This is a genomic window from Arthrobacter sp. EPSL27 (assembly GCF_001512305.1).
GTDB lineage: Bacteria > Actinomycetota > Actinomycetes > Actinomycetales > Micrococcaceae > Arthrobacter.
Map to the genome: position 1 here is coordinate 1 of NZ_LNUT01000002.1, position 56,746 is coordinate 56,746.

Here is a 56,746-nt window from a genome sequence, read left to right on the forward strand (position 1 = left end):
GACATGAGCGGCTTCATCGCATGGGCCGGGGTCTGACATGGCCGAGTGCGTTCCCCTGGATGTCATCTGTCAGGGCGGCAATGCGGTTTCCGGGATGCTCGACGACGCCATTGGCAATTTGGCGAAGTCGATCATGGAGGGCATGAGCCAGATGGTGACGACGCTCTCCACTTTCTGGGTGTCCATGCCCACGGCCAACCTCGCATCCCAGGACGGGCTCACACCCAGTCCAGTGGTCGGGTTCGTCAACTCCGAACTGGGCTACTGGACACTGGCTTTGGCAGTTCTGTCGGTCATCCTTGGGGGCACCCGGATGATCTGGGAGCAGCGCGGAGCGCCGTTGAAAGACCTGCTCCGGTCCCTGCTGACCCTCACGCTGGTGACCGGCCTCGGACTGGCCGTGATTTCCATTCTGGTCATCGCTGCCGATGCGTTCTCGGCCTCGATCATTGACCGGGCAACCGACGGCAAGGGCTTCGCCCACGCGATGGCCATCCTGGTGATGACGAACCAGACCGGGGTCGGGGTCTTCATCCTGATCATCCTGGGCCTGGTGGGTTTGCTCGCCTCGCTGGTGCAGATCGTCCTCATGATCGTTCGTGGCGGAATGCTTGTTATCCTCGCCGGCATCCTGCCGACCACGGCTGCGTTTACCAACACCGAGATGGGACGGCAGTGGTTCCAGAAGGCCGTCGGCTGGACCATCGCTTTCATTCTTTATAAGCCTGCCGCGGCCATCGTCTACGCCGTGGCGTTCAAGCTCATGGGGTCCTCGGGCGGCAATGTCCTGCTGGGATCCATTACCGGTTTCGCGCTCATGATTGTTGCGCTGCTGGCGCTGCCGGCATTGATGCGCTTCGTCACCCCGATGGTGGGAGCTGTCGCTTCCGGTTCCGGCGGGGGAGCAGGAGCGGCGGTGGGGGCCATGGCTACCGGTGCCGTGTCGATGGGCCGCCCGGGGAGTGGACGCGGCAACGCGTCCCCAATACCGGGCAGCCAGCCCGGCCAGGCGGGCGCCAGCGCACAGGGCAGCAAGGCCGGCGGCGGCAGTAACGGCGGCAACGGCAAACCCACCCCTGGCTCAACGGGCCCCGGCGGGGCGCCCGGCAAAGGCACCACCGGAAGCGCCACCACCGCCGGGGCAGGCACCTCCAGCTCAGTCGCAGGAGACGGCGCAGGTTCCGCCGGTGCAGGCGCTGCGTCGGGAGCGGCGAAAGCCGCGGGCCCGGCCGGAATCGCCGTCGCCGCAGGAGCACAAGCAGCGTCAAAAGCCGCGTCGGTCGCACAACAAACCGCGCAGGATTCAACCGGCCAATCAGGAACAGTGGAGGGCCCCAGTGGCAGCAAGTAATACCGAATACAAGGAACCGTCCTACGGCAACTGGCGCGTTCCACGCTCCGCAGGGCTGGGAAGCCTGGGCGCGATCGGCACCGGCATTGTCATGACCGGTCTGCTGGCCGGCATCATCACCTTCGCGTTTCTTGGCCTGCTGCCGGGCCTGAGCGTTCTGGTCGTCGCGGGTTTGCTGGTGCTGCTGCTGACGCTCAAGGACAAGCATGGTCAGTCTGTCGTGGACCGGTTCGCGACGCGGATGAATTTTCGTCTCGCCCGTTCCGGCGGGACCAACCTTTACCGTTCCGGCCCGCTCGGGGTCACCGGGTGGGGGGTGTTCCAGCTTCCGGGCCTGGCCGCGAAGTCCCGGCTGTACGAGTTCAACGACTCCTACAACCGCCCGTTCGCCATGCTTCACGTCCCCACCACGAACCACTTCACTGTGGTCTTCTCCACCGAACCGGACGGGGCTTCCCTGGTGGATCCGGAACAGGTTGACGCGTGGGTCGCTAACTGGGGCGGCTGGATCGCCGGCCTCGGGGATGAAGCCGGGCTGGAGGCCGCGGCCGTGACCGTGGAGACCGCACCGGACTCCGGTTACCGGCTGCGCAACGAAGTTGAAATCAACATCCACCCCGACGCCCCGGAGGCCGCGAAGGCAATCCTCCGCGAGGTTGTCCGCACGTACCCGGAAGGCTCGGCCACCGTCCGGGCCTGGGTGTCCCTGACCTTTACCGCCGCGCTGCGCACCGGTTCCCGGAGGCGCGAACCCGAAGACGTCGCCCGGGACCTGGCATCCCGCATCCCCGGGCTCGGTGCCCGGCTGCAGGCCACCGGCGCCGGCATCGCCCGGCCGATGTCGGCGCAGGAACTCTGCGAGGTCGTCCGGATCGCCTACGACCCGCCCGCGGCCTTGATCATTGATGAAGCCCACGCCGCCGGATCCCCGGTCGCCCTCACCTGGGGCGAAGCCGGACCCTCTGCGACGCAGGCGGGCTGGGATGACTACCGGCACGACGGGGCGTTCTCTGCCTCCTGGACCATGACCGGCGCCCCGCGCGGGTCGGTAAATTCCTCGGTCCTTTCCCGGCTGCTGGCCCCGCACGGGGACATCGACCGCAAGCGCGTTTCCCTGCTCTACCGTCCGATGGATTCGGCCCGGGCCGCCGCCGTCGTCGAGCGGGATCAGAACAACGCGAACGTCCGCATCAGCTCCGGAGGCCGTCCGTCGGCCCGCGCCTTGGTCGATGCCCGCTCCGCCGCGCAAACTGCTCAGGAAGAAGCCCAAGGTGCCGGTCTGGTGAACTTCGGCATGGTCGTCACCGCCACCGTCACCGACCCCGCCCGGCTCCCCGATGCGGTCGCGGCCGTGGAGCAGACCTCCGGCACCGCCCGGGTGTTGTTGCGCCGTGCCTACGGTTCTCAGGACACCGCGTTCGCCGCGTCCCTGCCGCTCGGGCTGGTCCTGCCCAGGCACATCCTGCTGCCCACCGAGATTCGGGAGGCCCTCTAAATGGGACACTTGCTGCCGCTGGGCAAAATGACAGTAAAGACAGCAAAGACAGTAATGACTGCATTCCGGGCAGGCGGTACGCAGGTCGGGCCGAGGTATTCCAGGGTCCGCGGGCGGGTTCCCGGGTCCCGTGGCTGGGGCGGGCGCGGGGGAGGGGCTGCGGCCCTGGTCCCTGCGGTGCGTGAATACCGTGGGACCACGGTGCAGGTCTGTGGGCTGTGGCCATTCAGCTCAGGCACGTCCTCGCCCATGGTCGGTGTCCCGCTGGGCCGGCACGAGGAAACCCAGGCCACGGTTTGCTGTGATCCGATCAGCTGGTTTCAGCGCGCCCACCTGATTTCCAATCCCTCCGCGTTCGTCCTCGGCAAGCCGGGTCTGGGCAAGTCCACGCTCGTGCGCCGCATGATGCTGGGCCTGTCCGGCCAGGGTGTCCACCCGCTGGTGCTCGGGGACCTGAAGGGCGAACACGTGGACGCCATTAGGGCCATTGGCGGGCAGGTCATCGAACTCGGTCGCGGACGGGGCTACCTGAACATCCTCGATCCGGGGCAGGCCATTGAGGTCGCCCAGCTCCTCGAGGAGCGCGGTCACCACGAAGCGGCCGTCCGGGTCCGGGCCGATGCCCACGGCCGGCGCCTGAACATGGTCGTTTCCCTCATCACGATCAGCCGGAACAGCCCGCCCACGGATCAGGAACAGACCATTTTGGACCGTGCCCTGCGCGTCCTCGATGACTCCTTCGACGGTGTTCCGGTCCTGAAAGACCTGCTCGAGGTCATCATCGCCGCCCCGGGCGAGCTGCGCCAGGTCGCGCTGGATCGCGGGGACATGACGGTCTATCTGCAGGAGACCCGGGCGCTGGAGGCGACCCTGCTCGGTCTGACCGGGGGAGGGAAGCTCGGGGAGATCTTCTCCCGGCACACCACGAACCCGATGCGGCGTGACCGGGCCGTGGTCTTCGATGTCTCCAGCATTGACGAGACCGAAACGGACCTGCAGGCCGCTGTGCTGCTGGCGTGCTGGTCCTACGGTTTCGGCACGGTCAATGTCGCCAATGCCCTCGCCGACGCCGGGTTGGAACCGCGGCGGAACTACTTCGTGGTCCTGGACGAGCTCTGGCGGGCACTGCGCGCCGGCAAGGGCATGGTGGATCGGGTGGATGCCCTGACCCGTCTCAACCGTTCCGTGGGCGTCGGGCAGGTCATGATTTCCCACACCATGTCCGACCTTCTGGCGCTCCCGGCAGAAGAGGACCGGATGAAGGCCCGCGGCTTCGTTGAACGCTCCGGCATGGTCATCTGCGGCGGACTCCCGGCCTCGGAGATGCCGCTGCTGGCCGCCGCGATCCCGCTCTCGCGGCAGGAACAGCAGAAGCTCATCGGGTGGCAGGATCCGCCGGCCTGGGACTCCCGCGGCGGCGACGTCGAACCTCCCGGGCGCGGGAAGTTCCTGATCAAGGTCGGCGGCCGCCCCGGCATCCCCGTCCAGATCGGCCTCACCACGATCGAGGCCTCCCTGAATGACACCAACAAGCGCTGGCACGCTCCGGCAGAATCCCTGGCCGAAGCCACCGCTCCGGTCCAGGAAGAGGGTGCAGCATGAGTGCTCCGAATCGGAAGGGTACCGGGCTCGGGGACGGGCTGGGGATCTGGCTGGCCATCGGAGCAGCTGTCGTCATTGGGGGCGGGGCCTGGGTCTCGGCACATCTCGGATCGTCGACGGCCGGGATTGCCTCGCCTCCGGCCCACCCGATTGATCTGGTGGCCGGCCTGGTCAAGGGCCGGGTGCCTTGGCCTGTGCAGTCCACCATCGTCACCTGCGTGCTCCTCGGAATATTGGTTGCCCTGACAGTGACCGTGGTGGTGGTCCGCGCCCGTTCGGCGCATAAGCGCACCCGGGTGGATAAGGCCGCCGTCCACATGGGCCGCGGGAAAGACCTTGATCACCTGGGCACCAAGGGGGCTACGGCCACGGCCGTGCGTCTTGGCGTGGAGAACTCCACCGGGGTGCGGCTTGGCCGCAGCGTTGCCGGGAAGCGCCCGCTGTGGGCCTCCTGGGAGGACATGCTGATCCTCATCGCCGGTCCCCGCACGATGAAGACCACCTCCTACGCCGTCCCGGCAATTCTGGATGCACCCGGCGCGGTGATCGCCACCTCGAACAAGCGTGACATCGTGGACGTGACCCGCCCGATCCGGGCTGAGGCCGGCGCTGTGTGGGTCTTCGATCCGCAGGCCGTCGCCGAAGAGGACCCCACCTGGTGGTGGAATCCGCTGTCCTACGTGAAGAACGAAGCGACGGCCGGGAACCTGGCCCAGCACTTCGCCAACGGCTCCCGGGAACCCGGGACCAAACCGGACGCGTACTTCGACCCGGCCGGGCAGAACCTGCTCAAAGCCTTCCTGCTCGCCGCCTCCCTCGACTCCGCCCCGGTGACACAGGTCTACACCTGGCTGACCCGCCCGCACGATGAGGCCCCCGCAGAACTGCTGCGGGCCGCCGGCTATGACCTGCTCTCGGACATGGTGATGGGCCACATCCGCGAACCGGAAAAGCAGCGGGCCGGCGTCTACGGCACCGCCCGGCAAATGGTTTCCTGCCTGACCGACCGAGAGGTCAGCCAATGGGTCACGCCCCTGCGCGACACGACAGTGGACACCGACCCGCGGCCGCAGTTCGTCCCCGAAGACTTCGTGCGCGGCAAAGGAACGCTCTACAGCCTCTCCCGCGAAGGCGTCGGCACAGCCGGCCCCCTCGTTACCGCCCTGACCGTCGCCGTCGTGGAAGCAGCCGAAAAGTACGCCACCTCCCAGCCCGGCGGCCGGCTCGCCATCCCGCTGCTCGGGATCCTCGACGAGGCCGCGAACGTCTGCCGCTGGAAGGCCCTTCCCGACCAGTACAGCCACTACGGCTCCCGCGGGATCATCCTCATGACCATCCTGCAGTCCTGGTCCCAGGGCGTGGAAGTCTGGTCCCTGGAAGGCATGCGGAAACTCTGGTCCGCGTCGAACGTGAAAATCTACGGCGGCGGCGTCTCCGAAGTCGCCTACCTCGATGAACTCTCCCGCCTCATCGGCCAATACAGCTACATCAACGTCTCCCGCAGCCACAGCAAACACGGGTCCTCCTCCTCCCGGCAGGAAAGCAAAGACGAAATCCTCTCCGTCGCCGACCTGACGGCGCTGCCCCGGTTCCGGGCCATCCTGCTCGCCTCCGGCGCCCCGGCCACCATGATCGAAACCATCCCCTGGATGAACGGCCCCCACGCCCAGAAGGTCAAAGACTCCCTCGCCACTCCGGAGAAAGTCGTTCGCGAGCCCGCAGCCGTCCCTGCGGGCAACCCCTGGATAGACGGTCACCGGCTGTGAGTGAGGAGTTCGGGGACGCCTTCCACGACGAGGTTCAGTCCACAAGTGGTCACAGTCATGACGAGCATGAACCGAAGCTGGTGTACTCCAGCGCCGTGGAGTTCTTCGCAGATCTCCTGGCCCAGTCCTACGTGCGGGAGGTCAACGAGGGCGCGGCCTTCGTGTGGTGCGCCGAATGGTACAAACACCCCGAAGCCCTGATCAGGATGGAGGCCATCTGGCGCGCCTGGGAACACCTCCGGCTGGAACCCGCCCTCGGCGTCAGCACCTGGTGGCTGAACCACGCCGACCCGCACATGCGCGTCCTCATGGACAAAGAAGGGCCCTTCAAGAAATGCGCCTACGACGGCCATAAACCTGCACGCGCCGCGGGCCTCGCAGCGCTCCCGCACACGGAACCGGAGACCGGCATCTTCGGCTAGAGACCACCAGCGGCCACCACACAAAACCCTTCCGGGAAGCTCTTTAGGATGGAACGCATGACCGAACCGCGCGACCTCGCCCTCCCCACCGGCTACACCACTCTCCTCGGCGAGCTCAAGGACCGGGTCAGGGCTGCACGCACCACGGCACTGCGGACCGTCAACACCCAATTGATCGAGCTGTATTGGTCCATCGGCCGGACGATCCTCGAACGCCAGGACGTGGAGGACTGGGGGAGCGGAGTAATCGGCAGGCTGGCGGATGACCTGCGGGCAGAATTCCCGGAGATGAAGGGATTGTCCCGGCGCAACCTGTTCTACATGCGCGGGTTCGCGGCCGCCTGGCCGGATCTAATTGTGCAACAGCCTGTTGCACAATTGCCTTGGGGCCACGTCACCGTGCTACTGGACAAGGTTGAAACCCCGGAACAGCGTTCTTGGTATGCCTCCGCCGCCGTGGAGTACGGCTGGTCCCGGAACGTCCTCATGAACATGATCATGAGCAAAACTCTGGAACGCACCGGAGCAGCGCCCTCGAACTTTGTGCAACAGCTTGTTGCACCAGATTCAGAGCTGGCCCAGCAGGTTGCCAAGGATCCCTACAACTTCGAGTTCCTTGGTCTCTCCGGGGAAGTCGCCGAACGCGACCTCGAGAACGCTCTGACCAGCAGGATCACCGAGACGCTCCGCGAACTCGGCCCCGGATTCTCTTTCGTCGGCCGGCAGGTCCACTTCGACGTCGACGGCGACGACTTCTACGTGGATCTTCTCTTCTTCCACATCGAACAATCCCGCTACGTCGTCATCGAACTCAAGACCGGCAAGTTCCAGCCCGAATACGCCGGCAAACTCAACTTCTACGTCGCCCTCGTCGACGACGTGCTCCGACGCGGGCACCACAACGAGACCATCGGAATCCTCATCTGCGGCAGCAAGAACGACCGAAGCGTCCGGTACAGCCTCGGACGCTCCACCTCGCCCATGGCCGTCGCCGCCTACACCTACGACAAACTCCCCCCGGCCGAACAACAGGCACTCCCCGATGAAGGACACATCGTCGCCGCGCTGGAATGGGCCGAACCCGACGCGAATACCGAAACACCAGCGGGAGATGCCTAAGCCGCCGCTCCGGTAGCGCACAGCCGGCCGTGTTCCGGGCAGAAATCCGTCCTGGTTTCTGGCCAGGAACCGTGGAGGTTGGTCTGGCTTTCCGCCGCGACCGGCCCGTCCCCGTGACAGGGGAATATCAGGGGCTTGGTGTATGTTGCAGTCCCGTCAGTCAAGAACACCAGAAAAGAGAAGCGCCTTAGTGGCAACCGATTACGACGAAGTACGTTCCGACGTCAAGGAATCCCAGGACCGCTCCCTGGAGGCACTGCAGTCTGCCAACGCCCCGGATCCCCGCAGGGTCGTCCGCGAGCTGGACGAAGCCGACGCACTGGATGAGGCGATGACACCCGGCGGCGAGTTCGTCGCCGAGGAACTCATCGTCCAGGTCATCCCGCAGGCCGCGGATGAGTTCACCTGCAACTCCTGCTTCCTGGTCCGGCACCAGTCCCAGCTCGCACGTGAAAAGAACGGTCACTCCTACTGCATCGAGTGCGAGGGATAAGGCAGTGCCGCGCACACCCTGAGATGCCTCTCGCTCACCTGCCGTCGAAGTCTCCCTCCGAAATTGTCAGATTGAAATCTATGACCTTCTCAAGTCTGTGTCTGGAAACGGCGGCTTGGACCCTAATCTGACAGCCATTCGGAGGCGTGCCTGACGTCAGGTTGAGGTGTACCCCAGTCCGACCCCGGCTTTCCCCGGCGACGCAGTTTCGGTACCGCACTTAGGTGCTGCAGAAGCCGTTAGACAGCAAGAGCCGTCAGGGTGCCGAGTGACTCCGATTCTGCCTTTGATACGTCCGCTTCCTGCCCCGCAATGCCACCGCTACGTTCATGCCTGCCGGTTTCTCTGAGGTAGTTCATTCTGGCCGCGATGAAGCCTTCCCGACGGACCTGAATCACGCGTACAAGGCCTGGCCGCGGGGCAATATGCTGCAGACTCTGATCCGGGCGCAGAGGAGAGCCGGTGCCCTCGGCTGCCAGCAGCGCTGCCCCGACGGCTGGAAGGTGCGATTCTGCGCTCACCTGGATCGGGGCGCTGAACATGTCTGCGGCGAGCTGAATGAAGGCCTCACCATCGCTCACATCACCGGCCAGGAGGATTTGCTTTGCTGAATCCTGGGGAAAACTTTCCAAGATCAGCTTGTCGGCAAAAAGGACGCCTTCGACAGCCGCCCAGGCTGCTGCCACTTCGTCCGTATCAGCGTTCAGGCCCAAGAATCCTGCCTGCGGGGTGTCCATCCAGAAGGGGCCCCGTTCGGCGCGCACGTGCGGTATGAAAAAGGGCGCCCGGGCGATGGTTTCGGGTCCAGCTTCCATGGCCCGGTTCACCATGTTGGGAACGGCATCGCTTCCCGTTCCGTAGCCTAGCGTTCGAGCGGCGACAGCCAGGGCGAGACCGCCATTGCAGACTCCATGCCGCAGCCACTGGTTCGGCCGGATATAGGCACGCTGCAGATGGAGGCCGTCCTTTGTGGGCGCCGTGTCATGGTCGGTGATGACGTGGGTGGTGCCGAGGGTGAAGAGGCGGGTCTTGCCCTGGTCGATGCCAGCGGCGAAGGCGGCGCAGGCCGTGTCCCCTGCTCCAACGACCACCGGAACCCCGGACTGCAGGCACAGCGCCTCTGCGGCCTGATCCGTCAGTCTGCCGAGGGTAGACAGCGAGGCCTGGACAGGGGGCAGAACCTTGGCGGGAATTCCGATGCGCTTGGCCAGTCCTTCCTGCCACGTCCAGGCACCGACTACGTCGAACGCGCCGAAGTAGGAAGCCTGCGTGGGGTCCATGGCGAAGTTGCCTGTCAGGCGGTGCCCGATGTAGGTGCCGACCGACCCAAGAACATGGAGGTCTTGGGCTGCCACCGGCTCCTGGTCCTGCAGCAGCAGATACGCGGCAGCCATGAAGGTGGCCGGGGTCACCCTGTTTCCGAGCAACTCCGCCTCTGCCGGGGACAGCTTGGACCGGATCGTCTGGACGATCCCGGGCAGGCCGGGCGCCTCGAAGCGGTACCCGGCGCTGAGGTGGCGGCCTATTCCGTCCAGCGGCACTCCAACCGGAGAATGAACCGATATGCCTATGCCTGCGAGCTCAAGGTGCGCCGCGTCCAGCGCTCGGCACGCCTCCTGAACGCTGCCCCACCAGGAAACGGGGTCCACACGGCCGGACTCCAGCGGCAGCCCCACGATGTGGGGAGCACGGACCCGGCGCAGCGGGACGCCCGAATCGGTCAGTACGACCGCCTTCGTGGCGGTCGTACCGACGTCGATGCCGATGAAGTGCCTGGTCATGGTCCCGTTAGGACAGGTGCTTTGCGGCCACGGAGGCTGAGACGCCCTCGTGCACGATCGCGCGCAGGGCTGTGATCATCTTGGCCGGATCCTCTGCGCCCCAGACGTTGCGGCCGAAGGTGAGGCCGGCCGCGCCTGCCTGCATGACCTTCTCCGCCATCTCGAGGACCTCCAAGTCGGTGTCGGCCTTGGCGCCGCCGGCAACCATGACCAGGGCCGGGGTTCCGGCCACAACCTCGGCAAAGCTTTCAGTGGAGCCCGTGTACCAGGTTTTGACGACGTCGACACCGAGTTCCGCTGCTGCGCGGGCCGCGTAGAGCACAGATTCGGCGCTGCCTTTGCGGTCACCCCAGAGTTCCCCGCTGGGGTAGGCGTGGCAGACGGTCGGCATGCCCACTTCGGCTGCACGTTCCACTGTTGCGGCCAGCATTTCCAGCATCTGCGGCTGGACGGAGGAACCGGCGCTGATGCCGACGGCGACGGCGTCTGCGCCTAGTCGGACGGCGTCGTCCACGCTGCCGATTGTGGCGTCCAGGGTCGGGTGGAAGTCCACTGAGAACGAGGAGGCCTTAAGGATCCACGGCAGCGGCTCGGCGTCATGGCCGAGCAGGGCGGCGCCGATGCCCCGTGTGACGGTGATGGCGTTGGGGTGTCCTGCCTTGACCGCGCGGTAGGTGTCCTCGATCCGGGCAAGCTGGGGGGAAACACCCCGGGGGACTGCCTGATCCAGGGCGACCACGAGGGCTTTTCCAGTGGTTCCGAAGAGACGGCGCAGACGGATGGCACGTCCCAGTGCGCTGGTGACGCCGATGGGGTTGAAAGCGGTGTTTTCGAAGGACATCTTGGGTTCTCCTCTTGGACTAAACGGTTGCGGGGTGTGGGGTCGGACTGAGAGCGAGCTTGTTCAGCTGACTCGAGCGGAAACGCCGACCCTCAGGTCGCGGCCCGCCTTTGCTGCTTCAAGGGCGCCGACGGTGTCATCGATGCTGAGCGTGGTGGTCACGAGATCATCAACCTTCAGGGTGCCGTCGGCAACGAGTGATGCGACGTATTGGAAATCTGACAAGTGGCAGGAGGAACTGCCGACGAGGGAGTATTCGTTGTAGTGCACCTCGTTCGCCGACACCTGGAGTGTGTCATTGCCCGTTGGGAAGCCTGCGAAGAGATTAACCTTCGCACCGGGGGCCAGTGCGCCGAGGTAGGGCTCGAAAGCGTCGGCCCTGCCCACCGCGACCACCATGGCGTCCACCCCGGCATCGCCGGTGAAATCCCGGATTGCGGAGACAACGCCGTCTCCGGGCGTCAGGGTCAACTGGGCGCCGGAAGCGGCCGCCACCAGGAGCCTCTCTTCCGAGGGGTCAACGGCAACAATCTGCTCCACGCCGATGGCTTTGGCGAGCCGGATGTGCATAAGGCCCAGAGGGCCGCATCCGGTGACCAGCAAGGCCTTGGCGTTGTGCGCGTCAATAAGTTTGAGCCCGTTGTAGGCGCAGGACATCGGCTCGATGACCGCGGCGCTGTTCGGTTCCACGCCATTGACCTTGACCAAGTTCTGCAGGGCCGCTGCCGGGATGCGGACGTACTCCCCGAAACCGCCCGGAAGCTGGTAACCGAAGGCGATACGGTTCCTGCAGATGTTCGCCTTGCCTCGTGTACAAGCGACGCACTCGCCGCAGGGCACCAGTGGGTACACGGCGACGAGGTCCCCGATGGCCAGGCCGTCTGGCAGGTCCCCGTTGCTTTCGGTGATGGTGCCCGAGAACTCATGGCCCATCACCGTCGGGTAGCTGACGTTCTTCTTCTTGGTTCCTTCGTAGATGCGGATGTCTGTGCCGCATACAAGGGCTGACTCAACCCGCAGCAGGCAGTCCCCTGGCTCAAGGGCGGGTATTGGTACATCAACGATGTCCATCTGCATCGGGGCGGAAAGGATTGCTTGCTTCACAAAACGGCCTTTCAGTTCTATGGGAGGGCGCAACAAGTCACCCCTCGGCGTGCCTGTGTCTAAGAGTTGCCTGTACTTACGGGTTGGTAGTTCGGTTCACACTGTTGCCTCAGTTGCCTGTGGGCTCAGCTGGCCTTAGCGTCCTCGTCGGTGGCTTCCAGTTCCACCACGGAAAGGTCAAAGTTTCTTGCTTTTTCAAACGGCCTGAGCGCGTCCCGGCCGGCCGCGTCATCCGTGATAATGGTGCAGCGGTCCGGCAGAGGAGCCCAGTAGGTTGACCAGTCCGCGTTGAGCTTGGATGAGTCAGCCAGGACTACTGTCCGTCGTGAGTGCAGGGCCATCAGGGTTTTTAGGCTGTTCTGCTCGAGCGTTCGGGAGGACATTCCCCGGTGGGCGTCCAGGCAGTCCGTGCCAATGAAGGCTATATCGGCATGGACGCTGCGAACGACAGATTCTGCGATCGGTCCGATGGTGGACTGATTGGTGGGCCGGAGCGAACCGCCCAGCGCTATGGCGTGGATGTCTGTATCAGCTTCAGCAAAGACGTTCAGCGCGTTCAGCCCATTGGTTAGGACCGTTAGGCCCGGGATCCTGGCGAGATAGCGGCTCAGCTGGCCCGTCGTCGTTCCGGCATCGAGCAATACGGTGGCTCCCGGCTGTACGAGTTCCGCCGCCGCCCGGGCGATGGCGTCCTTGGCGGGAGCATGAGTGACCTCCCGTTCCCGCAGGGTCTGTTCTGCACGCAGGTTCCCGATGACCGCGCCTCCGTATGTACGGGTGATAAGCCCGTTCTGACTCAGATAATCGAGGTCACGCCGGACGGTTGCGACAGAGACCCCAAAGTGCCGGCTGAGGTCTTCTACCTGGATGCTCCCGCCATTGCTTCTGATCTGCTCCAGGATCAGGTCGCGGCGCTGTCCGGCGCTGCCAGCTTTCTCAATCATCATGACCCCTTTGTTGGAAGTGCTTCAATGATTACATCGCTCACCAGTTTGCGTCAACCGATCATTGTGGATGAGTGCGCGGTTTGCTCATTAATTGCTTCAAAACTTCTACAAACCTCTTGACCGCGGCGAGTCGTGAGCGGTCTAATCATCTGAGGCGTCTCGGAACTACTGAATCGCTCACCTGCAGTACGGAGTTTCAAGGAGGTAAACATGAGAGATTCGCTCAACTACTAGTGGGCCCAGCATGAGAAATGTGAAGTGGATCTCAAAAACCTCTTGTATTCGAAATACGGTATACCGCATACTCGAAGCCATGGAGTCAATGATGATGCCAATCCCAGAGCGCAAGCTGAGTTCCCACATGTACCGGGAGCTGGAAACCGCGATCGTGGAGTGCTCCTTGCCCCCCGGCACGGCCCTCAGCGACCGTGAGCTTGCGCAGCAGTTTGGAGTGTCAAGGACGCCCGTCCGGGACACTCTCCACCTTCTCGAATCGTCAGGGCTCGTGGAGCGGGGGCAGCGGACCGGCTGGGCAGTAACCCAGATCAGGCTCCAGGACGTCCTGGAGCTCTACGAGCTGCGGGCCCTGCTTGAGCCGGCCGGGCTGGGGCGGATTGTCAAATGGGAGGACGGCGCGCTTTCAAAGGTCTCTTCCATGTTCGACGATTTTGCTATCCCAATGTCCCAAGGCGACGTGGAGCGATATCTGGTCCGTGACGATGAATTTCACCAGTTGATCATCAAGGCAACAGAGAACTCGCAGCTGACCCGGGCCTATTACGTGGTGGACCGTCAACTCGCCCGTTGTAAGCGCTTTGTCTCTTACCAGGACGACTCGCGGCGGGAAGACAGCCTTCGTGAACACCGTCAGGTATGCGAGGCCCTGGGCAAGCGCGACGAGGGAGCGGCCAAGACGGCGCTTCTCGAGCACATCAGTACCGCTAAAGAGGCGCTCACCGCAGCCATCAAAGCATCCGTCCCCCTGTCCCTCTAGGGCAGGAAGCCAGCAAGAATTCAAAGGAGAATCAGATGCCCAAGCGCATCCTGGCCGCCGCAGCTGCGGCCGCCACACTTGCCGTCACCGCCGCACTCACGGGCTGCGGAGGGACAGCCGGCGCCGGAGGAGCGTCCGCCACAACCATCCGTCTCGGTGTGGGTGACCCCGCAGCCTCCTCCGTGGGCGTGACCGCGAAGCACTTCGCCGAAAAGGTGTCCGAACTCAGCGGCGGCAAGGTCAAAGTTGAGACTTACCCTGACGGCACCCTCTTCGGAGGCGACCAGAATGCCGCCGTAAACCTGCTGGGAAATGGCACGCTGGACTCCACCATCATCTCGACGTCGGTCTACGCATCCTTCGAGCCGAAGATGAACGCCATTAGCCTTCCCTATCTCTTCAAGGACGTGGACGAGGTCACCAAGTATTTGAAGGGCGAGCCTGGACAGGAACTTCTGGGATCCCTGGAAAAGCAGGGAATCAAGGGCGTCGCAATGCTGACCCGCACTCCCCGCCACACCACCAACTCGGTCCGCCCCATCACGCAGCCGGAGGACTTCAAGGACCTGAAGCTCCGCGTTCCACAGAACGACCTGTGGGTGAAGTTCTTCGGCTCCTTGGGCGCCAACCCCACGCCGATGGACTTCAAGGAGGTGTACACGGCCCTGCAGCTCGGCACCATTCATGGACAGGAAAACCCACTGGAAGTGCCGGTCAACAACAAGTTCTTTGAAGTCCAGGACTACCTCTCCCTGACGGGCCATATCTCCGACGGCTACGTCCTCGGGTTCAGCAAGAAGAAGTGGGACTCCTTCAACGAGGAAACCCGTAAGGTCCTGCAGGAAGCTGCAGACGAGACGGCTGGCTTCAAGACCAAGTACGACAACGATGAAGCCGCCAAGACCCTCGAGAAGCTGACGGCCGAAGGCGTGAAAATCAACGAACTGACGCCGGAAGCCAAGGCGAAGTTCCAGGAGGCAGCGCAGAAGGTCTACCCGGAGCTCGAAGGCAAGGTCGGCAAGGAATTTGTTGAGTCAAGCCTCAAGTTCCTCAGCCGGTAAAACGTGACGAGCCCAGTGCAGGAGACAAGTTCAATGCAGGATAAGGGAACCACCCCCGTCCAGGCTGAGTCCGGTAGGGCTGAAGATCACGGCGACCAGGAATCGGCTGAACACCAAGGGTCCGAACATGTCGTCAAAGTGGTTCCGGCGGGTGATATGCCGGAGCCACGGGAAATCATCTGGAAGATCGTTGATGCCTTCCTCTTCATCGGGATCACCGCCATGCTCCTCACCGTGGCTGCCCAAGTGGTGACCCGCCAGATGGGAGCTTCGCTGCCGTGGACCGAGGAACTGACTCGCTTCCTGTTCATGGACACCACCTTCCTGGGCATGGCCGCAGGCTTCCGGGCAGCCGCCCACCCCCGCGTCAGCTTCGCGCTGGCGTGGGGGCCGGCGTGGCTCAAGCAGGTTAGCACCCACCTCTACGCCCTCTGCGGGACGGTGTTCTTCAGCGTCCTGGTCATCAAGACCTGGGAACTGATGGTGCAGCAACTCGCCAGCGGGGAGTCCAGCCCCGCCCTTGGCCTGAAAATGTTCCTGGTGACGCTGCCCCTCGTGGTCAGCGCCGCGCTGGCCATTCTCGCGCACATTAAGACTGTCTACTTCTCCCCGTACATGCGTAAGAAAATTCTCGAAGGAGAGATGATCGCGTGAGCCTGACTCTGCTGGGCATCTTTATTCTGCTCCTGCTGCTGGGCGTTCCGCTCGCGGTGTCCTTGGGGATCGGCGTCATCGCCACGCTGCTGATCTTCGACATCCCCCTCGACTTGCTGCCGCAGTCCATGATGAGTTCGATGAACAGCTTCCTCCTGGTCGCAGTTCCGCTGTTTGTGCTGGCCGGCAACGTCATGGCCGGGGGAGGCATCTCGGACCGCATTTTCCGTGGCGCGGAAGCCATCTTCGGCCGCTTCCGCGGAGGCCTTGGCCAGGTGAATATTGCGGCGAGTGCTATCTTCGGCGGCATCTCCGGCTCTTCCGTGGCAGACGTCGTTAGCCTCGGCAAGATCGAAATCAAGGCCATGACGGACCACAAGTACCCGCGCCCCTACGCGGCCGCGATGACCATGGTGACGTCCACCCTGTCATCCCTGATGCCGCCGAGCATCCTCATTATCATCGCCGCATCGACAGCGAGCGTATCCGTTGGCGCCGCCCTCGCCGGCGGACTGGGTCCTTCAGCGGTTCTGATCATCGTCCTCATGGTCCTGAACTTCATCCTCTCGGCGCGGCGAGGCTATGGCGAGATCTCGAAGACGACGTTCAAGAAGGGCATCGCTGTCGTCCTCGCCGGCGTTCCGGCACTGGGTGGCCCGGTGGTTATCCTGGTGGGCATGTTCAGCGGGCTTTTTACGCCCACAGAAGCTGCAGCCGTCGCCGTCTTCTACAGCCTGCTGATAGGCATCTATGTCTACCGGGACATGAAGTGGCACCAGATGCCGAAGATGATCATCGACGCCGGCCTCACCACCGGAACGATCCTCCTGATCGCCATGATCGCCAACGTGGCCTCCTATATCTTCACCATTGACGGGCTGCCAGCCAAGGTCAGCAGCTGGCTCCTCGGCGTCAGCACCGACCCCATCGTCGTGATGCTGCTGATCGGTCTGATCCTGATCATCATCGGCACGGTAATGGACATTGTTGCCGCCATCCTGCTTTGCTCGCCGGTGCTGATGCCTGCGGCTACGGCGGCTGGGATTGATCCCATCCACTTCGTGGTCTATCTCGTTGCTGCGCTCTCTGTCGGCCTGGTTACCCCACCGGTAGGAGTTTCGCTGTTCGCCACCTCGTACGTTAGCGGGCTGCCTATCGAGAAGATTGTGAAAGCAGCAACGCCGCATTACGCGGTAATGGTGGTCGCTGTCGTCATGCTGGCCATCTTCCCCCAGCTCATTCTTTGGCCGGCCGATTTCCTGACCAACAAATAACTCTGCTTCCTCACTTTACTTTCCCACTAATCACAGAATCAGGATTCCTCATGTCTTCGCCCATCAGGAAAACAGTCAGCAGCTACATCGCCGGTGCGTGGACGGCTTCCCCGGACGCGGCACTCTACGAGACCATGGATCCCGGCCGCGCCGGAGTGACTGTGGCCAGCTACCAGCTGGCCACGCCGGCGGACGTCCAAAAGGCCATCACCTCGGCCCGCGAGGCGGCGCCCGCCTGGGCAGCCACCACCGCCAGCGAACGCATGGACCTTGTCTACGCCCTGCTGGAGAAATGGCCGTCCCGGCAGCGGGAGATGGCAGAAATTGCCACCCAGGAGATGGGCAAGGCGATTACCGAATCGTTGGGTGAAACGGCCCGGGCCGTCTTCGAGATGCGGTTCTGGGCGGGGGAGGCCTTGCGCGGCGGTGACAAGACGTTCACCAGCGTCCGCAAGAACACCGACGCCTACTCCATCCGCCAGCCTATCGGGCCGGTCGCTGCCATCACCCCATGGAATTTCCCAATTCTCACCCCGATCCGGAAGGTCATCCCGGCGCTGGTCTGCGGCTGTCCGGTAATCCTCAAGCCGGCGCTCCAGAGCCCCGGGGCCTCCGCTATCATTGCCGAACTCCTCGACGAGATCGGTGTTCCCGCCGGCGTCTTCAACCTGCTGATTGGAACGGGACGCGAGGTCGGGGACACGCTGGTCAACAGCCCGGACATCGCCGGAATCACCTTCACCGGCTCCACCGACGTCGGGCTCGGCATCGCCGCTGCCGCGGCCCGCCGCAACGCACGGACCCAGCTGGAAATGGGCGGCAAGAACGCAGCGGTCGTCTCCTCAATTTCCGATGTCGACCGCGCCGCCGCGGAAATCGCCGCCGCAGCCTTCACGGCAGCCGGCCAGCGCTGCACGGCGGTCAGCCGCGTGATCGTCACGAAGGACCTCCAGGCCCCGCTCGAAGAGGCGCTCACCAAGCAGGCGGCAACCTTCACGGTGGGCTACGGCCTGGATGAGAAAACCAAGATGGGCCCCCTGGTGAACACCAGCCAGTTCGAGCAGGTCCACCGGTACGTGGAACAGGCCATCCAGGACGGGGCCAAGGTGCTCGTCGGTGGCCAGCCGCTGAAGGACGAGAACCTCGGCGAAGGCAACTACTACCCGGCGACAGTGGTCACCGACGTCAAGCCCGGCACCGCGCTGGCCACCGAGGAGGTCTTCGGACCGGTCCTGGCCATCATCCCAGTAGAGGATTTCGACGAGGCCATCGCCGTTACCAACGAAACGCAGTACGGGCTCACGGCGGCGGTGTTCACGGAGGACATGGACCTGGCACACCGCTTCGTCACCGAAGCCCGCAGCGGCATGGTCCACATCAACCACGGCACCACCAGCGAAGGACACCTGCCGTTCGGCGGCGTAGCCCAGTCCGGCCAGGGCGCCTTCGGCATCGGGGACACCTCCCGGGAGTTCTTCACCACCCGCAAGGTGGTCTACCAGGTGTACGGCCAGTAAGAGCCAACCCGGACCGCTCCCACAAACTTTCAAAGAAGAAGGAATCGTGAATTACCACCAGCATTTTTCATTCGAACTGCCCACGCGGATCGAATTCGGCATCGGGCTCGTCGACACCCTGGCCGAGGAGGTCACCCGCCTGGGCGGGAAGCGTGTCCTGCTCGTCTCGGACCGGGGCCTGGTAGCTGCGGGCGTTGTCGGCCGGGTCGCCAGCATCCTCACCGCCTCCAATTTCGACGTCGTCACCTTTACCGACGTCGAACCGGAACCGGAGGCTGAGGGCGTAACTGCAGGCGCGCAGCTCTGCAACGACGAAGGCCGTGACATCATCGTCGCCGTCGGCGGCGGCAGCGCGCTGGACACCGGCAAATCCATCGCCCTGATGGCGAAGAACGCCGGCCACATCCGCGACTACGCAGGTCTCGAAGTCCCAAGCAGCCAGGGCCTGCCCGTGATCGCCATCCCCACCACCGCAGGCACCGGCAGCGAGTGCGCAGTATGGTCCGTCATCTCGGAGAAGGCCCTGAACATCAAATACGGTGTCGGCGGGCGCAACATGACCGCCACGGTGGCCTTCTGTGACCCGTCCCTGTCGGTCAGCCTTCCGGCCCGCCTCACCGTAGGCACCGGCCTGGATGCCCTGACGCACGCCCTTGAGTCCTACGTTAACAAGGCCACCCAGCCCATCTCCGAGGCCCTGTCGGAAAAGTCCATGGAACTCATTTCGCGTTCCCTGCGCACGGCGGTGTTCAACGGCGCGGACCTCCAGGCCCGCTCTGACATGCTCCTGGCCTCCACTATGGCCGCGTGCGCTTTCGCGCCGACCCGGCTCGGCCTGGCGCACGCCATGGCGATGCCGCTGGGCGCCAAGGCAAAGATTCCGCACGGAGACGTGATCTCCATCCTCCTGCCCGAGGTCATGCGCTTCAACGTCAACGCCAACCTTGAGAAGTTTGCCCGGATCGCCGCCATCTTCGGCGTCGACACGCGCTCTTTCACCCTCCGTGAAGCTGCCCATGCCGGCGTGGACGCAGTGGCTCAACTCATCAGCGACATCGGTGCGCCGACCAGTCTGGCAGCCTACGGAGTCCAGGAATCAGACCTTGAGCAACTCGCGGCCGAAAGCATGGAATCGGGCAACATCGTGGTCAACCCCCGCCCGGCCACAGCCGCCGACCTCGTGAACATCATGAGGAAGTGCCTGTAATGAACGTAAACATTCCTTCCCAGCGGCTCCAGAACTACTCCGCCGGCATCCTCTCCGCAGCAGGACTACCAGAGGAGGACGCCCGGCTCGTGGCCGAATCACTGGTGGACGCCAACCTACGCGGCGTGGATTCCCACGGCGTCAGCCGGATCCCCATCTACGTCAAGCGCCTGCAGCTGGGGCTGGTCAACACCCGGCCCAGGGTGCGGGTCGTCAAGGAAAAGGGCGGCGCACTCGTCATTGACGGTGACAACGGGATGGGGCAGGTGGTGATGGAGCGCAGCCTGGAACTGGCCAAAAAGCGCCTTCCCTCGGCTGGCACCGTCTCCGTGGCGGTCCATAACTCCAACCACTACGGCTCCGGGGCCTATTTCGCCAAGAAGGCAGTGGCGTCAAACGCCGCCATCTTCCTCTACGGCAACGCCCCGGCCACGATGTCCACCTGGGGCGGGCGCGAGCGCTTCCTCGGCACCAACCCCTACACCTTCGGTGTCCCGGCCGGCAGCAGGGAACCCATGATCCTGGACATGGCCACCAGCGTGGTCGCGCGCGGAAAGATCATCCTCGCCAACCAGGTGGGAGAACAGATTCCTGAAGGCTGGGCCGTGGACGTCAACGGCGAGCCCACGACTGACCCGGAAGCAGCCCTGGCCGGAAGTGTCCTGCCGTTCGGCGGCGCCAAGGGCTACGGCATCGCACTCATGATCGAAGTCATGGCCGCGATGTTCACCGGAGCCAACTCCGGGCCCGAGATCGGTGACCTCTATGACGACCTGGACCGGCCGCAGGGCGTCGGGGCCTTCTTCACCCTCCACGATGTCAGCTCCTTCCAGCCCCTGGCCCAGTTCGGCCGGCGGATGGAGAACCTCTTCGAGGCCATCAAGCACAGTGGATCGGAGAACCGCGAAGTGCTGATTCCGGGTGAACTTGAGGCACGCGCCGCCCGCCGAAACCGGGAACAGGGCATCGCAGTACCGCAGGCCGTCATTGCTGAACTGGAAAAGCTCTCCCCAGACTCCCACCCCCTTGCCGGCGGGAACCATGCAATGGCTGACGCAGCCACAAGGAAGTGACACCATGAACATCATCCGTCTTTACCCGCGGGCGGGTCAGATTCCCGCCGAGGTGCTGGCCCGATACAGCCAGGTCCAGACCTCCACTGTGTCGGACAGCCAGGAGCGGGTGTCCGGAGCAGTGGGCATCTCGCCCGTGGGAAACTGCCTGTCCTCGCTCGGCGGCCGTTCAATGGCCGGAACGGCTCTGACCGTCCGGACCCGCGCCGGTGACAACCTCGCTGTGCACCAGGCCCTCGAACTCGCCCGCCCCGGCGACGTCCTCGTCATCGACGCCCACGGTGAAGTCACCAACGCCATCCTCGGAGAACTCATGACCTATTACGCTGCTTCCCGCGGCGTCGCGGGGATCGTCGTCGACGGTGCCATCCGGGACCGCGATGACCTCTCCGCCGGGCCCATTCCGGTGTTTTCCAGGGGAGTGTCACACATGGGTCCTTACAAGAGCGGCCCCGGCGCCATCCACGGCGACGTCACCATCGGCGGGTCGGTGGTCCACGACGGCGACCTGGTTGTCGGGGACGGGGACGGCGTGGTGTTTGTCTCCCCTAACCGGATCGAAACCGTCCTTGCCTCGGCCGAATCCATCATGGCCAGTGAGATCAAGCAGCGTGAAGCGATAGCCCGCGGGGAATGGGATCGCAGCTGGGTGGAAGGCGCCGTCTCCCTCGTCCAGGTCGAGCAGGAGGCTTACAGTGCCTGAAGGCCACGTCTACGTCACCCGCCCCATGTCCCCAAAGGTCATGCAGCAGGCAGGAGAGCTGCCCATACCCCTGACGGTGCACGCGGACCCGGACCTGCCACCCGCCCGTGAGCAGCTCCTGGAAGACTGCCGCGGAGCAACGGCGATCATCACCATGCTCACCGAAAAAATCGACGACAAGGTGATGGAGGCGGCAGGACCCGGACTGAAAGTCATTGCCAATGTCGCCGTCGGCTACGACAACATCGACGTCGAAGCGGCCGCACGCCGCGGCATTATCGTGACCAATACTCCCGGTGTCCTGGATGAGGCCACAGCGGACCTTGCCTTCGCACTGATTCTGGCCACGGTGCGGCGGGTCGCGGAAGCCGACCGCTTCATCCGGACCGCACGACCGTGGATCTGGGGACCGCAGAGCTTCATCGGCCTGGATGTCAGCGCAGGGGCAACACTCGGGATCGTCGGGCTGGGCCGGACGGGCATGGCAGTCGCCCGCCGCGCCAACGCGTTCCGAATGAACATCATCGCAACCGGCAGCAGGGCCTCAACGCCCGAGGCTGCCGAACTCGGCGTCCAGCCCTGCAACCTTGACACCCTCCTGCGCACCAGCGACGTCGTCAGCCTGCACTGCCCCCTGACTGCCACCAACCGGCACCTGATCGGAGCGCAACAGCTAGCAGCCATGAAGGCCGGCAGCTACCTGATCAACACCGCCCGCGGCCCCCTCGTTGACGAGGAAGCCCTGGCTGATGCGGTGGAATCCGGTCACCTTGCCGGAGCAGGCCTGGACGTGCACGAATTCGAACCCCGGGTCAACAACCGGCTCCGCTCCCTGGAAAACGTGGTGTTGCTGCCCCACATCGGCAGCGCCGCAGCAGCCACCCGCGACAGCATGGGGGAACTGGCAGTGCGGAACGTGGCCGCAGTGCTGTCCGGGCAAGCTGCCTTGACGCCGGTCCTGCCCGCCGGGCTGAAGCCGGATTTGCTGCCCACCCGCGGATAGAACTCCACAATCTCTCTTCCATGCCGCTGACGCTACCCGTCGGGTGGCCTTGCGCCAACAAGGGCCCTGGCCGTCCATCCCCACGACGTTCCCAAGAGGACTGCACATGCGAGTACTGATCGCCACGGATAAATTCAAACATTCACTGACCGCCGACGAGGTCGCCAGACATCTGGCCAGCGGTCTCATGACCGAAAGACCAAACCTGACGGTGGATTGCCTTTCGATCGCCGACGGGGGAGAAGGCACAGTCGCAGCGGCAATATCCGCCGGATACACCCCTCACGTCACCACCGTGAGCGGACCGACTGGACTGCCCGTGACCGCTACCATGGCTGTCCGCGACCACATCGCTGTCATTGAAACCGCCTCAGCATCAGGCCTGGGATCCTTGCCCGGAGGGATACCCAACGCCCTAGGTGCGACAAGCTTGGGGACCGGTGAGCTCATCAATGTGGCACTCAACCACGGCTGCACGCTCATATACATCGGCGCGGGTGGCAGCGCCTGCACCGACGGCGGAGCCGGACTCCTTGCGGGGTTGGGAGCGAAATTCCTGGACTCCCGCGGGCAGCCTCTGCCCCCGGGAGGAGGCGCGCTGGAACATTTGGCAGTTGCCGACCTGAGCGGGCTGCATCCAGGACTGCGAAACGCGCGTTTCGTGCTGGCAAGCGACGTGGACAACCCGCTATTAGGGGAACAGGGAGCACCTGCCGTTTTCGGGCCGCAGAAGGGCGCCGATCCCAGTGCTGTTGAGCTCCTCAACCGGGCACTGACCCGGCTGGTTGATGTTCTTGAGGGGGAGATCGGCCCGCGGGCCAAGGCCGCTGCGACAAAGGCTGGTGCCGGCGCCGCGGGTGGTATCGGATATGCGGCCATTGCTGTTCTCGCCGCCCGCGTCGAGCCTGGTGTCACAGTTGTTGGACGGCTGCTTGACCTGGATAAAAAAATCGAGGGCGCCACACTCGTGATTACCGGAGAAGGCTGCCTGGACGAGCAGAGCTTAGGCGGTAAAGCACCGCTCGGCGTCAGCCGGGCAGCCGCAAGGGCGGGGGTACCGGTCATCGCCGTATGTGGACGGACCACCCTCCCTGACCAGACTCTCAAGGCGGCCGGCTTCAATCGAACGTTCGCGTTAGCCGATATCGAACCCGATCCCGCCATTTGTATGTCCAACGCGGGGCCGCTCCTGGAAACCGTCGGCACGACCATCGCGTCAGAAATACTGTCCCCGAACGTGCCAGGGAAGTGTCGAGATGAACGCGTCAAACAGTTTCCCGGCCAGCGCTGAGGTCATGAAGGACTCTTCGGATTACCGGATAGACCATTCCTTGGCTTTCCTGCCCGCAGCTGTACCCATCAATAACGCCAAAGTCTTACCAGACAGACGACGGAAGCCCTGATCTATGTTAGGAGCCTTGCGGCGCGCCCTCTACGAACACGCCAAGGAGATTCACCCCCGAACTGCTGAGCGACGGGGTGAAGACGAAGTGCCACTTCCGGTTTTGCCACTCCGGCAAGGTCATCCACAGGATTTACCCGACGCAGGCCTAGGAAGCCTTCCTCGAAGGCCACATCGAAGCGTTCCAGGTCCTGGGCGGCATCCCGACCAAGCACATCCGCTATGACAACCTCGCCAGCACGGTCAGCGCGGTGGTGTTCGTGCAGGGCCGGCAGCGCCAGGAAAACGGACGGCAGGTTGTTCCGCTCGCACTACGGCTTCGACCTCCTCTGCTGCCAGCCCGGCATTGCCGGGAGCATGAAAGGGCGGGTCGAAGGCGACGTGGGCTGGTTCCGCCGCACCCGGCTCTCACCGATGCCTGTCACTGACTCCCTGGATGATCTCAACGACCGGATCCGTGAATGGGAATCCCGTAACGAGGCCCAGGGGGATCACTGACCGAATCCGCACCACTGGCCAAGACCTCACCCACGAACAGCCGTTCCTGGCACCGGTGCCAGCAGAGGCGTTCTACCCGGGCCTGGTCCTGACGCCGCGGGTGGACCGGTCCTCGATGATCAGCGTGCCCATCTCTAACTTACGGAGGCCGAAATAATGCATCAGATGCAATCACAGTTCAAGCTTACATAATATCCGTTATCGGCGTTTCAAATTAGGCGGGGGAGTACCCACAAAAAGGCGAAAAGGGGCAAACTTTGCAGAGCGGGCGTCAGGACTGCTTGACCAGCGCCGCCTCGATATTGATCCTTACCTTGTCGCTGACCAGCACGCCGCCGGCTTCCAGTACCGCGTTCCACGTCAGGCCGAAGTCCTTACGGCTAATCTCGGCTTCGGCCGAGGCGCCTGCGCGCGTGGCACCGAAAGGGTCCACGGCCACACCGCTGAACTCCACTTCCAGTTCCACCGGTCTGGTGACTCCCTTGATGGTGAGATCGCCGGTCAGCGTATAGTCCTCGCCGTCGCCTTCTATGGATGTGGCTCGGAATGTCATCTCCGGATATTTTTCCACATCGAAGAATTCCGGTCCTTTCACGTGGGCGTCCCGGTTGGCGTCACCGGAATCGAAACTGGAAGTTTTGATCGTGGCATGCAGTGACGCGTCGGCCAGGGACTCTCCGATCCTGGCCTCGGCGGAAGCCTCGAGGAAGCGGCCCCGTACCTTGCTGATGCCTGCGTGCCGGACCGTGAATGCAATCTCACTGTGCGACATGTCAAGAACCCAGACCCCTGAAGTTATTCCGTGTGGCAGAGTCATTTTGCATCTCCTTAGCAGTGGAAATCGGTCAGGATGACCAACCCCCACACTGCTGCACCCGGGATTTTTTGTCCATTGCCTGCGCCCATCAGCAGGAAGCCGATGGCGCCAATGACAGTGGTTTTGGATTCCTGCGACGATCAGCGTGAAGCCGGCCTGCTTTCTTCATTCGACAGCGCCACGGGGACCCGGTCCCTCGTGATCGGGCGATTCCTCGGGAAACATCTGTTCGAGGGCCCTGTTGTTGGCCCCCAAGGTGAGCAGGTCCAGCAGTTCGCCTTCACTTAGTCCTGATGCTTCACTGACATCGGTAAGGGACCAGGACCCGCTTGCGAGCAGTGCCGACGCGGAGGCCTGCAACGCCGCGTAGGCGGTATCGAGCGCGGTCTCGGCGGTCAGGATCACGTGAGCGAGAGTCCGCAGCTGTTCAAGTTCTGCATCCATGCTGATCCTCCCCTGTCGTTCCGGCAATTAAGGGTGAGCGGCTATTGTTCGAGGACGCTGTCGATCAGATCCTTGAGGATCTCCCAAAAGTCCCGGGCGCGGAACGACGTAACGGGCCCTCTTCCCTGGGCTTGCCGCACGGCGTTCGCCACGGCAATCGCCTCAGCAAAAAGTTCGGCTGTGACGGCAGGGACACGTTCAGGTTCAAGGGCGAGGATATGTTCCACCAGGGCCCGGGAGTGCTTTGCAGACTCCCCGTCCTGGTCCCAATCGAGCCTGCTCGGTTCAAGGCGTGTCTTTGCCGTCTGGAATCCCCGGTCCACATGCGGGGCAAAACCGTCGTTCATATATTGGATAGTCATTGTCGTCACCTTCAGGCCGCCTGGCCTCAGGACAACCTGTGTCATGGGAAGCGATGCCTTGCGGACGCCGGGTGGCACCAAGCCCACCACCGCTTCGGAGGAAGGATGCCTCTGCCCTGATCCTGCCTGTGCGCCAAGAGGCGCAGTGGTGCTCCTGTAGGAGATACCGCCGGAGAGGCAGCCGTGGGCTGCAGCCTCCTTCCCGGTCAGTCAAGCGCTGATTTGCTGCTGCTCGCCGGCTCCGGACGAACCTTCGATCTTCCGGGGCCGGGCCTTCTCCGCCACCGGAATCCGGACCGTGAGGACACCGCCGTCGTAGCTTGCCTTCACCTTCTCTGTATCCAGTGCTTCACCCAAAAGCAGTTGTCGGCTGAAGACACCGCGCGGGCGCTCGGAAGCAATCAGTTCGATGCCCTCTCCAACGGTGTCCTTACGCTCGGCACGGATGGTCAGAACGTTCTGCTCGACATTCACATCGATCGACTCAGGTTCAACACCGGGTAAATCAAGCGCGACCACGAACTCCTTGCCGTCACGCCAGGCGTCCATGGCCATCGCGGTGGGGCGGGCAGCCGTGCCCAGCGCCTGCTGCGTCAACCTGTCGAGCTGCCGGAACGGATCGCATCATCAACATGACATGCCTCCTCTGATCAGCAACCGACAGGATAGATCTATATCCACTGACATAGATTTTTAGCACTGACACCTGAGATTGGAAAGAGTCTTTGGTAAGCGGAAGACCCCGGCTTCTGGCACTGATTCCTCTCGTTGGCATCGTCCTCTACCCGTCCTTCAAAAACAGTAAATGGCTCAAACTTCGGCCGTAACGCCCTCCTGGCTGGGGCTTAACAACCAACGGCAGCGCGCGTATCTTAAAGCTGTTCGATCCGATCCTGGCCTGGGGCCGTGTCGGCTGTGCGGGCTGGGCAGCAGACAGGAGGCACACGATGAGCAATCTCATGCGGTGGTCCGGCGTCGACATCGCAGATCCCATCCGGCGGTTCCTCGAAGGGGAAACAGGATCCTGGCTGAGGGTAGAGGAATACCGTGACGGCGATTCCATGGTCGTCAAAGCGGAGGTGCCTGGCATCGATCCCGGCAAGGACGTAGACATCACCCTGAGCGGGGACGATCTACGCATCAACGTCCGGCACGAGGAAAAGACCGAGCACAAGGACAAGCGCGGATACCGCTCCGAGTTCCGGTACGGCACGTTCTCCCGAAATGTGGCCCTGCCAGGGGCAGTCAAGGAAGAAGACATCCGCGCCTCCTACAACGACGGGATCCTCGAAGTCCGGATCCCGGTGCCGGAGCAGCAGGAAAGCCCGTCCCGGAAAATTCCCATCACCCGCAGCGGCGAAGCAGCCGGAACAAACCGCGGAACCAGCACCGGCGAAAGTAATGCCGGTGGCAGCGGAACAGATGCCGGAGCCAACATCTAAACCCAAGGTACCCAGTGGCTGAGGGTCCGTCCCGCTGCTGGCACCGGAAAGTCCAGTCCGCACGCACGCTGGACGGGCCCTTACCGCTGATGTTGCTCCCGGGATGTCTCCTGGTTACCACATGGAGGAGGACCAGTGGCCATTGACTATGACGAGCCCCGTACAAAGGCCGAAGATGAGGCGGCGCAGCCACTGGATGAGCTCAAGACTGACAAAGCCTCACCCGCAGCGGCGATCCTTGACGTGGATGAAGGCGACCTGGCCGACAGTTTCGAACTTCCCGGCGCTGACCTTTCCAGTGAAGAATTACTGGTCCATATCGTGCCGATCCAGCCGGACGAGTTCACGTGCAGGTCCTGCTTCCTGGTCCATCACCGCAGCCAACTCGCCAGGGAAACGGACGGAAACAAGTACTGCATCGAATGCGAAAGCTGAGCAGCCTGTGACGCTTCCCTGATTGAGACGGATTGGTTGACGTAAGCGGAACCAGTGGCTATACCATGAACACAGCTCAGACATTCGGGAGGTGGATAGTGAGCGATTCAGCCACCCGCCAGGACAGCCCTCGTGACGGGGCAGGAACACCGCTGGGGTCCTGGCCTAAAGTACCGTGGCGGACCGAAGGCCTGCCCGACGAACCCGGGCAGGGGAAGAAAAAAGGCCGGTGGTGGCGCACCCTGCTGATCGTGGTGCTGTATCTGGCAGTGTTCTCTGCCTTGTCCGTGCAGGACCAGTTGGGCAAACCCGTGTCCGTGTCCTACACCGAGTTCAAGGCGCAGGTCCGGGAGAACAACATCGCGGAAGTCTTCGCCAAGGGCCAGACCATCGACGGGACCCTCCGGACCGAAAAGCCCCTGCCCGGCAGCAATGGGAACAGTTATATCCGGTTCACGACCGAACGTCCCCTTTTCGCTGACGACAGCCTGCTGAGCGAACTGGAACAAAACAACGCCACCGTCCGCGCTACCCCGCTTGTGAGCGAACGCGGTGTCCTGGCCAACCTGCTGATCTCCGTCGCCCCCATCGTGCTCCTGGTCCTGTTTTACCTGTGGCTGTTCAAAAAGCAGTCAGGCATGCTCGGCATGGGCGGCTTCGGGGCAGGGAAAAAGTTCCAGCCCGTGGACCCCGACAAGGTCCGGGTGACCTTCAAGGATGTCGCCGGCATCGATGAGGTTGAAGCGGAAATCTCCGAAGTGGTTGATTACCTCAAAGACCCCCAAAAGTACCAGGCGATCGGAGCCAAACCACCCAAAGGCGTCCTGCTCAGCGGCCCGCCCGGGACCGGCAAAACCCTGCTCGCCCGCGCCACTGCCGGTGAAGCCGGGGTCCCGTTCTTCCACGCCAGTTCCTCCGAATTCGTTGAAATGGTGGTCGGCGTCGGCGCCAGCCGGGTCCGGGAACTCTTCCAGGCCGCCCGCAATGCCGCACCCTCCATCATCTTCATCGATGAAATCGACGCGATCGGCCGCAAGAGAAGCGGTTCCCTGACAGTGGGCGGGCACGATGAGCGGGAACAAACACTGAACCAGATCCTGACCGAGATGGACGGGTTCTCCTCATCCGAAGGGATCGTGGTCCTGGCAGCAACAAACCGGCCCGATGTCCTGGACCCGGCCCTGCTGCGGCCCGGCAGGTTTGACCGCTCCATCACCGTGCACGCCCCAGACCAGGCGGGCCGGCTGCAGATCCTGCGCGTCCACGCAGAAAACGTGCGGCTCGCCCCCGACGCTGAATTGGACGCTGTCAGCCGTATCACCCCCGGCATGACAGGAGCGGAGCTGGCCAATCTCGTCAACGAGGCCGCACTGCTGGCGGTGAAACGATCCCACCCCGCAGTCACCCAACGCGACCTGCTCGACGCTCTCGAGAAAATCCAGCTCGGTACCGCGCGGAACGTTGTTATGCCCGAGGATGAACGCAGGCGCACCGCCTACCATGAGTCCGGCCACGCCCTCCTGGGCATGCTCGAACCCGGCGCCGATCCGGTCCGGAAAATCTCCATCATCCCCCGCGGACGCGCCCTCGGCGTCACCCTCTCCACCCCCGACACCGACCGGTACGGGTACGACGAAAACTACCTCCGAGGCAGGATCGTCGGGGCACTGGGCGGCATGGCCGCCGAAGACCTCGTCTTCGGCGTCGTCACCACAGGCGCCGAAAGCGACCTGCAGACCAGCACCCACCTGGCCAGGATGATGGTAGGACGATGGGGCATGTCCAAACGCATCGGCCCCGTCCAGATCCTCCCCGAAGAAGGAGACCCCCGCGCCGCGGGCGTCTCCGAAGGCATGCTCGACACCGTGGCCGAAGAAGTACGCACCCTGGTGGAACAATGTCACCAACGCGCCCTCACGCTTCTGCAGGAAAACCGCTGGCGCCTGGACTCCCTTGCCCAGCGCGTCCTGGAAAAAGAAACCCTCGACGAGCAGGAAATTTACGAAGCCGCAGGACTTCACCGCTTCCCCGCCGCACCGGCAGAGATGAGTACCAAAGGGTAAATCAATCCTTTCTGGCAACCGGCTCGTGAAGCACGAACAAAGAGCACTTCTCGCCGTTGTACGAGGGCGCAGAAGCCGGATCCCGGTTCCCTTGGAACTGGGGGAAACCTGATGGAGCCTTTCTCCCGTTCCATACCGGACCAGTGAACACGGCATCACAAAGAAGGTCGCTGGAACCGGCACAAACCTGCCTTTTGTTTCCTGCGGGGGCTGATGGGTATGGGCGGACGTGACAGGAGATGATGACAATGTTCGGGGCCTGGGACTTCTGGGAACTCCTGAAGGATCAGGTTGACGGCGTAGCGGAGCAATAAGCGCCCATGAGCCGCCGAAATTTACACCCAACCCGACACCTCTTCAGGAAAAGGACCGGAAACCAGGTTCTGCGAACACAACTGCATGGCAAGGAGGTCAGCTAATGAACCGTGACTTTGGTCCCCTGCTCGTAGTTGTTGGGGTGCTGGTAGTCCTGGTTGGGGTACTGGCTTGGAACGGTTGGTTGTCGTGGTTCGGGCATTTGCCTGGGGATGTCCGCATCGACAGCGGGAACGTTCGGGTCTACTTCCCTTGGGTCTCGATGATCGTCGTTTCGGTGGTGGTCAGTCTGCTAATTGCTCTGATCCGCCAATGAAGCGGCCAAACGGCCACACTTTACCGTGGACGGAATAGAGTCACCACTGCCAGTTCGTCAGAGCCTAATCAGGTTGAAGGAATCTCCAATATCGGCGAGTGAGACCTGGCATATAGACCAAGGCTTTGGGGCACGCCCCAAACTGCCGACGGGAGGTATGGTACTCACAACCGCTAACAATAGGGATAGGTTGCAGGCTTCAGTGTGGAAGCCCCCGCCGTACCGCCCGCAACCGGGAAAATTCTCTTAGGTTATCCACCGCTACTGCTGCCAGGGAGCTACCCCCGCTCGCTCCCAATTTCAGCCGTGGATAACCCGAATTGACCCCAGCGATGGACGGATCAAAGTCGGCACCATTTCGGGCTGCGTGGTCAGCAGGCACAGGTTGTCCGGCCGAGGCAGGTTGACGGAAAATCAATTATTGACTCTGTGAATTGCTCTGGGGACACCCCAGAAAGGAGGCTGCGTTTGATCTATTGACTAGGGAAGAAACCCGCGCTATAACTCAACTAAGTCCTGCAGCAAGCCCCGCATCAGCTCAGGCGGAGGCCGCTGTGAGATCCCCCAACTCCCCCTACTCCCCCACAGATTTCTGCCTGCAGGAGCAGGCGCGCGCCTCACCCATGCGCCTGCGGCCCAAGCGGCTCAGCCTGGGTTAAAGCCAACACCACGTTAATGATCAGCACCTACCAGGGATCGCCCGCAGACTCCTTCAGTATTTAGGAGAAGTGCCGCAGTGGACACGCTTCCAGCAGTGCTCCTTGTCATCGGCGCAGCATTCGCCTGGACCGGCCTGACCACCACCGTCGTCTTTCATCTTCGCCGCAGGCGGAACGGGTCAACGTTGGTCGCCTCGGCCTCCCCAGGAACGAACCGCCACCGCCTGAGGCCATGGCGAGCCCGCCTTCACCGAAACCACGCCGCTATACGCCCGAGAAGGGTAAGCCTCCGACGAGCACGAGGCAGGGGCTCCACCCACCACTCCAGATAACCCTTGGGGAGCAAACGTGGATCCCGGAACGATCCTCGGATTCAGCACCGGATACCTTACCGCCCTTGTCGGCATCTTCCTCCTCTACCTGCCGTACCTCGTCCTCTTGGTGACACTGCTAATAGCGGCCGGCATCCTGCAGCTGCTGTTACTGCCGTTCGCCATCTTGATACGCAAGCTGCGCCGAACAAAGCCGCGGCCGATCCCGGACAACTCATGGATCCTGAACCCGACAAACAGCCAGCCGCCGGAACGGATCCTGCTGCCTGGGCGGACGGCGCCACAGTGAAGCGGTTTCTGCCCGGTACTACTTCCTGCCAATGCCGAAAGGAACGGCCGCAATGCCCCGGCCGAGTAACGCCGTCCCGGATCCCTTGAGGAATTGTTGTGCCAGGCGGGCCTATTCGGCAGCCGTGCGTCACAAGGTAACTTTCACCGTGTTGGTGTTGGTGTTTTGTCCGCGCTGGAGCGTGACGTCGGATTGTTGCCCTGGCTCTTTCTTCCGGCTAGCGGCCAGGAGATCGATCACGCTGGAGATCTTCTGTCCGTCGAACTCATACCGGCCCTGGGCCGCGTCCCGGACGAAGTTTGCGGGCGAAGACGCCAGGCCCGGGTGGCGACGTGGAGGTTGAGCCTTATCTCCGGGTCTGCCAGGTCGAAGCCCGTGATTTGCCGGATGGACTTCAGCCGGTACCGAAGGGTGCTGCGATGGATGGTCAGGCTCTGGGCGGTACTGTCATAATTGCCACCGTGGTCCAGGTATTGGGCCAGGGTATGCACCAGATCAGAACCGCGGCTGTCATCGGTGTGTTGGAGGGCGCCCAGCCACTCATCGATATAGCCAGCCAGATCCGGTTGGCCGCCTGCTGTGTCGAGGATGCGGTAGATGCCCAGCTGATCAAAGCGGGTGAGGCCGGAGGGCTCGATTGAATGGGTCCGAATGTGCAGCGCACGCTGGGCTTCCGCGAATGAACGCGGAATCTGCGTGACCTCCTGGCAGGGGCCGCCGACGCCTACCGCCCCGGAGGCGCCGTGCAGCAGCCTTGACATGACTTTAAAGAGCACGGCGCCGGTCGGGGCGCCGGTGGCCACGGCAATGGTCATGTCGGAGCCCTGCGAAACGAGCGAGGCCGTGCGGAGTTCCCCGAGGGCTTTCCGCAGGGCGACCACCGCAGAATCGCCCCCCGTCATCGGCTGCCACTGTGCCACAATGACATGCTGGGGGGCTCCGAGGTCATACCCGAGTGCCTGCGCACGCGAAACTGCGGCCCTCTGATCCATCCCGGCAACGAGCTCATCCACGAGATCACGGCCCAGCCGCAGTTCCACCTGGGCAAGGCTGCGCCGATGCGCCAACTCGACGTGCAGGATCCGCCTGGCATACTCCAAAGCGAAGACGTCTTCGTCAGTAAACGGCTTGTCCGTTTCCAGCATGCAGATTGCCCCCAGGACATCCCTGTCCGGCAGCACCAAAGCCACCAGCCTTCGAGGTTCCCGCACCGGGGATCCAGAGGCAAGCCAGAGTTGGGCGATCCGTGCCCGCGCGCCAGGCCCTGGCTGGGCGTAGGGACGGTCTGGACCAATGCCGGCTGCAGCGCGGATGTTGCCAAATGCGTCCTCGATACAAATCGGACGGCCCGTCAGTTCTGAAAGAACCTCCGCCACGAAGGCTTCCCTGGATTCCCTTTGCCCGAGGTCGGCAATCATTGTGCGGTCCAGGGCATTTTGGACCCTGGCACGCGCCTCAAGCTTCAGGACCGTTGCCGACAGGGACAGGAGACGCTCCTCAGTGTCCTCACTGCCGTCAGGGTAGCGCAGCTGGCCGGTTGCCTCCGGTGGGTGTCCTGCGGTTGGGTCTCCGGGGGACGCCGCCGGCGTGGGTCCACCCAGGTTCCGGAGCTGCATCAGCTGAGGCGGCCCCGGGGCGCTGGGGGCGGATAGCACCAGACACCCGTTCAGCTCGCCGCTGTCCCCAAAGATGAACAGCGCGTATCGCCATCCTCGTCCGGACTCCGGGAGCACCGCATCCCTGCCATGGAGGCGAAGGACATCCTGATCCTGGGCTTTTGCTGTGCGGTCGGGGGTGGGTCGCAATTGGCCGTTCACCCCAAGGTAAAGGTCCTCCACTTCACAGAACGGCAGCGCTGAAGCCCTCTGTGCTGCCGTGCTGAGGATTTCCTCGGCGATAAGCCGATCGAACATCTTGGATCCCTCGTCTCCGTCCATAACTTGGGCCTCATCGTAGGCGTGAAGTCCGCGCGTAGACCTCCGGCTGCTCTCTGTGGTTCGAGAATACCTCTGTGGCTTATGGACCTGCTAGGTCCATAAGAGTCGGCTGATTTAGGCATTTGGGGGCCATGCAGCCGATCCGGTCAGAGAGCAGACTCGGATGTAGGACGCCCGTGGCAAGCCTTCGGTTCCAAAATGGCAGGTCTGATTCTGCGGATCTGTCATGCGGTGTTATTAGGGCGGACACCGTACAGAGGACCGGTTGCACCTCTCTTACCGGAGTGGATCATCATGTCCAAGGCAGTAGGAATTGATCTGGGAACGACCAACTCGGTGATCAGTGCGTGTCCGAGCAGCGTCGGATCTCCGACTGTGAGCCCATAGTCGACGTGATTTCTGACCAAGGTGGAGACTGCCGAGAGGGCAGATGCGTAGTACTCAGCTTGGTTCTGTCCAGCTACGGCACCGGTAGCGAATGCTTGGTAGGTGGCGATTTCAATGAAGAAGCCACCAGGCTTCGCGGCGCCGAGGAGCGCCCTTCGCGTTTGGCGGAGCAACTTGACTGTAGGAACGTACATCCCATCGTGTGCGTCGTTCATTTGTTGGGTCAACGACGTCAGGTGATCTGGGTTCGTCTGCTGCCAGTCATTGTCCTCTCCGCGTTTCGGGATTTCCCAGGTGCTGCCGTCCGCGTGGGGGCGCGCGGGAACGGCATCCACATATAGGTCGAACTCGGGGAAATTTACTTGGAGACTGCGGTCCTGACGCTTCGTCCGCTGATGTCCTTCCGAGTCACGGCCGAATGCTGTGTGGAGGACGTCGAAGAACTTGTCCAGGATCTCCTTTGATGTGACGTTGGCGGGAAGTTCCTCAAGGCGGCAAAACACATCAACGTCTTTGACTCGTCGTATTGATACCCGCCGTTTGTAAGAACCGATCAGAACGGTGTTTATCCCGTACTCGGCGAGCGTTCCGTCCTCTTCCAGCGCGGCCCGAACCAGCTTATGGGCTTCGGGAGCATTGTCCCTATCCACTCCTGGCTCGATACGACCTAGTGCAGTCGAGAATTCCCCAATAAGCAGAGCCATCTATGTCCCCTTTGTTATGAGCCGACCCCGAGGCGGGTCTGGCTTTCAAGCGCTACTCGCGTGTCGCTATTTTCGGTATGCGACAACACACTCCCAAGCTCTGATACTACATGTAGTGCCAGTTTTGTCCATGCACCCCTAGATGTTGTGTTACAGCTATGTCATTTAATCCACAGCTAATCCACAGACCTGGGTTATCAGAATGTCCGGATTTGTTCCTTTTTAGGGATTGGATACACACCCTGTGGATCAGTTCGACACAGGTGAATCACCATCTGCTGGGGAAATGGCGTCCGGGGCAACAGCGGTCACACCGCAATGCACCGCGGGCCTCTCCATCCATGTGCTCGGGTGCCGGAAACACGCGTTGCCATCAATCATGGACGGAGACTAACACCACCCTCCGACAAGAACCGCGGTTGTGATGGCAGAGCGGAGCTGGCCGCATAGGAGTGTCCGAGGAAGGCATCTGCGACTGCGGCCGGCAGAGGCGACCGGAATTTGGCGGCAGATCCCCCATCCGGGTCCTCTAGCGTTCCAGGCCTCCGCGTTCGAGAGTCCGGCCCTTACCCGAGGCAGTCCCCATGCGAGCGATCTTGGCTGCCGTGGGCTTGGTGGCAACTGCTGCGTGGGGGTGTGTCCCTTGGTGCTTGTCGGCCAGAAGCCTAGCCTTGACCGCTTCCCTGTCACCCTTGCCTTCCAGGCTTTGGGCCAGCTGCTGGCGTCGTTCTGCAGTGTCCCAAGCCGGTTCGCTTCTGTCTGCCCGGTCCTGTCGGTTGGCGCCGGCAATGGCTGCACGGGCCACCACTTCATCGGTGCGCGCGGCCGATGATTTGGTCCGTTCACTTTCGGATTCGGTGCGGGCCTGCTGTGCCCGGGCAAGGGCCGCGGACACGGATGCCTCGTCCGCACCGGTGTTGTTCACGTCGATGCCGTAACGGCTCTGGACCTGTTCGCCGATCTTCTCGGCCGCCCGCGCAGCTTCGGGGTCGTAGGCCTTCCACGCCGTGGCCGTCTCGTGAACCCGCTCGATCATTTCGGGGCTGGCTTTGTCCCACCAGTCCTCGCGGGAGACCGGCGCCAGCTGGGCCCGGGCGGCAGCCCGCTGGGCGTCAAAGCGTTCCTGCAGCTCCCGGGCCCGTTGTTCCTCTGCTGCGGCGATGGTGCGCTGTTCCTGTTCGCGCATTCTGGCAAGCTGCTCGCCGATGCGACTGGCAACCATCAGCCCGGTACGCATCGCCCCGTCGACTGCATCTTCCATTCCGTCTGCTTCGCTCATGCTCTTCCCCTATCGCTCGATGCCTGGATTGTTCTGCCGGTGGGACTCTTCGGTCCGCGGCTGCGCTCCCTGCAGCTGCGCTGCGTCCGGTCGGGTCAGAACGGGAGGCAACGGTGAGCCGCCTCGTGAACGTTCGACCAGGAGCCTTGATTTGAGGGCTTCCTCGGACGCTTCCGGGTGCTGTTGGCGCAGCGTCTCCATCGACATCGGCTGTGCCTTGAGTGTCTGTGCGTTCGCGCTGGCCTCGACAACCTTGCTGGCCGCCCTGACGGCGGAGGAAAGTCCCCGAACCCGGCGCAAATCGTCCGTTGCCTTGTGCATGTCATGGATCGCCCGGGCCGTCTGGGCGAGCTGCCGGAACATGAGGGCGTACGCGGCGCGGTCGCTCTTGGAGGTCGCGGCCAGGAGGATCATGGTCGCCCCGCGGGCGGACGGCAGGGACACTGCCGGCCGTGCCGGGTAACGGCGCAGCTGGGCGGACTTGGCGAGTTCTCGGGCGGCGTCTGCGAGCGGTCCCGGTGTCGGTTCAATCCGTTTGGACCATGCACCGAACGCCGCGGAAGTCTCGCGGGCTGCCTGCGCCCAGGCGGCGTGATCATCGTGCGGGGTCGTGGCCAGTTTCTCCCGGAGGGAACTGACGTCATTGGCGCACTTGCTCCACAGCTCAGCCGATGGCTGCAGCGTCTCCCGGCCGGGGCTCACCGGCCGGCGGTTGCGCGCCGCGGCGTTCCATTCCGCGACAGCGGAAGTAGCCGACTCAGGGGTGCTATCCCACTCTGCCCGAAGCTTGGGCAGAGCCAGGTCACGGCCCAACGAGTTGCCGCCGAACCACACGGCGCGCTCTCCCTTGCGGGGGCGTTCGGCCACGGAGTAGCCGGTCACGACGTCGGTGCGGCCGGCCGCGTAGCGGGGCCGCACGAGCATGCCCTCCTGGCGTGCCCGCCGGACAAACTCCGCCTCATCTGTCGATGCCCCTGCGCAGACGCGCACCTTGCGGGCGAGGCTGTGGCGCTCGACTTCCGGCAGCCCCTGGCGGATGGCTTTCGACTGTTCGGCCGGGGTGAATCCGCGCTCGGCGCGTAGGGTCCCGACCTCGTTCAGTCCGTACTTCTTCTCCAGTGTCCTGGCAGCTTGCTGGGACTTGTACTTGCTCTTCCAGCCGTTCCATTTGGTGCCGTCGTCCCGGACCATCGACGCCACTATGTGGATGTGGTCGTTGCCGTTCTTGCTCAATCCGTGACGGACCGCAACCCACCGGGCGGGAGCCTTTCCCCCGTCCTCAGTGAAGTCCATTTCCTTCATGAAATCGTTCGCGATGGCACCCCAACGCTCGTCGCTGAGCTGACCTTCTTCTGCGGCCAGACTCAGCGAGCAGTGGAAGACGTGTCCACCGTCCACGTCGGTGCCGAAGAACTGCTTGGCCCGGTCGAGTGCGTTGGCAATGTCGAGGGCAACATCGCGGTTCAACTCGTTGTCGTCGTGCCAGGCCATGAGCGCCGAATCGCCCGCAACGAGGTGCGGTTCTTCGTGTTCGTTTGCCCGCCCCGGTCCAGCGAGGTAGATCATCAGACCCGCCATGCGGTCGCCCTGGGTGATGTTCGGAATCACGGTGAAACTACCGCCCGGCCATGTCGGCGAGCTGACGGTCAATCCGGATGATGACAGCGCGCGCATGGGCGATGGAAGCGGCAGCTTCCGCCGGCACTTCCCCCGTCGCATTCGCGTGACGCGCGATCTGGTTGATGTTGTTCGCCACGGTCCCGACAAGACGCTGCAACGTAGAGAGCTGCATGAACTGATTCCGCCGCTCCGACGGATTCTCTGTGCCCTCGCTGAGCGCCGCCTCGATCAAAAGCCGCGGGATCGTGACACGGTGCTTCTCCGCCAAGGCAAGGAGCTGGGCTTCCTCTTCCGGACTGACCTTAACCTCGTGACGATGCATCCGGCCGCCGTCAACATTCGCCCGACGACGACGGGACTTCCAACCGGCGAAGCCACTGCCTTCACTCACTTGTCCCGCCCTTCGAATTTGCCAGCGCAGCGAACCCGGAAACCCGGGGACCACACTGACAAGTGTGCCGCATCCGAGACGACAAGTCGAGGATCAGGCCAACTTAGCCGTGCTAAGTTACCAGCTTGCTCCGCCCAAGTGGCGGCTACACTTTTCCTCCGCTTTGTGGTAATCCGGTTCCGGAAATGGCACGCCGCTGCGCGTCGTTGCCCGAAAAGCCGCTGTCCCTGTGGTTACCGTGGATGCATGCCAGCCATCGATATCGAACAGACCCGCAACCAGGCCCGCGCCCTCCTGGACTCACGCATCGAATCCGTCACGAACCTGGTCAAGACCAGGCAGCGGATCACCGACCTGCGCGAGCAGCTCGCGGACGCCGAACGCGAAGACAAGCGCGCCTACGTGCGCGCCACTAAAGACGGGTGGAGCCCCGAGGAACTGAAGAAACTCGGGCTCGAGTCCGGCGCCGCAGCGCGACGCCGGAAGCCGGCCACCACCCGCACGGCAGAAGAAGCATCCCCATCTTCCGCCGGTGGGGATACCGGGGCTGAGTAAGCTTGCCCCTCGCCCACATGGGCACGGCAAAAGCTAAATCCTTCGGGCTTTTCCCGCACCCATGTGCACGACGGGACCCACCTGACCGGCAGCACACAGACGCCAGGGCACCACGGGCAGGAACCGCACCACCGGGACCGGCGAATGTGCACAGCCTCGAAATTGGGGACGCACCACGGACGCCTTTCCCATGGTCCAAGACTTGCGCTCCCGGGCCGCGGCCACGCGGGCGGCAATGTCTCTTTCAGCCGTAGTCGCGACAAATCTACGGGCCTCAACATAGCGCAGGGCGGCACCTTTCGAGGTGCCGGCCTTCATCTGTTTGTAGCGTCTGGTTCAGTCGGTGTCGCTGACGTGATCCTCAGGAATCTGGCCAGCGGCACTCAGCCAGATAGTCGCCACCGAGCACTTCACGCGCAGCGATTTCGAAGAGCGAGGCGTGAAGTGGACCAAGACCCGGATAGACCGGGCGCCGAGCATCAGCCTCGAATCCACGATGCCAGGCGGGCACTTGTTCTAGCTCAGCCTCGTACGGACCGGCTGGTTAGTACCGCAGGCCTCCGAGAGTTCCCACGGCTTCCTGTCACTCTGCCGCAGGAAAGGTTGGCTTTTCTACCAATGACGGCGGCATGACCACCACGTCGCCTCCGATGACGACTACCCAATCCTGCAACTTGAGGTGTAGTTCGGGACCGCTGTCGTAGAACCTCAATGTTCCAAGGGCAGGGGCACTTTGGTGGCTGACCCGAGGTCGATATTTCCTAACTAACTCCGCGACGGCCGCAACAGTCTCCGGGCCCGTGAATTGCACGCCTTCATCAGGTTTGTACCGACGGTAGTTGGGCACGCGCAGCTCCTCTATCAAAACGTCCGCGCGGAGCTAGTCCCCCGCGTATAAAGAAACCCTACTTCCATCGCAGCATCCCCTTTGAGCCCGCGGAACCTTCCCGTAAGCCGGTCCCTCACCGGGACATTCTTGGCCCTCTCCCCCGTCGCAAAATCCCTTCATGTGCTGGGATCCGAGATTCGGGTATACCCCGCCCCCAAAACTGTCCCACTGAGGTTGCTCAATGCGCGACGGAGCCGGGGCAAGCCGAAGGGCAAGCAGCCGAGGAGTTGTGAAAGGGAGCATGCGCACCGCCGAGCAGGCAGGCAGTCAGCGCGGCGGGGCCACATACCTTCATCACAAGCTGCCCGGAAGACGGAGACAGCAATGCCTAATGCGGTGATGGCCCTCTGAAAATAGTTTCGGAGGACAGGATGACCTCTCCCGTTCGGGGGTCGACGTCGAATCTGCGCAGCGTTCCACGCCCGAGTTCGGAACCGGCACGCTCGGCCAGGGTCAGGGCGTTGGTGGCGCAGACTGAGGCTCCGGAGGGATCTGGGAAGCAGCTGCTAATCGCCTGATCTGGAACGAACCTACCGCCCAAATCTTCGGATTGGCGATCATCCCACCACCGTTCCTTTGCCCGTTCGAGCACAATGGCCAGTGAGGCCTCTACATCCACGACATCGAGATCTTCGTACCCCGCATCGAAGAGCTCACCGATGTACTGCGTAACGAGGGGGTCCCAGAAGAGTGTGCCTTCAATGACGATGTTCTCCCCTGCTGCCAAAGCCAGGCCTCGAACGATGTCAACCGTCCGGGTCGACATCGAATGGATGTGACTGGATAGCTCGCGGACGCTTACAGGCTGACCGTCAGGCAGCACGTGTGAGTGCCGGTAGGCCAGTAATCCCTGCCGCTCGGCTTCTATGAGCAGCAGGTCCTTTGCAATGTCAGCGTCGATAATCCGGTACCCGCCGAGGGACATCGTTTTGCGGGCTGCCGTCTTGCCGGCTCCCGGTGGCCCCGCCGTCACTACGACCGCTTGCCCACCGGCCGAGACGTCGCTTTGCAGCTGCATGTACGCGTGCGCTGTTCGTACGATTGCCAGATCATCGAAGTATTTGGTCAACTCGTCCGGTCGCTGATTGAGGGCACCCCCGGGCGCGAAAAGGTCAGTGAGGGCGGAATGGATTTCTTCCCTTTCAGCGGCCAATGGCCGCCCTGACGCTGTTGAACTCTTCTTCACTGAGAAGACCCTGTGCTACTGCAGCTACGACCTGATCCCAACTGCCTGGGATGCGTCCTTCATGCGGATACGGTGCCTCTTCGCCAAAGGTGTAGGCAAAGGTCTTGAGTTTGGCCACGAGTTCTTCCCGCGGTGTGTCGTAGGCGAAGGCGCGGAGGATTATCTCCTCGGGATCCAGCTCGAGGTTTCCTCCCCTGCGCTCGATTGCCTTCAACATGCGGTGAACTTTGGCTTGGCTGGTTGCCAGAACCTCGGCGATCTCCCGCTGGCTGAAGTTCCGCTGGGCCACATTCTGAACCGCCCGAAGATCGTCAAGCAGATCGACGCGCTGCCGGGCCTGGCGCTGCAGTGCCTGGCGATGCATTGCGGCAAGGCCGCTGTCCATGGTGAGCATCAGCTTTCCTTTCTTCGTGGGTTCTAGTCTAGCTCCTTGATTCACTGTGAATCAAGGAGCTACGGATGTCGTTGCCGAGTGAGTTGATCCGATCGTCTCTCGAGCGGGGATGACTCCAGCTCAACCACTCCTCCGTCTCGCATCCCTAGCGATATGAGGCGAGCAATAGCTGGGGAGCCGAGTTTCGACAGGTCGCGCTGAGGGGTTCGAGTAAGCTCCCGATTGATGCGCCTTCCAAATTAGGGTCATGCGCCACGGCCAAGGGACTTAGCCGACCACCTCAAGAACCAGGATTGCTGAGGCTGTGCAGCTGACGATGTGCTCCTTCTTGGCAGGGGTCTGCCCCTTCTGGGTGGGATCGGGCCGGTTCCGCTGTGGCGTAAAGGGTGTTGAGTTGGCGGTAGAGGGTTCGGGCGATGTAGCGCTTGAGGGATCTGCGGATTTCGCGGTAGCTGCGGCCTTCTTGGGTGCGTTTGGTGACGTAGTCCCGTGTTCCGGGGTCGTGGGCCATCCGGGTCATGGTGATGGTGTGCAGGGCTCGGTTGAGGCGCCGATCACCGCCCCGGTTGAGCCTGTGCCGGACAGTGTTACCGCTTGAGGCGGGCAAGGGATTCACCCCTGCCAGTGAGGCGAAGGCAGCTTCGCTGCGGACTCTTCCTGGATGCGACCATGCTGTCAGGACGGTGGCGACTGTGACAGCCCCGGCACCCATCATCTCCAACAGCGGCGCAGCGGGGCTTTGTTGGATCAGTTCTGTCATGCGCTTGTGGTTCGCCGTCAGCTGTGTGGTTACTTCGAGAACGCGGCGCGCCAGCCGGGCTGCTTCCTCGCGTGCGATTGATAGTTCGATCGGTTCCTGTCGTTCCCGCCATCTGGTGATCGTGGCGATCTGGGCGGGAACCAATGGTTTACGAGCGTCGATTCCAAGGTCGTGTGCCCGGAGTAGGGCGATGAGTGCATTGACATTCATTGTTCGTTCCCGGGTCAACTGATCCCGTGCTGCGTTCAGGATCCTGAGTCCGGCACGGGTGCCTTCGCCCCGGCGCGGGACTCGAAGCTGGGACTCCTCTAAGGCCAGGACTGCGGTTCCGATGGCTGCGGCGTCCAGCGGGTCGGATTTGCCGATCCCCCGGCGTCCTCGGGCGTTCATTCGTGGAGCTTCGGCGACGTCGTAGCCGGCGTCGGCTACTGCCCTCGCCAAACCTGCCCCGTAGGAGCCGATACCCTCGACGGCCCATAGACAGGCCATATCGCCGTCTGTCCGTCGGCCCACCCAGGTGAGTGCGCGGGAGATCCCTGCCTGGGTGGTCGGGAACTGCTCGCACGCGACCTGTCGCTTGGTATTGGCGTCGATAATGGCGTAGGTGTGGGTGCGGGCGTGGCAGTCCACGCCGATGACGAATGGGCGGGTCTGCGCAACGATAGTCAACGCGGCCACCCTCCTTTCTTTCGAACGGGCAAGACTGGTCGCATCGCGACCGGCACTGACCTGGGAGGAGTCACTTCGAGGCAATACTGTGATGAGCCACAACCGCAGGGCTGGGCAAGCTTCTAATCAAGCCACCGTCGTGGGGACAGGTCAACGCCGGTCGCTCCACCTGGCGCGGACAAGTCGGGGGAAATGCACCCTCAAGGGGGCAATTGTTTTTTCGAGTCACGCGTCAGGCAGAACGGCCGGCATCAACACTGCCAGCTAGTCCCAGACCAGCCACTGAAAGACTCACAATGTTTTTTGCCTGCTGGCGGAGCATCGCGTAGCTGTGCCCGACGGAGCCGGGGCAACCCGCAGGGCGAGCAGTGGATGGGTTGTGGGAGGAAATAAGCGCAGCGCCGAGCACAGGCGGTCGGCTGCGCTGCCGTCCGCAGGACGGTTGAGCCGGTGGAGCGGGCACGTAGGATCCAACGGACAGCAGCAAAAAAGAAAAGAAGAATGCTTGTGCTGTCCGAGCGCAGCGAGGCCCTTGTCCTGTGAACGGGAGCGGGAACCGCGCCGCGCGTCACCTCACATAGTGCCGACGCCTCTGTTTATGCCACAATTCCAGGGGTTGAGCGCGGTAGCCTTCTGAACGGCGGGGAGAGCAGCCCAAAATGTCGACGGACTAGGCCCGAGTCGGGACGGCGGGGGAAGGCTGGCTGCCGTTGGGCGGGTTTTCTTCGGCCCTCCTGTGACGTTGTCGAGGGGCTGGCAGCGTCAGGACAAACAGGCTGCCTGCGACCAGTCCGGCACCGACCCAGGCAAGTGCCGGCAGGCGTTCACCCACGATCACCACCGCCAGGATGGCGGCCACCACTGTCTCCGCGAGGGAGATCGTCGTGGCCGTGCTGGTGCGGACACGGGCCAGGCCCCAGCCGAACAGAACGTAGCCGGCAAACATCGGAACAAGTGCCATATAGGCGCCGACGGCCAGATTCTGCCAGGCCGCGAGGAGTGGAGCTCCGGTGAGTGCCAAGACGGGCATGAGAAGTAGCCCGCCGGCGCCGAAGACGGCTCCCATTGCTGCCCTTGACGGTATGCCCGTGTTGATCAGGCGGTGGGCGGCCCAGGAGTAGAGCGCATACGTGAGACCGGCAGCCAGCCCAAGGCCGATGCCGGCGGGTGTGGACCATCCCGAAGCAGATGCTGATGCCGGATCACTGTTCGCGGCTTCAGCGCAGCAGAGCAGCACGGAACCGGATAGACCGAGCGCAGCGCCGGCCGCCCAGCGGCCTGTAAATCTTCGTTTGTCGACAATCCGTTCAATGACGGCGGAGGCGAGGGGAGCTGAACCGATGGAGACAACTGTTCCGACCGCCACCCCGGCCAGGTGCATGGACGAGTAGAAGGCCAGCGGGTACGCACCAACGGCCACCGAGCCCAATGCCACCGTGGGCCACTGACAGCGCAGGGATGTCGAGCACGCGATGATCCGTCGGGCTGCAATCGCGCCCTGGAGCAGGCCGCCGAGGCCCATCGCTACCGCCCCGATAGCGAGGGGGCTTACTTCGGGGGCGAAGGTGGCCGCGGTCCCCGTTGTGCCCCACAACACCGAGGCGGCCAGCACAAACAGCCCGCCCCACGAACTCCCTCTAAACCCTGCAGTCTTCACAGGCTGGCGATCAGGGTGGCCGCGATCTGTCGGGCTTCCTGGATGCAGCGGTCGTTGCCCTCAAGTCCGGCCCGGGCCATGGACCCTTCAAGCAGGAACGCCAGATGCCGGGCCATTAAACCCGCCTGCTCAGGTGAGTGCGGGAGGAGTTCGGCAACATGCTCCGATAACAACGCTTCGACCTGCTCCTTGTGGCGGCGGACCACCGATCTCCCGGGATCCCCGGCAGGAAGCTCGGCTGCAGCGTTCAGCAGGCCACAGCCCCGAAAGCCATGCAAGTACGCCAGATCGGCGTGATCCGCATAAGCATCAAAGACCGCAAGGACTCGCTCCCCGGAGCTACTCGCCCTCTCCAGCCGTATCCGATACAGCCCCATCCACTCCTCGTGGCGGGCGTTCAGGTACGCCGTGACCAGCTCAGCCTTCGAGGCGAAATTGTTGTAGAGGCTCTTCCTAGCCACGCCCGCCTCGGCCGTAATGGCGTCAATTCCCGTCCCGGCCAGGCCGTCTGCATAGAAACGCCGCGAGGCCGCGTCAATCAGGGCGTCGCGGGCAGGCCGCCTGGTAGAGCCGCTTCTCGGTGCCATCTGTTTCTCGGACATCAGTAAACCTCGCTGGGTGGGAATGCCTAGTAGGTAGACCAGCCTACCTACTCTTTGGTCCGGTGGCCACCACGAAAACGGGAAGAGACGCAGGAGCCTGGTGCATCGGACCCAAATGAGGGTTCGCGCAGCGCGGGGACGGCTCAGGCAGCCATCCTGGCTGCCTGAGCCGGGACCGGGGTGTAGGCGGTGCCGTCACGGAGCATGGCCCAGAGGACGTTGAGGCGGCGGCGGGCCAGGGAGAGCATGGCCTGGATGTGGGTTTTGCCTTCAGTGCGTTTTCGGTCGTAGTACGTCCGGGAGGCGGGGCAGCTCTTCAGCGCCGAGAGGCCGGAGAGATAGAAGACCCGCAGCAGCCGGCGGTCGTAGCGTCTGGGCCGGTGGTGGTTTCCGGTGATCCTGCCGGAGTCCCTGGGTGCCGGAGCGAGGCCGGCGACGCCGGCAAAGCGGTCCGCGGTTTGGAAGACGGTCAGGTCTCCGCCGGTGGCGCCGATGAACTCGGCGGCGAGGACGGGGCCGAAGCCGGGCATGCTGAGCAAGGCCCGGGCGTGCCGGTGTTCGGTAACCTTTTCGCTGATCAGCGCATCGAGGTCGGCCAGTTCCTTGTCGAGGGTGGTGATTTCCTGTGCGAGGGCGGCAACGATCTGTTCCCCGAGGTGCTGGGCGGGTACGGTGGTGTGCTGGGATTTCGCGGCGTCGACGGCGGCCTGGGCGACCGCGGCGGACGAGCGGGTGCCGTGTTTCTTCAACCAGGCGTGCAGCCGTGTCTGTCCGGTGCGGCGGATCCCGTCCGGGGTGCGGTGTTTGGTCAGCAGCAACAGGGCGGCTTTGGAGCGGCTGTAATCGAAGGCCCGCTCCAGCGCTGGGAAGTATTCCAGCAGCTGGGCCTGCAGGCGGTTGATCGCCCGCACCCGGTCCGCGGACTTGTCCGCCCGGCGGGCGGTGAGGATCCGCAAGCCCGTGCTGATCTCGTCCCCGGCCCGCAGCGGCTGGAGGTCTTTGCGCATCCTGGCCTGGTCGGCGATGACGGCGGCGTCTTTGGCGTCTGTTTTGCCTTCGCCGCGGTAGAGCTTGGAGGCGTGGTGGACGATCCGGCCCGGGATGTAGAGAATGTTTTGGCCGTGGGCGACGAGGATGGCGATCAGCAGCGCGGGTCCGCCGTGGTTCAGATCGGTCGCCCAGATGACCTCGTCCCCGTCGGCGAGTTTGAGGACGGTGGCGATGAGATCCAGCAGGGCGGGTTCATCGTTGGGGATTTTCTGCGACAGCAGACGGTGTCCGTCGGCGTCGATTACGACGCAGTGATGATGAGCTTTGCCGGCGTCGATACCGGCCCATAGGTGCACCAAAACAGCCTCCAGTCTGTCAGTTGGGTGGAACCCGGCAGATAACCGCGCCGTCGTGTCCTTATCCGGCGATCTTGTCGCGTCTCTCAATCAGCGGTCGGGTCATCGCGGAGAGTGCGGGTGGCCAATCCTTCGGAGCCGTCACGACGTGAATCGTCCGGCCACAGCAACAAAGCCATACCCGCCTCCCTGGGTAGCCACGACCCTACAACGGCCACGGAACCACCCGTCAACACCATAAGGACAGCAACCAAAAGACGTCGTAGACAAGACAGGGCCGGGGCGGGCCGGAGCTCTGCGACGGACAGCACTGGACCCAACAGCCGGCCGCGCCAGCGGACGCCCGAATGCACTGTGTGTGGACCTGGGATGCCCGCGGGCCGGGCCGAGGGTTTCCCGTTCCAATCTCGGGCCCTGGACCTTTGGGCGGGTGGATCATTCACATCGTTGTCCCCGGCAGCTGTTAGGGTCCGGGCATGGATGAACTGTTGGTGGGGGCGGATTCTTCTACTGGACGCGATCTGTCGGGCCGGTCCGGTTTCGATGCTGGCTTCCTCGGTGTGCCGGTGCCCGTTCCGACTCTGGCAGGGGTCGAGACGGTCCTTCTGCCCTACACGCATTTCTCCGTACTCATGCGCCCGGACAAACGCCTGGCCGCGGTGACGGCCCTCGGCATCGACGGGGCGAAGCTGATGAACCTGGACCGATCCGGCATCCAGTGGCGGCTCGATCCCCGGCTCGGCGAAAACCAGCAGACCGGGGAGAGGGTTTACGCCCGCAACGACATCGACCGCGGCCACCTGGTCCGCCGGGCCTCAGCCGTCTGGGGCGAAACCCGGGAAGAGGCAGCCCGGGCCAACGAGGACACCTTCCATTACACGAACGCCGCGCCCCAGGCGGCAAAGTTCAACCAGGGCCTGGGCCTCTGGCTCGGTCTGGAGTCCTACCTGCAGGAGAACGCAGCCGACAACGGCCGCCGGCTCGTCGTGTTCACCGGCCCGATCTTCAGTGACACCGACCCCGTCTACCGCGGTGTCAACATCCCGCTACGGTACTTCAAGGTCGCCGTATTCCTCCACCACGGGGACCTCGCCGCCACCGGCTACGTCGTGGACCAGACACCCGAGCTCGCGGACCTGCCCGACGTCCCGCGGCCCGGCGCCACCGACGAGGCTCCCCCGCTCGGCCCGTTCCGCACCTTCCAGGTCCCCGTCCGGGACATTGCCGCCCTGACAGGCCTGGACCTGGACCAGCTCGTGGCCGCAGACCGGATGCCGGTCGCCCGGACACTGACCACCGCCCCGGTCGCCTCCACCTGGAGACGGTTGAACTCGCCACTGGACCTCTACCTGGACTTCGACCTCAACGGCACGGACTGACATCCCCCGACCTGACCTAACCCGGCACCGGAGCCACCCGGCAAGGCAGCCTCCGACGGGTGGCAAAGCAGCAGTTTGGGCACGGCAAAAACCCTGCCGGCGACCCCCACCTGACCGGGCCACCGGCCGCGGCAGCGGGCCATCCATAATGCAGCGCCTACAGGCCGGGTGCCAGCCCGTCTTGTGGAGAGCGCCGTGGCAGGCCCATGGACAGGCGGCTGCGGCGTGCCCCGGAGGCGGAATGGGTGTTCTTTACCGTCTTTTTCGCCAGAAACATCAGCCGAGCAGTGATCAGGGGGCGGGTTCAATAAGTTCCGGGCCGTTGTTGCGCACGCTGTTCACCCGATCGGTGACCACCCGGGGCGTCAGGACCGGTTCAGGGATCGCATCGAGCATCTCCTGCACCTTTTCCTTGTCCGTCGTGTCCGGGTCCAGCCAGCCGGCATACATACTGGGTGGAATGATGACCGGAGCCCTGTCATGGACGTGGCCGAGAGAATCATGCGCCGTAGTCGTCAGGACGGTGCAGCTGAGCAGCCACCGGTGCGGGTCCCCCTCGGGAAGAGACGGGTCCGGCCAAAACTCATACAGCCCGGCGAAGGCAAGCACATTCTCTTCTTCGGAGTAGAGGTAATTCGGGATCTTTTTCCCGTCCTCGGTCTTCTGCCACTCGTAATAGCCTTCCGCCGGGATCAGGGCGCGGCGTTTGACGGCGGCCTTGCGGAACGATGGCTTGTCCAGGATCGATTCGCTGCGGGCGTTGATCAGCTTCGAACCGATCTTGATGTCCTTGGCCCAGGACGGAACAAGACCCCAGCGCGCGATCAACAACCGGCGATCCACGGAGCCCTCCTCCAGGCGCTCCGCGATGATGGGAACGTCCTGGGTCGGAGCGACGTTCCAGCTCGGCGGTGGCGGGCTGCCTTCGATCTCCTTAGCCTCAAACTGGCTGAGGAGATCCCCGGTGGCCTTGGACATCACATATCTGCCGCACATGGACTCATTGTGCCCCACGTCACCTTGAATGGAAGGCCAAACCCGGGGGGTAGCAGGACACCCGCCCCGCGGCTGGACGATGCGCGGATCATTTATTAAAGTCTCTCAGTATCGAATCAAGGCAGGCTGGACACGACGTCCGGGAAGGGGGCGCACATCACCACTGACCAACACCACCAACCCACTGTTTCATCCGCGAAAGCCCCTCCACGGAGGGGCTTTCCTATGTGCCGGAAGTCCCCCGACCGGGACCCCCAGGAGCCAACTGCCCTCCGCTGACTAACGTTTGTCGCGGTTTGCGAACTCTTCATCGAGCTCATAATGCCGGAACTCTGTCTCCCGGTTCGGCTCTCCCTCAGCAATGACCTCATGATCGAGCTGGCGCTGGACCTGACTGTCCAAGACCTGCAGCTGCAGATCTCCGACCTCGGTCAGGTCCTCGGGAAAAGATTCCTCCGGGGTGAGACGCAATTTCTCGGTCATTGTGTCCTTCATAACTCCATGCCGGTCCACTCCGGCGCCTGCGATGTCCAAATTCTATGCATAATTGACCCGAAACGCGCCCGTGAGATGCGTGATGCCAGAGTTCCAGACGGTATATTTCCCGGCGTCGGTGAGATGGAGCGACGAGCGGCGTTGAAACCTAGACGTCTCGGGCACGACTGACCCATACCCGCTCCTTTAGCCCACAGGTCTGCGTCGGGTTTGGGCGCACAAATCCAGCCCCGGGCGTGCCGGTGGCGTCCCCGGCGGCACCCGTACTGTGAGGCCCGGTCGTGGCAGGATGGGGTCCATTATGGACAGGCGGTTGCGGCGCGCTCCGGACGCGGAATGGGTGCTGATGTACCGGCTCGGACTGAGCCGGAAACGCATCGCTGAGCTCGTGCGCGCCGAACCTGCCGCCGTCGGCTACCACCTGGTGATCGCCCGCCGCCAGGACCCGGGACTCGAAGCCGAACACCGGGCCGCCGCCGGCGCCGTTCCGGTCGCTCACCCCTCCCCCGCTGACCTTGCCCGCATGGACGAGGTCATCACCTGGGTACTGGCTGAGGGCCGGCTCCCCGAGGACCGTGCCGGTGACCGGGACGAAAGGGCGATGGCACGATGGCTGTCCGAACGCCGCCGCGAAGCGGCCCAGGGCACCCTGGACCCTGCCTAAGCCAGGGCCTGGCCCAAGTGCCGCGGTGGTCCGGGAACCGCAGGGAAGCGACGGACGAGGCCAGGTGGCAGGGCCGTTTGGCCGAGCTCGTGGACTTCCGGGCCGAAGGCCACGACTGGCCGCGGCACCACGACTACGAATCAGAGCGGGAACATACCCTCGGGGTCTGGATCCACGTCCAGCGGTACAAACGGCGCCGCGGTGAACTGGACCCGGTAAAGGCCAAGGCCCTGGACGAGGCCGTTCCCGGCTGGCAGGCCGGCAGGACCCGGGGCCGGCCTCCCCGGCCGCGACTGTGACCGGAAAGACCCCGCTTCGCCGCAATCCGTGAGGGAGCGCGGGCATAGACTGGGCCTGGTTCTCCAGTCCCCCCCCAGCTTGGAGAACCGGGCGCCTCCGCGCTTGAGTCCCCCGGGATTCGCGCGGAGGCTTCCTCATAACCCGTCCGCCGGCACCAATCCCCTGCTGCTCCGGCGGAAAAACCCCGTTTCCGGGCCGGCCGAAGATGCGGGCAGCGGTGGTCCCGCCGGGTTGTGCCCATTGTGGACAGGTGGAGCCCTCCGCACAGCTCAAAGCTGTCCCCACTGGCGCGCAACCCGCCCCGGCCGCAGGCCGGAACCAAAGCCGGAGGCATTCTGTCGGACCCAGGGCTTACACTTAATCGAATATATATTCGACTAAAAGGTGTGTTGTGGGCGTTATAGTTGGCCCCCGTGTGATAGATGCGGGCGCGTCGTTGTTGTCGGTGCTGGTTTCCCCGGTCGCTGTCGCGGCCGGGTATCCCTCGCCTGCGCAGGATTACTTTGAGGGCCGGCTCGACCTGAACGCGCACCTGATCAAGGACGTCACGAGCACGTATGTGGTGCGGGTTTCCGGGGAGTCCATGGCCGGGGCCGGGATCAGTGATGGGGATGAGCTGATCGTGAACCGGGCGCTGGAACCGGTGGACGGATCCGTGGTCGTGGCGGTCCTGGACGGGGAGCTGACGGTCAAACGGCTCCGGATCACGCCCACCGGTGTTGTGCTGCAGGCAGAGAACCCGGCCTACCCGGACATTGTGGTTCCCTCACTCTCGGACCTTCTCGTGTGGGGCGTCGTCACCCGATGCTTGCACGTCGTTTAGGGCTGGCCGTGGGCGCGCCGGCGGCGATGCGGCAGCTGCCGCAGATCGCGCACGTGGACGTGAACTGCTTCTACGCTTCGGCGGAACGGGCGTTCAACCCGGCGCTGGAGGGTAGGCCCGTGGTCGTGCTGTCGAACAACGACGGTTGCGCCGTCACCCGCTCCCCCGAAGCCAAACGCCTCGGGATCGCCATGGGCGATCCGTGGTTCAAACTCGCACCGCGGGCCAAGGAATGGGGCCTCGTGGCGCTCTCAAGCAATTACGAGCTCTATGGAGACATCAGCGCCCGCGTGATGGAGCTCCTGGGTCGGTACTCGGCTTGGCTGGAGGTCTACAGCATCGACGAGGCCTTCCTCGGCGTCAAAGGCACCCCTGAAGAACTCCTGACCTTGGGCCGGGCCATGAAAACCACCGTGCGGCGCAACGTCGGGGTGCCCGTCTGCGTTGGCATCGCACCGACGAAAACCCTGGCGAAACTCGCGAACAAATGGGCCAAGAACAACCCGGCCTTCGATGGGGTCTGCCACTGGGACGCCGTACCCGCCACCGACCGGGAGACCCTGATGCGGCGGCTGTCCGTCATTGAGATCTGGGGTGTGGCAACCCGGCTGACCAAACGCCTCAACGCCCTGGGGATCCATTCGATCCTGGACCTGTCCCGGGCGGATCCGGTGATGATCCGGGACCGGTTCTCCGTGGTCATGATGCGCACCGTCCTGGAATTGCAGGGCACCCCGTGTATCTCGATGGAGGAAGAACGCATCGGCCGGGATCAGCTCATCTTCTCCCGTTCCTTCGCCACCCCCATCACCACCGCCGCCGGGATCCGGCAGGTCATGAGCGTCTACGGTCAGCAAGCCTCCGCCCGGCTGGCCAAACACGGCCTTCAAGCCAAAGTCCTCACCGCGTTCGCCGGCACCTCGCACTTCAACCCCAACGACACGTCCTACCCCACCGTCAGTGTGGCCCTGCCGATGCCCACCGCTGACCCGGTGATCCTCACCAAAGCCGCCCACGCCCTGCTCCCTCGCATCGTGGACGGCATCCGATACGCCCGGGCCGGGATCATGGTCACCGACCTGCGCCCCAGCGGCAACCAGGCGCCCTTGTCCCTGTTCGAAAACCCGCACGAGGAGCGCCACATCGGCACCCTCCTCGAGGACGTCACGAAAAAGTACGGGCGGGGCTCCATCGGTCTGGGCCACGGGGGCATCCGCGGCGGCCCCGACTGGACCATGAAACGCGACATGCTCTCACCCCGCTACACCACGCACTGGGACGAACTCCCCCTCGTCAAGGCCGCCTAAGCCACCGCACATCAGCACCACGAAAGAAGCACCGCCGAATGACCCTCGCTCCCGTTGCACCCACCCGATCCCCCGACCTCCAGGTCCGGACCGACCCGGCAGGCAAACCCCTTGCCGTCCGCCACGACGGAATTATCTGGCTCGTCGATCCCGACACGGATTCCCAGCACTGGTTCGGACGTGACGCCTGGTGGAACACCCGCCGCACGGCCGCCGTCGGCAGCGGCGACCTGGTCAGCATCGAATACTGGCGGGTGCAGGGCCGTCCCGGCGCCTCAGGCTCAGCCCTGCGGACCTTCACGCTGCGACGGAACCCGCTCTCGGCCCAGTGGCTGCTGGAAAGCATCTGCGACTAGGCCGCGATGACCCCTCAAACGATCACCGATCAGACCTGGGCCGCGATCCGGGCCGAATTCACACTCCCGGCCCTCGCGCAGGTCCACCACCGGCTCTCCGAGCTCATGGAAGACCCGGAACCGGTCATGCGCCAACTCGTGCGCGTCTTCATTGACGACGGGACCTTCTGCCCGGGCTTTCAATTCCTGCCCGGCGGGCAGCTCCAGCCCACCGTCACAGCACTCTTCCGCCGGGCCATGGAGCTGGAGATTCCGCACAACTACTTCACCCTCTGGATGAGCACCGGATCCCGGGCCCTGGGCGGGACCCGACCGGTCGATCACCTGAAGAAGGATCCCGCTCCCCTGCTCCGGGCACTGGAAACCTACCGCTGGCGCTAAAGCCGGTCCTTTACTGGACCGGCAGGGTGGTCATGCCGGGGCCATGGTCTTCGTCAGGGATACCTGACATACTGGCCGTCAGGATGTCCTGACGGAAAGGTGTGCACCATGGGCTGGGTTTCTAACGACAACGAACACGAGGGCTGGGCGGCTCCCGTCGCCCCGGATGGACGGCTCTCTGCCGCCTCAACGATCGAAGGAATGCTCGTTGAGGGCATTACCGGGCGCTACCTGCCGGACAAGATGATGCCCGACCGCGAAGCCGTGCCGGACAGAGAGATCATCGGCTGGCGCGGAGCCTGCACATGCGGCTGGCGCGGCGAGCTCTGGGAACGGGTGTCGTCCCCCGCCGACGCGGATTTCAGCCGGCGCCGGGAATACCTTGCCCCCACCGAATACGCACACGCTTCCAGCGAAGTGGAAGACGCTATCCATGACGAATGGAAAACCCACCTCGCGCCCCTTGAAGCAGTGGCCGGCGTCAAAGCCGCCGCCCGCGAATACGAGCAGGCCGGACGGCGACTAGACAAGACAGTCGCAGCCGCCAAAGCAGCCGGAGCATCCTGGGCAGACATCGGTAGGGCCGTAGGCATCAGCCGCCAGTCCGCCCACGAACGCTGGGCAGACAGGTCATGAAATATCTCCAATAAATAATTCCGTCTGGGCTGAATTATTTTGTAACGGTCGCAAAACCCTTACGGAGAAGATCCCGGAGGGGCATAAACTCCTCGCCGTCCGCACCGATCGTTAGCCCAAACCGGCCAGCCGCCCTGGGACCCGATAAGGGCAAGGCTGTCGAAACCCGTCAATGCTTTCGAATGCTGTCAATACTGTCAAAGACAGTATTGACGGCATTAGGGCTGGATTCGCCGGCCCGGGGCCAAGTTCTGCGTGCCGCCCGGAAAGTTTTCGCCGCCGTTGTGGACCCGCTCGCGGCGGGCCACCTCCATGAGGACTGCGCGGGAGATGAAGTCTGACCAGCTGCGGTCCATTTCCTGGCCGCTGGTGGCCGTGTAGGCGGCCTTGGCCCGCTTCAGGTCGTCGGCCGCCATGTAGAAGGTGATCTGTTTGGAGGCAGAGGCATGCAGAGGCTTTGTTGCCGGCGCAACAGCCTCGGGAACCACCGCTTGAGAGGGTTGGGTGGCCCTGTTCGCTTTGATCAGGTTCTGGACGGCAGGAGTGCCGGCGTTTCTGCGTGGCGGCGGACCGATGGGGTTTCGGGTGGATTCGGTCATGATGCGTTCCTTTTCTCGGCTGCTTCCAGGCGGGCGACGAGTTCATGGGTGACTTGGTAAAGGTCTTCTGCGACGTTGGCGGCTGACCGCGGTTGGTTCTGCACCGCTTGGGCGGTTCCCTTGCGCACTTCCCACCACTTGGGGGCTGCCTTGACCTGTTCTTCGAGCTCGTGGACGAGCACTCCCCTGTCCCGTGCGGCCTGGGCCGGTGCTTCTGCGTGTCGGACCATGCCCTTGAAGAGCACTGCATCATCGCCGAAGGTCTCCGTGATCGATTCCCTCGTCGTGCGATGGACGTTGGTTGCCGTAGAGGAGGTGGCGGTGATGATGACGCCCAGAAGATCGAGGTTGGGGTTGACGTCTAGGACTGCATCCAGCCGTTTCGCAACGCCGATAAGTCCTTCACGGCCGGCCTTATCCGTCTTTGTCGGCACCACGACGTAGGAGGCCGCGCCGAGCGCAGCAACCTGTAGGGGTTCATTGCCGGGCGGGCAGTCGATAAGAATAATGTCGTAGTCAGCCGCAACTGGGGCCAAGGAATGCGCCAGGGCCAGCTTCGCCTTGCTGCTGTCACGGCTCCCCTTCGAGATGAGGCCGGCCGCAGCCTGGTCAAGCTCGCTGCCACCGGGAACGACGTCCAGGTTGGCACGAACGTCCTTCAGCGGAGCCAGCGGCGCATCAAACAAGAGGCTCTGAGCGAGGGCCCTGCCGTCGTCGTCCTGGGGTTCGTGCCGGTAGCCCAGGTCAAGGCCGAGGTTTCCCTGTGGGTCCATGTCCACGAGAAGAACCTTCCAGCCGAAGCTTGCCAGAAGGGCGCCGATGTTGGCCGTGAGGGTCGTCTTGAGCACCCCACCCTTGCCGTTGACGAACCCGCAGATTCGCTCCATGCCTGTCCGATCGAACTCTGTTGGAGCTGCCATTGCCCGCCCTAATGTTGTTACTGTCTTTGCTGTCATTACTGTCACTGCACGCTTTGACTTCAATGCAGTCAAAGACTTCTTCACAGTCAACACTGTCTATGCTGTCATTGCAAGCATTACTTTCAATGCCTTCATTACTGTCAGTGACAGTATTGCTGAAGTTTCATGCTGCCATCCATAAGTGACCAGCGTAGGTTCCATCGTCTTCATCAGGGGGGAACCAGTGTGTATCCGCTTCTGCGTCGTACATCTCGTTCTCCGTCAGCTCAGGCACAAGGTGCCTGTCCAGCCATGCGTGCCAGCGTGCCCGCTGCAGGCGGTGGCGTGTGATCTGTTCCGCGGCGTCGTCGAGGGCGCCAAGTCGGCGCGCCAGAGCAATGAGACTGGTTGCGGCCACTAAAGTCCATCCGCCATGGCTGCGCTGGATCATGTTGTGGGTCGCCATTTCTGCCACGGCTTTATCTACGGCTGATCGGCTCAGGCCCGTCGAGCGGACGATGTCTGCTGTGGTGGGGGAGACGCGGCCGCGTTCGATGCATTCGTAAGTGAGCGCCGCAACGTCGCCCAGGACACGGAAGACCGGGCGGATGCCGTAGATCTTTCCGGGTCTCCAGGAGAGGTCGCGAGCAAGCTGTTCGAAGTGAGGTGGCAGCTGCACGAGGTAGGCATCCGCGTTACGGCCGCGGGCGTCCGAAACCTTCGTCAGAATGCCATCTGATGCGGCCTGGAGTGCAGGTAAGAGCCTGGCTACGGTCCCGTGGTGTTTGCCGAGCGCGCCGGCAAAGGTCCGGCATCCGACGTCGAGGAGGTCCGTTTCCATGGTTCTCATGTACCCCAAGACCGCACGGAGCAGGAGCCGAAGGCTTAGGCCCTCTCGTCCACGTTCTTTAAGGCGGTGGTCGAGAACTGCGTAAAGAACATTTTCGAGATCATTCACGAGCTGGTGCACACCAGCTTTGCTGATGTATTTGGCTGCCCCCCCTGTGGGTTTGGGTGGGCTTGTGTCGTTAATAAGGAAACTATTAGCTCCGGTCTTTGTGGGTGGCTTTTTCTGGACCCAGCCGCAGGCGTTCGTCCACTCCTGGTCCAGGAGCCGGTCGGTGTGATCCTTGCCCTTGTAGAGGGCGGCGAGGCCGGGGAACTGGCCGGCCATTTCGTTCCGGACCTGCTCCAAGGTCCAGCCACAGGAGGCGAAGTGGTTCAGAACCGCCAGGCGTGCCTCCGAGGCGCTGGCGTAGCGGTTGGCGTCGTAGAGGCCTGTACGGGCCACAACACGCAAAGGCGACTGACTGCCGCCGAAGGTGAGCGGATTGCCGCCAGGGGCCGCTGCGAGAGTTGCCAGCCTGGCGGAGCGGGCCGTCAAGTCACGGCGGCGGCGCAGCTCCGGTGCCAGCGCGCGGCGCAAGGCGTTCAGGGTTTCCGCATCGTTGCGTCGACGCAGTGTGTCGTAAGCGGTCGAAAGGGGAGTCGTTAGGATTTGGTGGCCGCCGGATTTATGCGCCGATCCTGGAACGCGGATACAGCCATCAGTGACGTTCTGGTGGGGGCCGGGGTCAAGGCTGGGGGCCAGCAGCGTCATGGCTTCCACTACCTCGCGGGCCTCGGCCGCTGTAACACGCTCCACAAGAGGGATGTAGAGGTGCCGGCCACCGCTGGGGGAGTAGTCCTCGACGTAGAGGATGCCGCAGCGTCCCAAGAGTTCTCCGAGGCGTCGGGCGTCATCGTCCACGACC

Annotated in this window: 54 protein-coding genes and 2 pseudogenes; 32 read left to right on the forward strand and 24 right to left on the reverse strand. The window is 63.5% G+C overall.

Going from position 1 to position 56,746, the window contains the following annotated elements; translation table 11 throughout:
* Positions 1 to 37 precede the first annotated feature (37 nt).
* The 7 genes from AR539_RS01205 to AR539_RS01235 all read left to right on the forward strand — a co-directional run bounded on the left by AR539_RS01205 (position 38) and on the right by AR539_RS01235 (position 8,248).
* Positions 38 to 1,351, forward strand: a complete 1,314-nt coding sequence (locus tag AR539_RS01205) for a hypothetical protein (protein ID WP_066431651.1) — start codon at positions 38 to 40, stop codon at positions 1,349 to 1,351.
* The gene (locus tag AR539_RS01210) at positions 1,338 to 2,846 is read left to right on the forward strand and encodes an SCO6880 family protein (RefSeq protein ID WP_066431654.1); all 1,509 of its coding nucleotides are present in this window, start codon (positions 1,338 to 1,340) and stop codon (positions 2,844 to 2,846) included. The genes AR539_RS01205 and AR539_RS01210 overlap by 14 nt, the downstream gene beginning before the upstream one ends.
* 54 nt (positions 2,847 to 2,900) lie before the next feature.
* Positions 2,901 to 4,448, forward strand: coding sequence for a helicase HerA domain-containing protein (locus tag AR539_RS01215; RefSeq protein ID WP_066431663.1), 1,548 nt, complete (start codon positions 2,901 to 2,903; stop codon positions 4,446 to 4,448).
* Positions 4,445 to 6,214: a type IV secretory system conjugative DNA transfer family protein gene (locus tag AR539_RS01220; protein WP_066431665.1), complete on the forward strand. Its 1,770-nt coding sequence runs from the start codon at positions 4,445 to 4,447 to the stop codon at positions 6,212 to 6,214. The genes AR539_RS01215 and AR539_RS01220 overlap by 4 nt, the downstream gene beginning before the upstream one ends.
* Positions 6,211 to 6,636 (forward strand): DUF4913 domain-containing protein, encoded by a 426-nt coding sequence (locus tag AR539_RS01225; protein WP_197410524.1) that lies wholly within the window; start codon positions 6,211 to 6,213, stop codon positions 6,634 to 6,636. Before AR539_RS01220 ends, AR539_RS01225 begins: the two co-directional genes overlap by 4 nt.
* 57 nt (positions 6,637 to 6,693) lie before the next feature.
* The gene (locus AR539_RS01230; RefSeq protein ID WP_066431667.1) at positions 6,694 to 7,755 is read left to right on the forward strand and encodes a PDDEXK nuclease domain-containing protein; all 1,062 of its coding nucleotides are present in this window, start codon (positions 6,694 to 6,696) and stop codon (positions 7,753 to 7,755) included.
* A gap of 190 nt (positions 7,756 to 7,945) precedes the next feature.
* On the forward strand, positions 7,946 to 8,248 hold the full coding sequence (locus AR539_RS01235) for a DUF4193 domain-containing protein (RefSeq protein ID WP_066431669.1): 303 nt from the start codon (positions 7,946 to 7,948) through the stop codon (positions 8,246 to 8,248).
* Positions 8,249 to 8,487: 239 nt separating this feature from the next.
* Here AR539_RS01235 and AR539_RS01240 read toward each other — a convergent pair whose 3' ends face one another.
* From AR539_RS01240 to AR539_RS01255, 4 genes are all read right to left on the reverse strand, one after another.
* Positions 8,488 to 10,029 carry a xylulokinase gene (locus tag AR539_RS01240; RefSeq protein ID WP_066431671.1) on the reverse strand — a complete coding sequence of 514 codons (1,542 nt, stop codon included), beginning with the start codon at positions 10,027 to 10,029 and terminating at the stop codon, positions 8,488 to 8,490.
* Positions 10,030 to 10,036: 7 nt separating this feature from the next.
* Positions 10,037 to 10,870: a class I fructose-bisphosphate aldolase gene (locus AR539_RS01245; RefSeq protein ID WP_066431674.1), complete on the reverse strand. Its 834-nt coding sequence runs from the start codon at positions 10,868 to 10,870 to the stop codon at positions 10,037 to 10,039.
* A gap of 63 nt (positions 10,871 to 10,933) precedes the next feature.
* Entirely contained in the window at positions 10,934 to 11,974 is a 1,041-nt protein-coding gene (locus tag AR539_RS01250) for a zinc-dependent alcohol dehydrogenase (RefSeq protein ID WP_066431676.1), read from the reverse strand.
* Between the two features lie 125 nt (positions 11,975 to 12,099).
* Positions 12,100 to 12,921, reverse strand: a complete 822-nt coding sequence (locus AR539_RS01255; RefSeq protein ID WP_066431679.1) for a DeoR/GlpR family DNA-binding transcription regulator — start codon at positions 12,919 to 12,921, stop codon at positions 12,100 to 12,102.
* A gap of 313 nt (positions 12,922 to 13,234) precedes the next feature.
* On the opposite strand from AR539_RS01255, the gene AR539_RS01260 reads away from it, so the two are divergent.
* The 11 genes and pseudogenes from AR539_RS01260 to AR539_RS19585 form a co-directional block, all read left to right on the forward strand.
* Positions 13,235 to 13,915, forward strand: a complete 681-nt coding sequence (locus AR539_RS01260; protein WP_066431682.1) for a GntR family transcriptional regulator — start codon at positions 13,235 to 13,237, stop codon at positions 13,913 to 13,915.
* A gap of 35 nt (positions 13,916 to 13,950) precedes the next feature.
* Positions 13,951 to 14,976: a DctP family TRAP transporter solute-binding subunit gene (locus tag AR539_RS01265; RefSeq protein WP_066431685.1), complete on the forward strand. Its 1,026-nt coding sequence runs from the start codon at positions 13,951 to 13,953 to the stop codon at positions 14,974 to 14,976.
* A gap of 33 nt (positions 14,977 to 15,009) precedes the next feature.
* Positions 15,010 to 15,630: a TRAP transporter small permease gene (locus AR539_RS01270; RefSeq protein WP_066431687.1), complete on the forward strand. Its 621-nt coding sequence runs from the start codon at positions 15,010 to 15,012 to the stop codon at positions 15,628 to 15,630.
* On the forward strand, positions 15,627 to 16,904 hold the full coding sequence (locus AR539_RS01275; protein WP_066431690.1) for a TRAP transporter large permease: 1,278 nt from the start codon (positions 15,627 to 15,629) through the stop codon (positions 16,902 to 16,904). The genes AR539_RS01270 and AR539_RS01275 overlap by 4 nt, the downstream gene beginning before the upstream one ends.
* A 50-nt stretch (positions 16,905 to 16,954) precedes the next feature.
* Complete coding sequence (locus AR539_RS01280) at positions 16,955 to 18,421, forward strand: aldehyde dehydrogenase family protein (RefSeq protein WP_066431692.1); 1,467 nt, start codon at positions 16,955 to 16,957, stop codon at positions 18,419 to 18,421.
* Between the two features lie 46 nt (positions 18,422 to 18,467).
* Positions 18,468 to 19,628, forward strand: a complete 1,161-nt coding sequence (locus AR539_RS01285; RefSeq protein ID WP_066431695.1) for an iron-containing alcohol dehydrogenase — start codon at positions 18,468 to 18,470, stop codon at positions 19,626 to 19,628.
* The gene (locus tag AR539_RS01290) at positions 19,628 to 20,701 is read left to right on the forward strand and encodes an Ldh family oxidoreductase (RefSeq protein WP_066431697.1); all 1,074 of its coding nucleotides are present in this window, start codon (positions 19,628 to 19,630) and stop codon (positions 20,699 to 20,701) included. Before AR539_RS01285 ends, AR539_RS01290 begins: the two co-directional genes overlap by 1 nt.
* Positions 20,702 to 20,705: 4 nt before the next feature.
* A complete protein-coding gene (locus AR539_RS01295) occupies positions 20,706 to 21,404 on the forward strand; it encodes an RraA family protein (RefSeq protein WP_066431700.1) in 699 nt (232 codons plus the stop codon).
* A complete protein-coding gene (locus AR539_RS01300) occupies positions 21,397 to 22,407 on the forward strand; it encodes a 2-hydroxyacid dehydrogenase (protein ID WP_197410525.1) in 1,011 nt (336 codons plus the stop codon). Before AR539_RS01295 ends, AR539_RS01300 begins: the two co-directional genes overlap by 8 nt.
* A 106-nt stretch (positions 22,408 to 22,513) precedes the next feature.
* The gene (locus AR539_RS18855) at positions 22,514 to 23,698 is read left to right on the forward strand and encodes a glycerate kinase (protein WP_082699140.1); all 1,185 of its coding nucleotides are present in this window, start codon (positions 22,514 to 22,516) and stop codon (positions 23,696 to 23,698) included.
* Positions 23,699 to 23,883: 185 nt separating this feature from the next.
* Positions 23,884 to 24,458 (forward strand): annotated as a pseudogene (locus tag AR539_RS19585) (IS21 family transposase); the annotation flags it as partial.
* A gap of 120 nt (positions 24,459 to 24,578) precedes the next feature.
* Here AR539_RS19585 and AR539_RS01310 read toward each other — a convergent pair.
* From AR539_RS01310 to AR539_RS01325, 4 genes are all read right to left on the reverse strand, one after another.
* Positions 24,579 to 25,124, reverse strand: coding sequence for a YceI family protein (locus AR539_RS01310; RefSeq protein WP_066431707.1), 546 nt, complete (start codon positions 25,122 to 25,124; stop codon positions 24,579 to 24,581).
* 165 nt (positions 25,125 to 25,289) lie between these two features.
* Positions 25,290 to 25,568: a hypothetical protein gene (locus AR539_RS01315; RefSeq protein WP_066431710.1), complete on the reverse strand. Its 279-nt coding sequence runs from the start codon at positions 25,566 to 25,568 to the stop codon at positions 25,290 to 25,292.
* 41 nt (positions 25,569 to 25,609) lie between these two features.
* Positions 25,610 to 25,930, reverse strand: coding sequence for a hypothetical protein (locus tag AR539_RS01320; protein ID WP_157360897.1), 321 nt, complete (start codon positions 25,928 to 25,930; stop codon positions 25,610 to 25,612).
* Between the two features lie 210 nt (positions 25,931 to 26,140).
* Positions 26,141 to 26,527, reverse strand: a complete 387-nt coding sequence (locus AR539_RS01325; RefSeq protein ID WP_066431716.1) for an Hsp20/alpha crystallin family protein — start codon at positions 26,525 to 26,527, stop codon at positions 26,141 to 26,143.
* Between the two features lie 350 nt (positions 26,528 to 26,877).
* Here AR539_RS01325 and AR539_RS01330 point away from each other — a divergent pair, with 350 nt between their 5' ends.
* From AR539_RS01330 to AR539_RS01350, 5 genes are all read left to right on the forward strand, one after another.
* A complete protein-coding gene (locus AR539_RS01330; RefSeq protein WP_082699141.1) occupies positions 26,878 to 27,372 on the forward strand; it encodes an Hsp20/alpha crystallin family protein in 495 nt (164 codons plus the stop codon).
* 135 nt (positions 27,373 to 27,507) lie between these two features.
* Positions 27,508 to 27,807, forward strand: coding sequence for a DUF4193 domain-containing protein (locus AR539_RS01335; RefSeq protein WP_066431719.1), 300 nt, complete (start codon positions 27,508 to 27,510; stop codon positions 27,805 to 27,807).
* 98 nt (positions 27,808 to 27,905) lie between these two features.
* A complete protein-coding gene (gene ftsH / locus AR539_RS01340) occupies positions 27,906 to 29,870 on the forward strand; it encodes an ATP-dependent zinc metalloprotease FtsH (RefSeq protein WP_231728449.1) in 1,965 nt (654 codons plus the stop codon).
* 418 nt (positions 29,871 to 30,288) lie between these two features.
* Entirely contained in the window at positions 30,289 to 30,501 is a 213-nt protein-coding gene (locus tag AR539_RS01345) for a DUF2905 family protein (RefSeq protein ID WP_066431721.1), read from the forward strand.
* A gap of 1,007 nt (positions 30,502 to 31,508) precedes the next feature.
* Positions 31,509 to 31,781 carry a hypothetical protein gene (locus AR539_RS01350; RefSeq protein WP_066431724.1) on the forward strand — a complete coding sequence of 91 codons (273 nt, stop codon included), beginning with the start codon at positions 31,509 to 31,511 and terminating at the stop codon, positions 31,779 to 31,781.
* 236 nt (positions 31,782 to 32,017) lie between these two features.
* On the opposite strand, the gene AR539_RS01355 is transcribed toward AR539_RS01350, so the two are convergent.
* The 5 genes from AR539_RS01355 to mobC form a co-directional block, all read right to left on the reverse strand.
* On the reverse strand, positions 32,018 to 33,718 hold the full coding sequence (locus AR539_RS01355) for a PucR family transcriptional regulator (protein ID WP_231728450.1): 1,701 nt from the start codon (positions 33,716 to 33,718) through the stop codon (positions 32,018 to 32,020).
* Positions 33,719 to 33,942: 224 nt separating this feature from the next.
* Positions 33,943 to 34,809, reverse strand: a complete 867-nt coding sequence (locus AR539_RS01360; RefSeq protein WP_157360898.1) for a nucleotidyltransferase domain-containing protein — start codon at positions 34,807 to 34,809, stop codon at positions 33,943 to 33,945.
* A gap of 529 nt (positions 34,810 to 35,338) precedes the next feature.
* Positions 35,339 to 36,088: a hypothetical protein gene (locus AR539_RS01365; protein WP_066431737.1), complete on the reverse strand. Its 750-nt coding sequence runs from the start codon at positions 36,086 to 36,088 to the stop codon at positions 35,339 to 35,341.
* 9 nt (positions 36,089 to 36,097) lie between these two features.
* Positions 36,098 to 37,696 (reverse strand): relaxase/mobilization nuclease domain-containing protein, encoded by a 1,599-nt coding sequence (locus AR539_RS01370; protein WP_066431740.1) that lies wholly within the window; start codon positions 37,694 to 37,696, stop codon positions 36,098 to 36,100.
* A gap of 7 nt (positions 37,697 to 37,703) precedes the next feature.
* Positions 37,704 to 38,099, reverse strand: a complete 396-nt coding sequence (mobC, locus tag AR539_RS01375) for a plasmid mobilization relaxosome protein MobC (RefSeq protein ID WP_066431744.1) — start codon at positions 38,097 to 38,099, stop codon at positions 37,704 to 37,706.
* Between the two features lie 246 nt (positions 38,100 to 38,345).
* Between mobC and AR539_RS01380 the strand changes: the two genes are divergently transcribed.
* Positions 38,346 to 38,654 (forward strand): hypothetical protein, encoded by a 309-nt coding sequence (locus tag AR539_RS01380; protein WP_066431748.1) that lies wholly within the window; start codon positions 38,346 to 38,348, stop codon positions 38,652 to 38,654.
* 1,217 nt (positions 38,655 to 39,871) lie between these two features.
* On the opposite strand, the gene AR539_RS01385 is transcribed toward AR539_RS01380, so the two are convergent.
* The 6 genes and pseudogenes from AR539_RS01385 to AR539_RS01405 all read right to left on the reverse strand — a co-directional run bounded on the left by AR539_RS01385 (position 39,872) and on the right by AR539_RS01405 (position 46,160).
* Complete coding sequence (locus AR539_RS01385; protein ID WP_157360899.1) at positions 39,872 to 40,729, reverse strand: zeta toxin family protein; 858 nt, start codon at positions 40,727 to 40,729, stop codon at positions 39,872 to 39,874.
* Positions 40,686 to 41,123 carry a hypothetical protein gene (locus tag AR539_RS01390; RefSeq protein ID WP_066431753.1) on the reverse strand — a complete coding sequence of 146 codons (438 nt, stop codon included), beginning with the start codon at positions 41,121 to 41,123 and terminating at the stop codon, positions 40,686 to 40,688. The genes AR539_RS01385 and AR539_RS01390 overlap by 44 nt, the downstream gene beginning before the upstream one ends.
* A 385-nt stretch (positions 41,124 to 41,508) precedes the next feature.
* Positions 41,509 to 42,552, reverse strand: a pseudogene (locus AR539_RS18865) (IS110 family transposase); the annotation flags it as partial.
* A 670-nt stretch (positions 42,553 to 43,222) separates the two neighbouring features.
* Positions 43,223 to 44,209, reverse strand: a complete 987-nt coding sequence (locus AR539_RS01395; RefSeq protein ID WP_066431757.1) for a DMT family transporter — start codon at positions 44,207 to 44,209, stop codon at positions 43,223 to 43,225.
* A complete protein-coding gene (locus AR539_RS01400; protein WP_066431760.1) occupies positions 44,206 to 44,811 on the reverse strand; it encodes a TetR/AcrR family transcriptional regulator in 606 nt (201 codons plus the stop codon). Before AR539_RS01400 ends, AR539_RS01395 begins: the two co-directional genes overlap by 4 nt.
* Positions 44,812 to 44,954: 143 nt before the next feature.
* Complete coding sequence (locus AR539_RS01405; RefSeq protein WP_157360900.1) at positions 44,955 to 46,160, reverse strand: IS110 family transposase; 1,206 nt, start codon at positions 46,158 to 46,160, stop codon at positions 44,955 to 44,957.
* Between the two features lie 473 nt (positions 46,161 to 46,633).
* Here AR539_RS01405 and AR539_RS01410 point away from each other — a divergent pair, with 473 nt between their 5' ends.
* Positions 46,634 to 47,536, forward strand: a complete 903-nt coding sequence (locus AR539_RS01410) for a DNA/RNA non-specific endonuclease (protein WP_066431763.1) — start codon at positions 46,634 to 46,636, stop codon at positions 47,534 to 47,536.
* A gap of 291 nt (positions 47,537 to 47,827) precedes the next feature.
* On the opposite strand, the gene AR539_RS01415 is transcribed toward AR539_RS01410, so the two are convergent.
* Entirely contained in the window at positions 47,828 to 48,532 is a 705-nt protein-coding gene (locus AR539_RS01415) for an SOS response-associated peptidase (protein ID WP_066431766.1), read from the reverse strand.
* A 279-nt stretch (positions 48,533 to 48,811) separates the two neighbouring features.
* Positions 48,812 to 49,015: a hypothetical protein gene (locus tag AR539_RS01420; protein WP_066432093.1), complete on the reverse strand. Its 204-nt coding sequence runs from the start codon at positions 49,013 to 49,015 to the stop codon at positions 48,812 to 48,814.
* Between the two features lie 313 nt (positions 49,016 to 49,328).
* Here AR539_RS01420 and AR539_RS19590 point away from each other — a divergent pair, with 313 nt between their 5' ends.
* From AR539_RS19590 to AR539_RS01455, 7 genes are all read left to right on the forward strand, one after another.
* Entirely contained in the window at positions 49,329 to 49,691 is a 363-nt protein-coding gene (locus tag AR539_RS19590; RefSeq protein WP_231728452.1) for a hypothetical protein, read from the forward strand.
* A gap of 77 nt (positions 49,692 to 49,768) precedes the next feature.
* The gene (locus AR539_RS19595) at positions 49,769 to 49,990 is read left to right on the forward strand and encodes a helicase associated domain-containing protein (protein ID WP_066431771.1); all 222 of its coding nucleotides are present in this window, start codon (positions 49,769 to 49,771) and stop codon (positions 49,988 to 49,990) included.
* Positions 49,991 to 50,382: 392 nt separating this feature from the next.
* A complete protein-coding gene (locus tag AR539_RS01435; protein WP_066431774.1) occupies positions 50,383 to 50,814 on the forward strand; it encodes a LexA family protein in 432 nt (143 codons plus the stop codon).
* 26 nt (positions 50,815 to 50,840) lie between these two features.
* Complete coding sequence (locus AR539_RS01440; protein ID WP_197410532.1) at positions 50,841 to 52,121, forward strand: Y-family DNA polymerase; 1,281 nt, start codon at positions 50,841 to 50,843, stop codon at positions 52,119 to 52,121.
* Positions 52,122 to 52,159: 38 nt separating this feature from the next.
* Positions 52,160 to 52,477, forward strand: a complete 318-nt coding sequence (locus tag AR539_RS01445; RefSeq protein ID WP_066431778.1) for a hypothetical protein — start codon at positions 52,160 to 52,162, stop codon at positions 52,475 to 52,477.
* Between the two features lie 6 nt (positions 52,478 to 52,483).
* Positions 52,484 to 52,858, forward strand: coding sequence for a hypothetical protein (locus tag AR539_RS01450; RefSeq protein WP_066431780.1), 375 nt, complete (start codon positions 52,484 to 52,486; stop codon positions 52,856 to 52,858).
* A gap of 108 nt (positions 52,859 to 52,966) precedes the next feature.
* Positions 52,967 to 53,494: a hypothetical protein gene (locus AR539_RS01455; protein WP_066431783.1), complete on the forward strand. Its 528-nt coding sequence runs from the start codon at positions 52,967 to 52,969 to the stop codon at positions 53,492 to 53,494.
* 218 nt (positions 53,495 to 53,712) lie between these two features.
* Here the strand turns inward: AR539_RS01455 and AR539_RS01460 are convergent, their stop codons facing one another.
* The 3 genes from AR539_RS01460 to AR539_RS01470 form a co-directional block, all read right to left on the reverse strand.
* Complete coding sequence (locus tag AR539_RS01460; protein ID WP_066431786.1) at positions 53,713 to 54,093, reverse strand: ParB family protein; 381 nt, start codon at positions 54,091 to 54,093, stop codon at positions 53,713 to 53,715.
* A complete protein-coding gene (locus AR539_RS01465) occupies positions 54,090 to 55,013 on the reverse strand; it encodes a ParA family protein (RefSeq protein WP_082699144.1) in 924 nt (307 codons plus the stop codon). Before AR539_RS01465 ends, AR539_RS01460 begins: the two co-directional genes overlap by 4 nt.
* A 163-nt stretch (positions 55,014 to 55,176) precedes the next feature.
* Complete coding sequence (locus AR539_RS01470; protein WP_231728453.1) at positions 55,177 to 56,742, reverse strand: hypothetical protein; 1,566 nt, start codon at positions 56,740 to 56,742, stop codon at positions 55,177 to 55,179.
* Positions 56,743 to 56,746: the final 4 nt, after the last annotated feature.

What these genes read in the sequence shown, in the direction of transcription:
- AR539_RS01410 (WP_066431763.1), top strand. Translation starts at nt 46,634, where the DNA reads ATGGATGAACTGTTGGTGGGGGCGGATTCTTCTACTGGACGCGATCTG.
- AR539_RS01215 (WP_066431663.1), top strand. Translation starts at nt 2,901, where the DNA reads ATGACTGCATTCCGGGCAGGCGGTACGCAGGTCGGGCCGAGGTATTCC.
- AR539_RS01290 (WP_066431697.1), top strand. Translation starts at nt 19,628, where the DNA reads ATGAACGTAAACATTCCTTCCCAGCGGCTCCAGAACTACTCCGCCGGC.
- AR539_RS01365 (WP_066431737.1), bottom strand. Translation starts at nt 36,088, where the DNA reads ATGAGCGAAGCAGACGGAATGGAAGATGCAGTCGACGGGGCGATGCGT.
- AR539_RS01445 (WP_066431778.1), top strand. Translation starts at nt 52,160, where the DNA reads ATGACCCTCGCTCCCGTTGCACCCACCCGATCCCCCGACCTCCAGGTC.
- AR539_RS01460 (WP_066431786.1), bottom strand. Translation starts at nt 54,093, where the DNA reads ATGACCGAATCCACCCGAAACCCCATCGGTCCGCCGCCACGCAGAAAC.
- AR539_RS01320 (WP_157360897.1), bottom strand. Translation starts at nt 25,930, where the DNA reads ATGACTATCCAATATATGAACGACGGTTTTGCCCCGCATGTGGACCGG.
- AR539_RS19590 (WP_231728452.1), top strand. Translation starts at nt 49,329, where the DNA reads ATGGACAGGCGGTTGCGGCGCGCTCCGGACGCGGAATGGGTGCTGATG.
- AR539_RS18855 (WP_082699140.1), top strand. Translation starts at nt 22,514, where the DNA reads ATGCGAGTACTGATCGCCACGGATAAATTCAAACATTCACTGACCGCC.
- AR539_RS01310 (WP_066431707.1), bottom strand. Translation starts at nt 25,124, where the DNA reads ATGACTCTGCCACACGGAATAACTTCAGGGGTCTGGGTTCTTGACATG.
- AR539_RS01220 (WP_066431665.1), top strand. Translation starts at nt 4,445, where the DNA reads ATGAGTGCTCCGAATCGGAAGGGTACCGGGCTCGGGGACGGGCTGGGG.
- AR539_RS01245 (WP_066431674.1), bottom strand. Translation starts at nt 10,870, where the DNA reads ATGTCCTTCGAAAACACCGCTTTCAACCCCATCGGCGTCACCAGCGCA.
- AR539_RS01420 (WP_066432093.1), bottom strand. Translation starts at nt 49,015, where the DNA reads ATGACCGAGAAATTGCGTCTCACCCCGGAGGAATCTTTTCCCGAGGAC.
- AR539_RS01230 (WP_066431667.1), top strand. Translation starts at nt 6,694, where the DNA reads ATGACCGAACCGCGCGACCTCGCCCTCCCCACCGGCTACACCACTCTC.
- AR539_RS01240 (WP_066431671.1), bottom strand. Translation starts at nt 10,029, where the DNA reads ATGACCAGGCACTTCATCGGCATCGACGTCGGTACGACCGCCACGAAG.
- AR539_RS01260 (WP_066431682.1), top strand. Translation starts at nt 13,235, where the DNA reads ATGGAGTCAATGATGATGCCAATCCCAGAGCGCAAGCTGAGTTCCCAC.
- AR539_RS01265 (WP_066431685.1), top strand. Translation starts at nt 13,951, where the DNA reads ATGCCCAAGCGCATCCTGGCCGCCGCAGCTGCGGCCGCCACACTTGCC.
- AR539_RS01270 (WP_066431687.1), top strand. Translation starts at nt 15,010, where the DNA reads ATGCAGGATAAGGGAACCACCCCCGTCCAGGCTGAGTCCGGTAGGGCT.
- AR539_RS01315 (WP_066431710.1), bottom strand. Translation starts at nt 25,568, where the DNA reads ATGGATGCAGAACTTGAACAGCTGCGGACTCTCGCTCACGTGATCCTG.
- AR539_RS01295 (WP_066431700.1), top strand. Translation starts at nt 20,706, where the DNA reads ATGAACATCATCCGTCTTTACCCGCGGGCGGGTCAGATTCCCGCCGAG.
- AR539_RS01280 (WP_066431692.1), top strand. Translation starts at nt 16,955, where the DNA reads ATGTCTTCGCCCATCAGGAAAACAGTCAGCAGCTACATCGCCGGTGCG.
- AR539_RS01440 (WP_197410532.1), top strand. Translation starts at nt 50,841, where the DNA reads ATGCGGCAGCTGCCGCAGATCGCGCACGTGGACGTGAACTGCTTCTAC.
- AR539_RS01355 (WP_231728450.1), bottom strand. Translation starts at nt 33,718, where the DNA reads ATGGACGGAGACGAGGGATCCAAGATGTTCGATCGGCTTATCGCCGAG.
- AR539_RS01465 (WP_082699144.1), bottom strand. Translation starts at nt 55,013, where the DNA reads ATGGCAGCTCCAACAGAGTTCGATCGGACAGGCATGGAGCGAATCTGC.
- AR539_RS01450 (WP_066431780.1), top strand. Translation starts at nt 52,484, where the DNA reads ATGACCCCTCAAACGATCACCGATCAGACCTGGGCCGCGATCCGGGCC.
- AR539_RS01345 (WP_066431721.1), top strand. Translation starts at nt 30,289, where the DNA reads ATGAACCGTGACTTTGGTCCCCTGCTCGTAGTTGTTGGGGTGCTGGTA.
- AR539_RS01455 (WP_066431783.1), top strand. Translation starts at nt 52,967, where the DNA reads ATGGGCTGGGTTTCTAACGACAACGAACACGAGGGCTGGGCGGCTCCC.
- AR539_RS01205 (WP_066431651.1), top strand. Translation starts at nt 38, where the DNA reads ATGGCCGAGTGCGTTCCCCTGGATGTCATCTGTCAGGGCGGCAATGCG.
- AR539_RS01255 (WP_066431679.1), bottom strand. Translation starts at nt 12,921, where the DNA reads ATGATGATTGAGAAAGCTGGCAGCGCCGGACAGCGCCGCGACCTGATC.
- AR539_RS01390 (WP_066431753.1), bottom strand. Translation starts at nt 41,123, where the DNA reads ATGCTCACCATGGACAGCGGCCTTGCCGCAATGCATCGCCAGGCACTG.
- AR539_RS01360 (WP_157360898.1), bottom strand. Translation starts at nt 34,809, where the DNA reads ATGGCTCTGCTTATTGGGGAATTCTCGACTGCACTAGGTCGTATCGAG.
- AR539_RS01415 (WP_066431766.1), bottom strand. Translation starts at nt 48,532, where the DNA reads ATGTGCGGCAGATATGTGATGTCCAAGGCCACCGGGGATCTCCTCAGC.
- AR539_RS01400 (WP_066431760.1), bottom strand. Translation starts at nt 44,811, where the DNA reads ATGTCCGAGAAACAGATGGCACCGAGAAGCGGCTCTACCAGGCGGCCT.
- AR539_RS01330 (WP_082699141.1), top strand. Translation starts at nt 26,878, where the DNA reads ATGAGCAATCTCATGCGGTGGTCCGGCGTCGACATCGCAGATCCCATC.
- AR539_RS01380 (WP_066431748.1), top strand. Translation starts at nt 38,346, where the DNA reads ATGCCAGCCATCGATATCGAACAGACCCGCAACCAGGCCCGCGCCCTC.